Origin of the sequence: Thermosynechococcus sp. (genome assembly GCF_046299655.1) — a bacterium.
In the GTDB taxonomy this organism is placed as follows: Bacteria; Cyanobacteriota; Cyanobacteriia; order Thermosynechococcales; family Thermosynechococcaceae; genus Thermosynechococcus.
In genome coordinates, this window is sequence record NZ_JBKBHZ010000004.1 from 110,332 (window position 1) to 164,018 (window position 53,687).

The window sequence follows — 53,687 nt, forward strand, 5'->3', positions numbered from 1 at the left end:
TTCGGCAGGCCACCTCCCAAGGCAAGGTCAAGGGTGAGTGCCCCACTGGAAATGGTCTCCACCTTCATGCGGGTGGCATCTCCAAGGCGCATGATGCTGCCCTTACCAAAAGTCCGTTCGATTTGGGAGACGGCAAGCTCTAGAGCTTTGCGCTTTTCAGGGGAAAGGGTGGCGTCACTCATAGAAAGCTGAAGAAGAAGTTGGCACTTTTCTAGGTTAGCGGATTGGCGAAATTGATCACTAAGCTGAGAAAGTAAATTAGATCAACTTGCGACGCACAACAATGGCATTGTCACCCACCACCGGATCGCGGACAAGCTGCCGTCCTTCAGTATCCACAACAATCACAGTCTGATACCCCAAATCATGGGCGGTTTGCCAAAGGTTTTGGGCTAGTTGATCCTGCTTTGTAGGACTGAGATCATACCAACTGTTGGCCAGCATCAGTTCCAAGCGCTGTTCGCTGGGGGTGAGGGTTAAGGTGGGATCAAGAGCGTTGCTGTAGCGATCGCAAATGGCCAGCAATTGCTGGCGGACGGTGAGGCTGTCACTGATGGGGGAGGAAGGAGCGATCGCCACCGCGGTAGGGGTGGGCTTTGGTATTGGGGCGGGTGGGGGAGATGGGGTTGCTGCCCTTGGTGGGGCGGCGGGTCGGGGTTGCACTAGGACACTGGGTTGGGGAGGCGGGGTCGCTTTCACGGTTGGCCGAGGGGGAGATTGAAACCAACTGAGGGGATTGAGCCAGAGGAGAATGAGCAGGAGGGCGATCGCTAGCGCCGTCAATGTTGCACGATTGTAACGCTGCTGCAAATGACTGGGTAACCGCTGGTGTACCCAGCCCATGCCCTGCCACCATAGAGCTGCCCCCCGATAAATCCATGCACGTTCGGCAGCCAACTGCTCTGGGGCGATCGCCCGTTGTGTGGCCACCCCCTTGAGTTGCTCTGCGGCCGTACTCAGGAGGTAATTGATCCCCTGCAGGGTAGCGATCGCTTCCCGTAACAGCAGGGGGAAAAGTTTTTGCCAAAGGGTGGGCTTGGGGGTCATTGGGGAGCGCCAATCGATCGTCTGAGCTATTTTTGATCCTACGGCATCCTATGGCCGCAAATCGCTGCTGCAAAACCGCCGCTGACTGCTACCATGATCCCAAGACAAAACGAGATAACAAACGTGAAGGGCATTCAGCAATTTAATATTGAAGGATTTCAGCGGCAAATTCGCAGTGCTCCCGTGCCTGTGATTGTGCACTTTTGGGCCCCTTGGTGTGGCCTCTGCCGCCTAGTTGATCCCCTCCTAGAGCAAGTGGAGCAGTCGCTGCCTCAGCGGTTGCAGGTTCTCAGGATCAATGCCGATGAGAACTTTGCCCTCAGTCGTCACTTCCAACTAACAAGTTTGCCCACTCTCCTCTTTTTTGACCGCGGGGAATTGGTGCAGCGGTTTGATCCTGTCCTTGTTAAGGGGGATCTGCGTCAAGCCCTCCAGCAACTCCTAGACCATTCGTTTCCTAGCCTATTGCCCGCCCAGTCTCACCGCTCTTAAGGCTCGCCAATGACCAAGCTGCGTCGCCTCAATCAGTTTTTAGAGGAGCGCTGGGTGACCCCTGCCTATGCGGGGCTATTGCTTTTAGGCATGAATCTCTTTTTCTTTGCGGCAGCCATTAACTCCATGGCGGGTTGGCTGTACGTGATTACAGGGATCATTGTTGGTCTGCTTTTGGTGGCCGCGATTCTACCGCCGCGCTATTTGCGGGGATTGGTGCTGGAACGAGCCAAGGTGGAGCCAGTTTATGCGGGCGATCGCCTGCGCCTCACGGTCTTCCTCACCAACACCACCCAAACGCCTCGCCACAATTTGCAAATCATTGACCCCATTCCCCGTGATCTCTGGTCAGCCACGCAGCGCGAATCTCCCCAACAGGCGATCGAGCGGCTGCCACCCCAGGAAACAATCACTTGGCAGTACGATCTCATCCCACCGCGTCGCGGCATATATGAGTGGCAACAGCTTTACCTGCGCACCGCTGCTCCCTTGGGACTCTTTTGGTGCCGTCGCTCGTTTGCGGTGCCCCAGCAGGTGGTCGTCTATCCGCAGGTACTGCAACTGCAACAGTGTCCATTGCTGGATCAACTGGGGCAAGAGATCTGCCAAGAGTGGCGCGATCGCCAGCATCATCTGCACGTCGCCCAGGAAGGCATTACCCGCGCCTTGCGTCCCTACCGCTGGGGAGACCCGTTGCGTTTGGTGCATTGGCGCACCAGTGCCCGGTATGGGGAACTGCGGGTGCGCGAGTTTGACACCTTTAGTGGGGGCAATGCCGTGACTGTTGCCCTCGATACCCGTTCCCACTGGCGCGAGGAAGACTTTGAACAAGCGGTGATTGCGGCGGCCAGCCTCTACCTTTACAGTTTGCAACAGCAAATTCCCGTGCAGTTTTGGAGTCCCGCTACGGGGATGCTCCATGGTCAGCCAACGGTACTGCGGGCACTGGCGGCGATCGCCCCCTGCGACAGGTCTGCTGAGTATCCGATTGATTCCCTTGTCTGGCTTACCAGTCAATGGCCTAGCCCTCAACCTCTGCCCGCTGGCAGTGTCACTGTGCTCTGGGGAGAGCCACCGCCACGGCAGCAAGGGGCAATTCTTTGGATTGATCGCGATCGCCCCCTTAGCCTTCAACTACAGACCGCTGTCGCCTATCCCCTGCCTTAGGGCAGCGGGCGCCACTCACCACTGCTGACAAAGGCAGCCCAAAAATAGGGAATTTGCTTACTGGGATCATTCATTAACTGCAACTGCGCTTGCCGTAGGGCTTCACTGCGTCCCTTGCCGGCTGCCAGATTTTGATAAAAGGCCACCATCAGTTGTTGGGTTGTGGTGTCATCCACCTTCCAAAGGGAACTCACTTGGGTGCGCGCCCCCGCCAGGGTAAAGGCTCGCCGCAACCCGTAGACCCCATCGCCATTGAGGATATCACCGCGCCCGGTATCACAGGCAGACATCACCACTAACTCGGTACCATTAAGGTTGATGCCGGTCACTTCAAAAGCTGTTAACACGCCATCATCTACCCCACTCTGCCGTTCATTGAAGCCCGCCAAGGCAAGGCCAGAGCGCAAGAGGGGATTTTCACCGCCAAAGGGGACATAGGCATTAAGGCCACGGGTATTTTGCAGGACTTGGGGAGAGACGGGCGGACTTTCCAAGAAAAATCCGTGGGTAGCCAAGTGGAGAACGCGGGGGCGTCGGGTTTCTTTGACTGCCGTTTCCGTGGCATCGCTGCCTGTGAGCACTTGAGCCTGAGGCAAGAGACCGCTCAGAGTTTTCACCTCGGTGGCTGTTCCCGGCAGTTCTGTAAATGTCAGGCTGCGCAAATCCAGCGATCGCGGGTTCACCCCCCGCTGGCTCCCTGCCACGGCACGACCAATCCCTTGACTAAACGTAGGATTACCCACCACCAAGGGGGGATTTGCAGGTTTGCCCCGCTGTTGTAGCCGCAGTAAGTCGCGGCCTGAGGTCAGCAGTGTGATTGTATAGGACTGCACCAGATAGCGATCTTGGCGATCCACCAAGGCCTCAAAGGACAGGGTGTTCAACTGTCCATCGGGGGCGACTAGGAGATGGGTACTGCCCGCGAGGAAGGGTTCCAGAGGAGCCAAGAGGCGCTCATAGGCTGCTTTCAAGGAGGGCTTCGTTGCCGTAGCGGGCAATCTGGGATCCGCCATCCGCTGGCGTGCTGCTTTGATGACCGTATCCAGATCAGCGACTGTCCCCAAGTCTCGCCATTGGGGGGCACCACTATTTTTCAGGCCATAGAGGGCATAGCGGGGGGCTTCCCAGCGGTTGGTTTTCGGAGTGTAGGGCACATATTCAATAAACTCCAGCAGCACGGTATTGGCGGGAATTGCTTGCTGCACCGCACTGAGGGTGACGGGGGTAACTTCCAAACGGAAGTTGGCATTTTGGCTCACCAGTTGGGCTTCTAGTTGGTTGGCCCGCTGTTCCAGTTGGCTAATTTGGCTGGCCGGCGGTGGGCGATCGCGCACAAAGGTGAGACTAGCAAGCTGGGTTCGCACACGAATCAATTCATCCAGTTGCTGCCGCCCCGAGGCATCCAGTTCATTGCGTAGGCGACTGGCCGTTGCCGCTAAAACATCCAACAGCCGACCTTTACGGCGCAAAATGGTTGTCAAGGCTAGGTTAGCCACCCTTGGATTCTGGGGATTCCCCTGCAAATGGAAGGAAATAGCGGTGTTGGTGGAGTCTTGAAACGTGGCCAGATAGTTGCGTTTATAAGCCTCGGAGCCAATCACGAGGTTACGGCTAAGGTTGACCTCTTCAATGTCAAGGGCACGGCTGAGCGCCGTTAAGGCCTCATTGATCGTCCCCTGTGCCCAGTAGGATTTTGCTAAATTGGCAAGACTGAGTGCCAAGTAGGGATGCTCGCCACCAAGGGTACGCTGCCGCAGGGCAATACTGCGTTGATAGAGGGGCAGCGCCACCCCGTAATTGCCTTGGACTCGATAGAGTTCAGCCAAGTTGTTAAGGCTCGTAGCCACATCCGGGTGATCTGTCCCCAGCACCTTTTCACGGATCGCCAAACTGCGTTGATAGAGGGGAAGCGCTGCGCCATAATTCCCTTGAGCACGATAGAGTTCGGCAAGATTATTCAACACTGTTGCCACAAGGGGATGCTCTGCTCCTAAGGCAGGTTCGAGTAGGCCAAGACTGCGCTGGTAGAGGGGCAAGGCGGTGGTTAGGCTGCCCTGCAAATGGTACATCACTGCCAAGTTGTGCACACTCAAGCCCACATCGGGATGAGTCTTGCCAAGGGCTTGTTCACGAATCGCAAGGGCGCGTTGATAGAGGGGTAAGGCCTCGCCATAGTTGCCTTGATCGGTGTAGAGGTTGGCGAGGTTATTGAGGCTGGTGGCAACATCAGGGTGATTGGCGCCAAGGGCTTTTTCACGGATGGCTAAGCTGCGCTGATAGAGGGGAATCGCCTCACTAAAGTTGCCCAGTTCTTTGTAGGTGACGGCGAGGTTATTTAAGGTTGCAGCAAGAGTGGGGTGATTAGGCCCTAGAACCCGCTCGGCGATCGCCACCAGTTCCCGCGACGGTGCTACTGCTAGACCATAATTTCCCTGTTTTTGCAGCTGCTCAATCTGATTTGTCAGGGCAATGACATGGCTGTTCTCACCGCCAAAGGGCGTTTTGCGAATCACATCTAGCTCACTGACGGCTGCCTGATAGCGCTGTTGTAGAGCATCCAGTCGCTGCATAATATCGCGCAACTGTTGGGCTTCATTTTGTGCCAGTCCCCGCGAATAAACTCCTGTGGCAGTGGCGATCGCCAACAGAATCGCAAAACAAACCCGCTGACTCCACAACCGTTTCATAAAGTACCTGCCGCTGCTGCTACTTTCATCATAGATAGTTACGCTGGAAATGCGTTCCAGTGTAACAACAAATTACGGTTATCCCCTCCTTTAGGAACACTGTTTATAGTAGAAGATATACAGCTGTTAACAATTAAAAAATCTCTCAGCTTGATGCTGTCTGGGCAAGCTCAATCGCAGGCCACAGCCTTTTTCTCAAAATTCTTAAAATTAAGATATGGAATTCTTCAGGGGGAGGCCAATTGATTTGCACAGTGTTGATTCATTTAAGTGAGTTTCTTCCCTACGAAAAAAAGGTGTATTTCAGATTCTTTTCTGCGTTAACTTATCTGAGAACAATTTTATGGATAGTGATGGTTATCTACCGGAGATTCTTACCCTCCTGCGCCAGTTGTTGCCTTTGCTGATTAGTCTGTTGGATGATGCCTTTGCTGTTGTTCTCACTCGCCTTGGCTGCCATCTTCCTTGGCTAGAGAAGATGATGCCTTTTGTCCTCAGTGGCGTGACGCTCTATGTTGTGATTCATGGCGGGAAGGTGATCTGCAAGTTTTACCAAGAAAAAGGTCAGTCGCCGCAGTCCCCGAATGTATCCCCGTTGCAATAGTGTTAGGAAATCCCCACAAATCCTACTGCATTTTGGTAGTCATTTTTACAATCGCGGGCGATCGCCCTTAAGATCAGTATTGAGGCCTATGACCAATTGAATGTCGGTGTGGGAAGCGTACGGAAGCCTGTGTCGCCATGAACAACGGTGAATTCGAGGCAACCTATGGAACTGCAACGTTCAGTCCCCCCAGCAATTGAGCAAGAATTTATTCAACGTCAGGTGGTGAGTCAACTGCTGCAAGCACGTTTGCGGGCAACTTCTGGGCTAACGCAGACCTCGACACCCCTTCCCCTAGCGACACCAACCGGCGATCGCCCACCTCTGCGGCCATTGCCAGAAACGAGGGAGACCACTGTGATGGAGCCTAGTCAGTCCTAGAGTCGGCCACGGGCTTTCAGCAGCAAATAGCGATCCACCAGTTGCTCACTCATTTGATCCGCAGGAGCGTCGAGGACAAGAACCCCCTGTTGCTCTAGGTGGGCAAAGGCACGCTGTCGCTGATGCAGGAGATCGAGGGCTACGGCCTGTTCATAGAGACTGGAAATTTGATCTACGGCAGCCAAGGGCTGTGGCCTCAACGGGCGGTGGGCAAGGGTTTCAATGTGGCGATCGCGCAAAGCAACACAGAAGGGTAGAAAACGCGGCGTGAGGCGAGCCATGGCCGCGAGGAGTTCTTGGGAGGCCACCTCATCAACCACTTCCGTGAGAACCACTACAAGGGCACGGCGAGTATAGTGTCCCAAGATCGCGCTGACTGTGCCCACATAGTCGGATTCTTCGAGGATGGGTTCACAGCGATAGACCTGACTGAGAATCTGCCCCAGATGGGAATCGCCACTTTGAGGCGCAATCCACGTGCGCAGTTGCTGATCAAAAATTCCCAAGCCCACCTTATCCCCTCGTCGCAAGCCCGTCAGTGCTAGGGCTAATGCCGCATTTAAGCCCCAGTCAAAGCGTTTCAAGCCTGCCACAGTGGCGGTCATCAAGCGGCCTCGATCCAGCAGAATGATGAGGGGTTGATCCCGTTCTGGCTCCATGGCGCGCACAAGCGGTCGTCCGCGGCGAGCACTGGCTTTCCAATCCATGAGGCGCAGATCATCCCCTAGATGGTACTCCCGCAATTCCGCAAACTCGGTGCCCCCCAAGGCATAGCGTCGCCGCCGTAAGCTGCCACTGGACTCTAAACTGAGGCGAATCGAAAGCGATCGCAACCCAATCAAATCGGGATAGACTTCCACTTCAGTCACAACGGGTGCAAACCAGCGTCGCCACGCCAAGCCCCAAGAACTGCGCAGCCGCACATCACAACCTGACCATTGAAAGGCACCCCGTCGCGGTGGAAACACATGGTACAGCAATTCCAACGTACTCTGGGCTGAGGCCGTAAAGGCAAAGTAGGGGGTTTCGCCCGTAAACTCAGCAGGCACATAGTCGTAGAGTTCAACTCTAATCTGAGCACTCAAGGAAACGTTGCCATGGGTGTGGAGCCTGAGGCGAATTGGGTTTTGCCGACCAATGGAGAGCCGTGACTCACAGGTGCGCTCTAGGCTAATTTGCCAGCGGCCGATGCGGATGTAGTCCCACAGGGACAGGCCGAAAATCACCAGATCGTACAGGCCCATCAAGGCCAGCCCCAACCCCAGAGGCCAGTGGTGCAACGCTTGCCGCAACCTCCCTTGGGGAACCGCCTCGGCGATCGGCCATAGCTCTGCTGGCAGAAAGCTGGTCAGGAGAGGAAAGAGAACCCCCAGCAGCAAGAGACCATAGAAGCGAACCGTGGGCACCCAGCGGGGGCGATGGCGACCAAACTGGTAACTGGCCGGTGCTTTCATCGGGGGACAGCAACCTTAGCAAGAATACCTTGGATCACTTGGGGCAGCGTGGTGCCGTCTAACTGGGCTTCGGGCTTGAGGATCAAACGGTGTTGCAGTAGCGGGGTGGCGATCGCCTTCACATCCTCAGGGGTCACATAGGCACGATCCTCTAACCATGCCTGTGCTTGGCTGGCCCGTAACCAGCCCACTGCCGCTCGTGGGGAAGCCCCCAACAACAGTTCGGGATGTTGGCGACTGGCCTGCACCAAGGCCAAAAGATAATCCAGCACCACAGGCTCTACGCGGACTTGCCGCACTTGCTGCCGTGCTGCTAGAACTTCCTCAACGGTAATCAGCGGCTCCAAGTTAAGTTGATCGAGTTGATCGAGATGCCGCGCCTCAAACCCTGCAAGGGCATTCTCCAGCATTTGCCGTTCGGCAGTCGCTTCGGGGTAGGGCACGACTAGCTTAAATAGGAAGCGATCCAGTTGGGCTTCTGGCAGCGGATAGGTTCCTTCAAATTCCAAGGGGTTTTGGGTGGCCACTGTCCAAAATAAACCCGAGAGGGGGAGAGTGGTGCCGTCAAGGGTCACCTGCCGTTCTTCCATGGCTTCGAGGAGGGCTGCTTGGGTTTTGGGCGGTGTACGGTTAATTTCATCCGCCAGCAGCACTTGGGTAAAAATCGGCCCCTTGCGCAGGCGAAAGGTGCGACTGTTAAAGTCAAAGATACTGGTACCGAGAATATCGGCGGGGAGAACATCGGGCGTGAGTTGAATACGGCGAAATTCCGCTGCAATCAGGCGAGCGAGAAGCTTGACAAGGAGGGTTTTGGCGGTTCCCGGCACCCCCTCAAGGATGACATGGCCTTCGGCGAGGAGCGCCACAATTAACCCTTGGGCGATCGCCCCTTGACCGACAACAATCTCATTGAGACGCTGCTGCAGGCTATGAAAAAGCTCTTTCACACCCGTTGTGTCGCTCCTACACTCCCCCAATCCTAGCAGAGACCTTTACCCTCTCCCCCTGATGACAATTAATAAATTTCAGCCTAGGAAAATTGTAAAATTCAGATTGAGGGACTTCTGGCAAACCTGTGACCCCAGTAACTTATACGATTGCCACTGCTGCCCAACAAATCGTCCAGCACCCGCAGCGCAGCCGCCTTTTGAAGCTATTGTATGCCCTTCAGCAGGATCAGTGGCCGACCCAAGCGCCCCCGTGGAGCGTGAACGAGGTGCAACAAGCAGTCATCCAACTCCTTGAGCGGCTGCCAACCTCCACCCTCCTTAAAGAGCGCTTAACTGCCATTGTCAATAGTCTCAACAAAGCACAGGCCTATCAGATTCTCTCAGCGGCACTACTGGAAATTTTGGTGCCCCTCTACACCCAATCCCCGACGGCCACACTGACTATCGAGGCACCCACCCTCAGCACCGCCGATCTCTACGATTTGCGCTTAGAAGTGACCCGCTACTGCACCCCCCTGCACATGAAGCTGCTTGTGGCTGCCCTGTTGACCTCAAAACCTTTCCATGCCCAAAGCCTAGAGCGGTTTACCCTCATTGATTTATTGCAACAGCTGCTCCGCCGCTATGCTGACTTGGAGGTGTTGCAGACACAGATGGCCGCTGCTTTGGCGCGTTTGCCCAATGACCCCCTCTATGCCAGTGGCGGCGATCGCCTGCTTAAACTTCTCCGCATCCTCTACCAACGCTATCAACAAAGCCAGACGCCAGAGGCTACCCTTGGCAGTACGCCACCTCCTTCCCCAGAGGCGGAGCCAGAACTCACCTGCCAACTGTTTCCCCCAGCTCGAGAACAAGAATAGGAGTTGCTTCCCTTGGCAGGTGAAGAGGGTAAAGAGATTCTGTACTTAAGGGAGAAGCAAGGGCGCTCGCGGTAGAACTTAAGGGTGAAGGGTTGACTATACGACTACACGATCGCGTTTGTTCTTGGCGAGGATTTCCACCATGACCAGTCTCATTCCGCCCGGTTGTCCTGCAGTGCTCACGGAAGACGATCGCACCGGTACGAGTGTTGAAACCCTGCGCCGTGCCTTTATGGACAATCTCTTCTTTATCCAAGGGCGCTTTCCCGAAGTGGCAACGAAAAATGATTACTACTTGGCCTTGGCCTACACCGTGCGCGATCGCCTACTGTTGCGTTGGCTGAATTCAGCAAAAACCTATCGAGATCAAGAAAGCCGCACTGTTTGCTATCTTTCTGCTGAATTTTTACTTGGCCCCCACCTTGGCAATAACCTGATTAACCTCGGACTCTATGAGGCCGTTGAAGAAGCCATGCGGCAAACCGGTTTGAACCTCAAAGAACTGCTTGATCAGGAGGAAGAGCCGGGCTTGGGCAATGGTGGCTTGGGGCGCTTGGCGGCCTGCTATATGGATTCCCTCGCTACATTGGAAATCCCCGCCATTGGCTATGGCATTCGCTATGAGTACGGCATCTTTGACCAAGAGATTCGCGATGGCTGGCAAGTCGAGGTTACGGACAAGTGGCTGCGCTACGGTAACCCGTGGGAAATTCCCCGACCAGAGTTGATTTTGCAGGTGAAGTTTGGCGGGCACACCTACAGCTACACCGATGATCAAGGTCGTTATCGGGTGGTCTGGGAACCCCACCAAGTGATTCAGGGGGTGGCCTATGACACCCCAATCTTGGGCTACAAGGTGAATACCGCCAATCTTCTGCGTCTGTGGCGGGCAGAGGCAGTAGAGTCCTTTGACTTTCAAGCTTTTAACACCGGCGATTACTACGGTGCCGTCAACCAAAAAATTGCCTCCGAAAACATCACTAAGGTTCTCTACCCTAACGATGAGCAATTGCAGGGCAAAGAACTGCGGCTGATGCAGCAATATTTCCTCTGCTCCTGTGCCCTGCAGGACATGATTCGCCTCTACAAACAACCAGGGAATCAGGATCTCAGTCGCTTCCATGAGAAGTTCACGGTGCAGTTGAATGATACCCACCCCGCCATTTCGGTGGCCGAACTGATGCGCCTGTTGGTGGATGAGCATCTCATGCCTTGGGAGCAGGCGTGGGACATTACGCGCCAAACCTTTGCCTACACCAACCACACCCTCCTGCCCGAGGCATTGGAAAAATGGCCGCTAGATCTCTTTGGCTCACTGCTGCCCCGCCACTTGCAAATCATCTACGAAATTAACCAACGCTTCCTCGATCAGGTGCGCCTGCAATATCCGGGGGATAACGATCGCCTGCGTCGGCTGTCAATTATTGATGAAAGTGGCTGTCGCTATGTGCGCATGGCCCACTTGGCAGCCGTGGGGAGTCATGCCATCAACGGCGTGGCGGCGCTGCACTCAGAACTCTTGAAACAAACCGTGCTCAAGGATTTCTATGAACTGACGCCGGAGAAGTTCTCCAATAAAACCAATGGCGTCACCCCGCGGCGCTGGATGGTGCTGAGCAATCCCGGATTAACCCGCCTGATTACCGAACGCATTGGTGAGGATTGGGTGAAGCACTTGGATCAACTGCGGCGATTGGAACCCTTGGCAGAGGATCACGACTTTGCTGCCCAGTGGCGATCAGTGAAGCAAGAAAACAAGGAACGTCTTGCGGCGTACATTCGCGATCGCGTGGGAGTAACGGTGGATCCCCATTCCCTCTTTTCGATGTTGGTGAAGCGCATCCATGAGTACAAGCGGCAACATTTGTGTGTCCTCAAGATAATCACCCTCTACCAAATGTTGAAGGACAATCCGCAACTGGATATGGTGCCGCAAACGTTTATTTTTGGTGGTAAAGCAGCGCCGGGCTATTACATGGCCAAGTTGATCATTAAGCTTATTAACTCGGTGGCCGACGTGATTAACCGCGATCCAGCGGTGCGCGATCGCCTGAAGGTGGTCTTTTTGCCCGACTACAACGTGACGCTGGGGCAGCGGGTCTATCCAGCAGCGGATCTCTCCCAGCAAATCTCAACGGCGGGCTACGAAGCCTCAGGCACAGGAAATATGAAATTTGCCCTCAATGGAGCACTGACCATTGGTACCCTCGATGGTGCCAACGTGGAGATTCGCGAAGAGGTGGGGGCAGAAAACTTCTTCCTCTTTGGCCATACGGTGGAGCAGTTGCAGGAATTATGGCGCAACGGCTACCGTCCGTGGGAGTTTGCCAATAGTAACCCAAAGCTGAAGCGAGTCCTTGACCTGATTGGCTCTGGTTACTTTTCCCATGGGGATACGGCACTCTTTCGCCCCATTGTGGAACACCTCTGGCAAAACGATCGCTATTGCCTCTTGGCAGACTACCAAAGCTACGTGGACTGCCATCAACAGGTGCTTCAGGTGTATCAAGATCAAGCCCAATGGACCAAAATGTCCATCCTCAATGTGGCACGCATGGGCAAATTTTCTAGCGATCGCGCCATTCGCGAGTACTGCCAAGACATTTGGCACGTTGAACCAGTGAAAATTGTCCTCCCCGAAACGTCCTATATGACACCCGCTGTACAGTAGGCTGGCCGTTTCTATCACCCTGATGCTCCCCCTCCTCGCGAGGGGTTTTTGCTGTTAAGGTTCTCGAGGCTGGTAATCTCGACAGTTTTGGCAGGAGCCTTGAGGGTTGACCGCGCAGCGCAACAAGGGGGAAAGCGCATTCCAGCGACAGGAAGGATCCCCAATCACCCACTGTCCATTGACGAGATGGCGATCGCTAGTGGTGTCACTGGGTTGCACGTAGAGGGCAATTTTTTCTAGTTGATAGCGCCCACCGCGAAACTGGTAGCGATGACGGCGTTCTAACACCGTATAGGTTTCCCCTTCATGATCCACATGGCAGCCGGGTTGGGGAGTCCAGTCGAGATAAATGTGTCCCAGCGATCGCCGGGGATGGATCAGGTGCAACTCTGTGGGTAGATCGGAGGGGGTTGCCATGCACTCAAGCGGATGACAGAGAGGGGACTGCACGTCATTGGGCATTACTTAACAATCAATCTATCGTATCCTAGCAGTGGCTCCCTTTGCGCGCTGTCTTAAACTTCTATGGCCAAACTGTCCACTGACCTCGAACGTGCTTTTTTGACTCCTGTGCCCGCGCCCAGCGATGGAGAGGTTTTAACGCAGCAACTGGTGTCCTTAGGAGAGATTCTGCAGTTGGCTGGAGAGCGAACCTTTGGGTTTTTGCTGGCTGTTCTTTCGTTGCCCTCGGCACTGCCTCTGCCCGCTCCCGGTTATTCCACCCCCTTTGGTATTGTGCTCCTCCTGTTGGGCTGGCAGTTGCTTGTGGGTGCCTCAGCCCCTTGGTTGCCCCCTCGGCTGCTCAAACGCACCATGCCGCGATCGCAGATTCAAAAGATTGTGCGCACAGCTTTGCCTTGGCTGCAGCGGATTGAATTGATCTCCCGTCCCCGCTTGCGCCCCATTTGCACCACCCGAGGCGGACGTTTGGGTTTGGGAGTAGCTGTGTCACTGATGGCCATCTCGATGATTTTGCCCATTCCCGGCACCAACACCATTCCAGCCATGGGCATTTTTACGATTGGCTTTGGTCTTTTGGATGATGATGGTTTGATTAGTCTGGCGGGGGTCGTTATTTCTCTGATGGGTTTAGCAGTGACCACCTCGATTCTTGTTGCCCTTGCTTGGGGGGGGAACAGTCTCCTCGATGTATTGAGGGCTTGGCTGCATCCGTAAGATAGGAAGTAATCTCCCCTTTATCACTCAAGGGCAATGAGAACCTTACCCCTTCCCAACTCCTGTGGCCAATGGTTGAGTGCCGTGGGGGCGATCGCTTTATTGATGGGGCATCCTGTCAGAACAACTGCCAATACCAATGGAGACTTACCGCCAGCGGTTGCCGAAGCGATCGCGATGCCTGTCAATGAACAGCAGGTTGTAGTCAGCGAGCAACCCTCAGCAGTGGGCTTAACGGTACCTAGTCTATGGTGGGTCGTGCAGCAATTTGGTGATAACGTGATTCAGCGCTGGCAGGCCTTTCCAGCTATCGCAGCACCGGGGGGCAGAGTTGAAGCCTTTGTCTCCCCTTCCGCTTGGGGACGCTTGCCCTATTTGCGGCGTTTTGCCCTGATCAATCAGTTGGGCAATGCCAGTCGCAGCTTTGGCTATCAGTTGATCCTACGCGATCGCGCAGCGCGCCCTTTGGGGGATCGCCGGCAGGTCATTTATGGTGCCTACACCTGTCAATTTGATGCCCTACCCCTTGAATACCTACCAGAGGTCACCGATGCAGCAGGCAACCCCGTTCCTTTTTTTCCACCCAGTAGCGAACTCAACTGTCAAGTATGGGTCAATCCCAATATTCCCGTTATGTTTCCAACTCAAGGGCTTCGCTAAAAGGACTGTATCTGGGCTAGAGCCGCCTTTTCCATCACTGCTAATAACTCCTGCCATAGCTTTTGAGTCACAGGTCCCGGACAGACGGGAAAGAGCACCTCATCCACTTGGCGAATCGGCATTAGCAGGCGCACCGATGAACTAAGAAAGCCCTCACTGGCTCTCGCTAGATCTTGGGGGGCGAGAATCACTTCCCGATGGGGAATACCCAAGTCTGCAAGGAGCTTTAACAGTATCCCTCGCGTAATTCCGGGGAGTATGCCAACAGTGGTGGGGGGTGTCTCCACCACACCATCACGGACAATCCAGAGGTTACTGGTCGTGGCCTCGGTAATCTGCCCGTGGGCATTGAGAAGAAGGGCGTCGTCAAAACCAGCTTGCTGCGCTTCCAATAGCGCCAAGATATTGTTGAGGTAATTGCCCGTTTTAGCCGCAGGATCAAGGGCAGCGGTGCTCATGCGTTGCCGCTTGGCAATGGTAAGGCGAATGCCCTGTTCACTCAAGGTTGGTTCGGGGGCGATCGCCATCAACACGATCAATAACCTTGTCTGGGTTGTGGGTTCTGGCAATAGCCCAATGCGGCGATCGCGGCCACGGGTCACCACAATCCGAATGTAATATTCTCCCCTTGGAGCAGCCGCTAAGGTACGTTGCACTTCTTGAGTAATGTACTCATCAGACCACGGCACGGTCATGTACAGATAGGCCGCTGAGGCTCGCAAGCGCGCTAAATGCTCCTTTAGGGCAAAGGGAATCCCCTGATAGGTACGAATTACCTCATAGACGCTATCGCCGTAGAGAAAACCGCGGTCCAGAACAGAAATCGTGGCCTCTGGCGTAATTACCCCATCCAAATTACAGAGCAACACCCGCCATCTCCCCTACGGTTGGCGTTCCACTTCGGCTTTCATGCGCTCAAGGGTTTGATACATTTGATCAAACATGGTTTGGGGAGACATGCCAAACTGGCTCAGATGTGTTTCCAGTTGCTTGATTGTCATCTGAGCCATGAAGTCATCGGACAACTCAAACCGCTTCATAAAAATACGGTAGCGATCCATGAGTTCTTCCATCTTTTCGATATAAATTTTCTTCCCTTCGCGGTCAAACTTGCCGTACTCGGAGCCAAGCTGCATCAACTGCTGGTAGTCCTGAAACAGGCGTTGTGCTTCCTGTTGAACAATTTCTGAATCAAAGAATCCCATAGGCTCTGCCCGATACAGCAATAACCAAAGTGCCAACGATTGACCCTTTGGTTTGTTATCTAGTTGCATTCTATCAAAGGCACTTTAGGCGGGGGTGAGAGGGAAAACCGATCCTTTGCTCAGAGTCTGTGCCCAAGCGATCGCCGCCAGAAAACTCTGTGGGTCTGCCATCCCTGTACCCGCAATATCAAAGGCCGTACCGTGATCTGGGGACGTGCGAATAAAGGGCAGGCCAATCGTCGTATTGACCGCCTCCCGAAAGGCCAGCATCTTCACGGGAATCAATCCCTGATCGTGATAGAGCGCGAGATAGGCATCGTAGGCAGGGGCAGCAGAAGGACGTCCCCACCACGCATCGGCAGCCCCAATCCAGAGGGTATCAGGAGGTACAGGGCCAATCAGTTCAACTTGAGGATACTGCTGCTGGGCTGCATCAAGCCATGGAATCAGCCAAGTCACTTCCTCTTGCCCTAGGTGTCCCTGCTCACCACTGTGGGGATTCAAGCCAGCAATGGCAATGCGAGGCCGCTCCAGATGCCGCCGCTCCCTTAGAAACTGTACAAGGAGCGCCAGTTTTTCATTGAGACGTTCAGGGGTCAGGGCTTTGGGCACCTCTTGCAGGGGGATATGGGTCGTCGCGAGTAAAGTGGTCAGCACCCAGTTAGTTACGGGCGATCGCCCCAAGAACACCATGCCCACGTTGGCGGTTCCAGTAAAGTGAGCCAGCACTTCCGTTTGTCCGGGAAAGTGATACCCTGCGGCCTGCCAACTGGCCTTAGAAATCGGTGCCGTTACAATTCCTGCCACCTCGCCAGCGATCGCCCGCTGGATGGCCGTTTTGAGATAGGCAAAGCTGGCCGCCCCACTGGCAACACTGGGTTGTCCTGGCACAATCCTCTCCTCGAGGGGATGCTCCCAGATCTGAAGCTGCGCCGGATCAATGGCCACCTGTCCCTGCTGACACAGGCGAGTGTAGGTTTCCTGCAATACCTGCTGGGTACCCGCAATAAAAAACTGCCCTAACAGGTCTGAGGGCAGATGAGCTAGGGCTTTCAGGAGAATTTCTGGGCCAATGCTCGCTGGATCCCCAAGGGTGAGGGCAAGGGACATCCTAAGCTTCTTGAAGAATTGGCTCAGCCGTATCGTCTTCAGTGGCTTCGGGAATGTCTTCCATGACTTCCTCAGTGGTCTCTGCTGTGGTCTGCTGCTGCTGTTGCAGGAGTTGCTGACGATAGCGCGCGGCCATCTCTTCAGCCTTTTCATAGACCAACTGCGGATTTTTCACCATGTCACCGGGTTCTGGCTCCAGTTGCTTGGTGGAGAGGGAAATCCGACCCCGCTCAGCATCCAAGTCAATAATCATCACCTTGACTTGGTCATTGACATTGAAAACACTGTGGGGAGTGTCAATGTGGTCGTGGGAGATTTCCGAGATGTGCAGCAGACCACTGACGCCACCAATGTCAATGAAGGCGCCATAGGGCTTAATCCCCCGCACAGTTCCAACCACCACTTCGCCCACTTCCAACTTGTTCATCTTGCGCTCAACAAGGGCACGGCGATGGCTAAGTACGAGGCGATTGCGCTCTTCATCCACTTCTAAAAATTTCAGTGGCAGTTCTTCACCCACCAACTCCTCTTTGTTGACACGGGTACTGATGTGGGAACCAGGGATAAAGCCCCGCAGCCCTTCAATGCGAACAAGGGCACCCCCCCGATTGATGGCAAAAACCTGAGAGCGAACAGTGGCATCTTCGGCTTGCAGTTGGCGAACGCGCTCCCAAGCCCGCATATACTCAATACGGCGAATCGAAAGGGTAAGCTGCCCCTCTTCATTTTCGTCCGCCAAGATAAAGAATTCGCGGGTTTCATTGGGTTGCAGTACCTCTTCCGGACTCTCAATCCGGTTGATAGACATTTCTTGAATCGGGATGTAAGCCGCGGTTTTCGCACCAATGTCAATCAGGGCACCCTTCGGTTCGATGCTAAAAACGGTACCAGCAACAATGTCGCCGGGGTTGAAGTGGTAATCGTAGCGGTCGAGTAAGGCCGCAAAATCAGCATGCGTAAAGCCCACGTCTAATGTTTTTTCCTGATTGACCATGCGAGTGTTTTCCTAGCTCCTTTAACGAAAATGGGGGTGTATAGTGAGTTGTCAAGCGAGCAGAAGTGGGTGCCATATACAATCATACCAGCGATCGCTCGAACACTTTCTAACTGGATCTACAATCTTAGCCTAGAGTTTGCCCGTTGGCTAGCGGTATGGATAAAATTTTGGTCATTGATGAAGACAAATGTTAATTTTTGTGTAGTTAAGGAGTGGGCATGGCGCGACTGAACCGCCGACAGGTCAGGCAATTTTGGCAGGAGTTTCGCGAATTTGCCCTGAAGGGGAATGTCATTGATCTGGCGATCGCGGTCGTCGTGGGGGGTGCCTTTGGCCGCGTTGTTACTTCCGTTGTTGAGGATCTGATCATGCCCTTGGTCAATCCGCTGATCCCTGGGGGCGACTGGCGGGAACTCACTGTTGGGTCAGGGATTAGAATTGGCAAGTTTTTGGGCAGTTTACTCGACTTTGGGGTAATTGCCCTCAGCTTGTTTATTCTCCTGAAACTCATTTTGCCCTTGCTACCCAAGAAGCCCCCTGCGCCCGAACAACGGCAGTGCCCCTACTGCTTGGAGTTTGTGCCCCTCAAGGCGAGCCGCTGCCGTGCCTGTACCTCTGAACTCCCGCCTCTTTAGGAGTCCTCAGCAATGCGATTGTGGCACCGCTGGATCTATGGGCTGTTGGTAGGGCTATCGCTGGTCATCCTAACCAGTTGCGCAATGGCACCGCCTGTCCAAGGCACCCAGATTGAATTCTGGACAATGCAACTGCAACCCAAATTTACCGATTACTTTAACCGCCTGATTGCCGAATTTGAAGCCCAACATCCCAATGTCCACGTGCGCTGGGTGGATATTCCTTGGACGGCAATGCAGACCAAAATTCTCATGGCGGTCCTAGGGGGCACAGCTCCCGATGTGGTGAACCTCAACCCCGACTTTGCGGCGTTGTTGGCGGGACGCAATGCATGGCTCAATCTCAATGACTATGTACCCCCAGCCGTGCGTGAGCGTTATCTACCCAATATCTGGCAGGCCACCACACTGGAGGGCAAAAGCTTTGCTGTGCCGTGGTACCTCACCTCGCGGGTCACAATTTATAACAAGGCAATTCTTGCCGCCGCTGGGGTTGATCGCCCCCCCGAAACCTTTACCGAACTCGCCAGTGTTGCTAAAGCGGTGAAGGAGAAAACGGGCAAATACGCCTTCTTTATTACGATGGTGCCCGAGGACTCTGCCGAACTGATGCAGGCCATGGTGCAGATGGGGGTGAAGCTTGTAGATGATCAAGGCCGCGCTGCCTTTAATTCCCCAGTCGGCAAAGCCGTTTTCCAGTATTGGCTGGATCTCTATCGTCAGGGACTTTTGCCCCCCCAAGTGCTCACTGAAGGCCACCGCCAAGGCATCGAACTCTATCAATCGGGACAAACGGCTCTATTGATGACCAGTCCCGAATTTTTGAACGCGATCGCCACCAATGCTCCCAGTATTGCCGCTGTTTCCGCTCCCGCCCCCCAGTTGACCGGCGACACTGGCAAGAAAAATGTTGCCGTGATGAATTTACTCGTCCCCCGCCAGAGTCGCCATCCTGAACTGGCCGTCGAATTTGCCCTCTTTGTCACCAATAATGAAAATCAACTCGCCTTTGCCAAGGAAGCGAATGTCCTGCCTTCTACCCAAGCAGCCTTGGCGGATCCTTACTTTCGCGCTCTCGGAGAAAATGCTACCCCTGTGGACATCGCCCGAGCCGTCAGTGCTGCTCAAATGACCCAAGCAGAGGTTCTGATTCCCCCCCTGCGGGATATTAAGGAGCTGCAACGACTTCTCTATGAAAATTTGCAGGCCGTGCTCTTGGGGCAAAAGACAATTGACCAAGCGCTTAAGGATGCAGAAACATTGTGGAATAGTCGCTTCGGATGAAGGAGGGCACGAAACGACAACCGCTTTCCCTTCCCCCTTTGTGCAGAGAATTGTTAGGGGGATTATGGGTAGCTTGGCTTGAGAATTGTCTGAAGCCCTAGAAACAGTTGAAGCGACCAGACCCATAGGCAGCATTGCCTTGGATGGAGTCTAACTGCGCTGGCAGCAAGGTCACTGACTCAGGGTATCGAAGCGGATATTGGCTTGAGCCATGCGTTTAAGGGCTTCACCGAGGCGATCGCAATCAGCAATGAGGCTAATGCGCACGTATCCCTCACCCCCTTCGCCAAAGGCATTGCCGGGGGTCACAACAACGCCCGTTTCCTGAAGCAGTTTGAGGGCAAAATCCGTGGAACTCATGCCCCTCGGAACGGGCACCCACAGGTACATGGTTGCTTGGGTGGGGGTGAGTTGCCAGCCGAGTTCATTCAAGCCTTGAATCAGAAAATCCCGCCGTTGGCGATAGCGATCGCACACAGCGGCAATGTAGCTATCGGGCAAGCTCAAGGCCACCTCTGCGGCTTTCTGCAAAACCGAAAACACCCCATAGTCTAAATTTGTTTTCAAGGTGCGCAGGCCCTGAATAATGTGGCGGTTGCCCACCACGAACCCCACCCGCCAACCGGCCATGTTGTAGGTTTTCGAGAGGGTATGGAACTCAACGCCGATTTCCTTGGCACCGGGAATTTCCAGTAGGCTTGTGGGTTGATAGCCATCAAAGGCCAGTTCAGCGTAGCAAAGGTCATGCACCAGTAAAATTTGATATTCGCGGGCAAAGGCAACGACTTCTTCAAAGAAAGAGCGGGGGGCGATCGCCGCCGTGGGATTGCTGGGATAGTTGAAGTACAAAACCTTAGCTTGACGGGCAATGTCACTGGGAATCTCACTGAGATCAATGAGCCAGCCCTTTTCCGGTTTCAAAATAAGGGGATAGATGTTGGCACCGGCAATGGCAGGACCACGAAAATGAGCCGGATAGGCGGGGCTAGGCACCAGTACCACATCCCCCGGATTCACATAGGCAAGGGCAAGGTGCGTTAGTCCCTCTTTTGATCCCAACAGGGGTAAAGCTTCACCATCGGGATCAAGGGAGACGTTGTAGCGGCGCTGATACCAACGGGTAATGGCTTGACGGAAAACGGCTGTGCCTTCAAAGGGGGGATACCCATGGTAGCTCGGTTCCTCAAAGGCAGCGATCGCTGCTTCAATGACTGGACGCGGGGCGGTGCCATCGGGGTTACCCATCCCTAGGTCAATTAAATCCAGTCCCTGCTGCCGTGCTTTCAGCTTGAGTTCATCAAGGCGAGCAAAAACGTAGGGCGGCAATGCCCCAAGGCGATCAGCCGGCTGAATCCACTCTAACCCCATCTAGCGGGCACTCCCATCCAAGACTTTGGCACTGTAGCCGACTACGGTGGACACCATTGCTTCTAACACCAGATCAGGCGTCACAGGAAACGGCAGATAGTGAATATCGGAGTGGGGCGCACAGGCAACCGTAGCCGCATGCTGGAGTTGTGCTAGGCTCGCCTCTTGGAAGCTCAAGTCTTCGAGAGTTAGGGGCAAACCCACCTGCTCATAAAACTGGCAAAGCTGATGGCGGGCGCTGGTGGCCAGTTGACTCCCCTGCACAATTTCTTCCAAGCGTAGCTGCACAAGAATGCCGTAGGCTACTTTTTCGCCATGGAGTGTCCTTTTACTTTGAGGCAGTTGGGTTAGACCATTGTGAACCGCATGGGCGGCAACCGTGCGGCATTGGGCACCTCCTAGGCCACCAATCATCCCTGCCATGAGAACACTGGCATCCACCACATTTTCCCAGGCGGGGCTGCCCACATTCGCCAAGGCTTCCGCAGACTGCTGCAAGAGAATATCCCGCAGGATTCGTGCCTGCTGCACTGCGCCCACAATTAAGGTTTCTTGGCGATGACCACTACTCACAGAGGCTTCGTACCACTTGGCAAGAGCATCCCCAATGCCGGCTATCAGGGTTCGCTTCGGCGCCGTTTGAATCAGGGCGTAGTCCAACAGCAGCAGATCGGGGCACCGCTGGAGGGCCACATCATAGGCAAAGGCACCGGCCTCTGTATAGATGTTGGAGAGGGCTGTCCAAGCGGCACAGGTGGCTGCTGATGTCGGGATGGTCACCACCGGCACGTGCAGTTGATACGCCAAAAGCTTAGCGGTATCTAGGGCTTTGCCACCGCCAATGCCAATGATTAAATCACTGCCTTGTGCCTCTTGGCGGAGCTGGGCAAGAGTGGATTCACTACATTCGCCATGGAATGTTCCCACAGTGAAGGTGAGATCATGGGAGCGGGCGATCGCCTGCCACTCCTGCTCAAGCTGCTGATACCGCTGCGGTGAGACCACCAAAAGGGGATGATGCCCTAATTGAGCAATGGCTGCCCCTGCTTGGGAGAGAATTGACCAACCGCGATAGACGTGGGTAGGGGCAATACAAAGGGGGGAAAAGGAAGCAGCAGTCACAGGCCTACAAACAACGATTATTTAGAGACTCTCTGGCACCATAGAGCTGTTTTCGCTCTAGCCATAGAGATCTATCTTAATTACTTTTCTGCTGACTTTCCGTTTGCACGTACAAAATAATCAAAAACACCGTTGGCACAATCACAAACATGGCCGTTGCCACTAAGCCGAAAGGATTCACTTCCATGGTATCTATCCCACAACATTGGATTTTATTTTATCAATGCTCTGCCCCCTCTGGAGCGATCGCCCTCGGTCAAGGTCGTGATCACAGATTGGGCAATCTTTTGGGCAGTTACGGGAGCGAGCAAAATACCATTGCGGTAATGGCCTGTGGCCAGCCAGGTGTGGTTGTCTATTTTTTCGATAATGGGTGCCGGGCGATCGCTCGGGCGGGGTCGCACTCCCTGCCACTGTTGGGTTAAGGGAGCGGTTTTCAGAACTGGCCAAAGCTCAGTGGCGCGTTTGTACAGTTGATCAAGGATTTGCGAATTTCCGGTTAGGGTGTTGAATTCCACCGTTGCGCCCACCCACACCCGTCCCCAAGGCAAGGGGACAAAATGAATCCCTTCAGCCGTCATCACTGGTGTGTTCGCCTCACAGGCAAACTCTAGGGCTTGTCCTAAGACTGGTTCCACAGTGACAGGGCGATCGAGGACTTGAGTGAGGGGCGTTGTCCCTAGACCTGCCGCTAAAATCAGGTATTCAGTCTCAAGCAAGGTCTGATCCAAGTGCAGAATCCACTTTCCTTGGGGCGATCGCTGGAGCTGTCGGACAGGGCTTTGATAAAAGAACTCTACCCCCCGTTGACAAGCGGCTTGGCGCAGGGTTTGAGTCAAGGGTTTTGGCGTCACTTGGCGATCGCCCGTTGCCCAAAGTGCCCCGTGAATGTGGTGCATATCCACAAGTGGACATTGATCCTGAACTTCTTTTGGCGAGAGCCACTGCACCCCTTGGGGAGTCTGTTCCTGCAACCATGCTTGGGTGGCGATCGCTTCCGCCTCGGTGGTACAGATTTCGATAATGCCGCGGCGCTGGTAGGGAATCTTAACCCCTGTCTGTTCCTCTAGCTCGGGAATCAAGGTTTCGTAACGCGCCAAACTGGCCTGCCGCAGTTGAAAGTTGCGTCCACGCCGCCGCCGACTGAGATGGACAATCAGAACACCAAGAGCTGCACCGCTGGCTTGCCAATCCTCTTCTCTCTGGGCTTCAAGGACAACAATCGGCGTTTCCGCTGCGTCAAGAACACGACTCAGTTCGTAGGCGATCGCCGAACCAACCACTCCGGCGCCCACAATGGTTACTGTTGCATTGGTTGGCAGCACCGTCACAGTGTCGCGACCGTATCAACTAGTTCCCAATTTTTATTTTCAGTGATGGCGCGACTCACGCGGTTAAACCATTCAAAGCAGTGATTATTTTTCTTGAGGGTCAGCTCTTTGTTCTTGAGCACAAGATCAAACTTGGTAACATCATTTTGGGGCGTGGTCTTGTCAATGAGCACTTCAACCGTAACTAATTGGGAAATTGAAATAGCATCAAGCGCGCTCTCACGCGCCACGACGTAATCCTCCCCCACATGGGTTACGGTCAAATCGCAGGCTTCTAGGGTTTGCACTAGCTCTTCCTTTAGCCGTGCCCGAGGGAGTGCAATGGTAACAACACGAGCATATCGAGCCATAACCGCCAAGTGGTAAACTAATGATTTGCGAACAATGGTTCTAGGATAATCACGGAACAGATGGCGTGTTGTTGCTGCTGTTGTGCCTAGCAAATCACAGGGAATGAAGCATTGCCCCTATTGTAAGGTGCCCTGCCCTATGCTGGCAGGATGCCGCGACTATATCAAACCTTTCTTCTAAACTGCTGGATTCATGCATTCTTCTTCCCATCCCTACACTGGTTTTTTTATTGTCCTCGAGGGGGGAGAAGGTGCTGGCAAAACCACCCAAATGGGGGCGATCGCCACATGGCTAGAGGAAAGTGGCTGGCTAGCAAAATTGCGATCCGCTGACATTGATCCCCCCTTGCTCCTCACCCGTGAACCAGGGGGAACGCCTCTTGGCCAAGGCTTGCGGCAACTGCTGCTCCATAGCGATTTAGAGATTGATTCCATGGCAGAACTGCTTCTCTATGCCGCCGATCGCGCCCAACACGTGGCTACTAGCATCCGTCCCCAACTGCAACGGGGGGGTATTGTCCTGTGCGATCGCTATACCGCTTCTACCCTTGCCTACCAAGGCTATGGGCGGGGGCTGGACTTGCAGATCATTCATCAAATCAACGAGATGGCCACCGGCGGCCTAGCAGCCGACTTAGTTCTCTGGTTAGATGTCCCCGTTAGGGTTGGCCTTGCCCGTACGCAGCAGCGAGGAACTGCGGATCGCCTAGAGCAGAATGCAGTAGCGTTTCATGAGCGGGTTCGTCAGGGATTCATGGCACTGGCTCAGGCGGGGGGCGATCGCTGGCAGCGGATTGAAGCCGATCAATCCCCGCATCAGGTGAGTAAAGCTATTCAAGATTGCCTAGGGGTTCGTTTGCACCAGTGGTTTGAGACCTTGAAGGCGCGCCTGCGGCAGGGTGAATAGTTCGAGTCCTTCCTGAAAAATTTGCTCAATGGGCAGCATTTGGCCACGGGTGGTCATGAAGCAGTGATCCGGTGTTGCACAAATCGTTGAGCCATCCTCAAGTTCATACTCATACACGGGACGAAAACCCTGAAAGTGCCATTGGGCAATAGGTTGAGTATAAAGATGCCCTTGGGGATCAAGGCTATACACCTGACAAGCCAACTGTTCCTGCACCAAGCGGCGAATGGGAACAGCACCATATTCCACCGTCATCACCGCCGTCTCACCACTCAGACAGTATTCAGCAAAATCCAGCATCTGCTTAAAGAGTTCCTGGGCGACGGCGCTGGGCACCCCATTTTTCGCCGCCCCCTCAATGAAGAGGGCTTCATGTTTTTCCATTTCCTCTTTTTTCTTTTTGCCCATGGCGCGGCGCAGTAGATCCGCTTGACCGAGAGAATAGCCCGCCAAGTCCTGCGCCATGCGCATGATCTGTTCCTGATAACAAAGTACGCCGTAAGTTTCGCTTAATATGGGCTTCAAACGCTCATGGGGATATTCAATCGGTTCTCGCCCATGCTTGCGGTTAATAAATTTCGGGATCAGACCTGCATCCAAAGGCCCTGGCCGATAGAGGGCTAGCACAGAAGAGATGTCCTCCAGATTTGAGGGCTTGAGTTCGCGGACAATTTGACGCATCCCCGAAGATTCCAATTGAAAGATGCCCTCCACTTTGCCTTCCGCAAGCAGTTGGTACGTCTTAGCATCGTCCAGGGGCAAGGCATCTAGATCAAGGGTTTTGCCGTAGTTTTTCTGGATCAGTTCCCGTGTCTTTTGGATCATTGTTAGGTTCTTGAGACCCAAAAAGTCCATCTTCAAAAGGCCAAGGGATTCCAGATCCTCCATGAAGTACTGGGTAATCACCGCACCATCGTTGTTGCGTTGTAGCGGCACCAGTTGATCCAACGGTTCTGAGGCAATGACGACGCCAGCGGCATGGACGCCATAGGTTTTGTTGGTGCCCTCAATGCGCATCGCCATATCAATCCAGCGGCGCACCTGCGGATCACTCTCGTACTTTTCCTTGAATTCGGGCGAGGGAGTGTCATCGGAGATCATCACCGCCAATTTAACCGGCTTGCCCCGCACCACGGGAATCAGCTTTGCCATTTGATCCGCTTGGCTATAGGGAATATCCAGCACCCGTGCCACATCTTTGAGTACTGCCTTTGAGGTCATGCGGTTGAAGGTGATGATCTGGGCGACGCGATCGCTACCGTATTTTTCGGTGACGTACTGGATCACTTCCTCGCGACGCTCAATGCAGAAGTCCGTATCAATATCGGGCATGGACTTGCGCTCAGGGTTCAAAAACCGCTCAAAGAGCAGGCCGTGGTGCACTGGATCAATGTTGGTAATGCGCAGGGCATAGGCCACAAGGGAACCTGCCGCCGATCCCCGCCCTGGCCCGACGGGAATGTTGTGGTCGCGGGCATATTTGATGTAGTCCCAAACCACAAGGAAATAGTTCGAGAACCCCATCTGTTGCAGCATTTTTAGTTCATATTCCAGTCGCTGCCGATAGGTCGCATCCAACTGTTGGCGATCGCTAAGCTGAAATCGCTCCAATAACCCCTGCCAAGCCACCTGCTCTAGGTAGGTATCGGCGGTATGGCCAGCAGGTACTGGGAACTCGGGACTTTGGGGTTCCCGAAAGATGTTATAGGGTTCAATTTTATCGGCCACTTCAAGGGTATTGGCCAAGGCCTCTTGAATGACTTCAGCAGGCAAGTGATCCCGAAATAGCCGAGCCATTTCAGCAGCGGATTTCAGGTACTCCGTGCCGCTATAGCGCATCCGCTTGTCATCGGTGAGCAGCTTGTTGGTCTGAATACACAGCAGAGCGTCGTGGGCTTCAACGTCATGACAGGAAATAAAGTGGGAGTCATTGGTGGCAATAATTTTGATCCCCAACTCGCGGCCAATGCGCACCAGCTCAACGTTGACCACCCGATCCTCTTGACTGCCGTGGTCTTGAATCTCAAGGTAAAAATCTTCACCAAAAGTCTCTTGATACCAAGCAGCAACACTGCGGGCCAAATCTGGCTTGCCCTGCAAGATGGCTTGGGGAATCTCACCACCCAGACAGGCACTAGTCACAATTAGCCCTTCGCGGTATTGCGCCAGTAGCTCTTTATTGATGCAGGGGCGGGCAAAGATTCCCTTCCCTTGAAAACCTTGAAGGTGGGAGATGGTGGTGAGCTTACAAAGGTTGTGGTAGCCCTGCTTATTTTTGGCCAGTACCACTTGGTGGAAGCGGGGTTTGCGTTCCTGCTTGGTGATGTCGCCGTTAATCACATACATCTCATTGCCGATAATGGGCTTGATGGGCTTGCCACGGCAGAGCTTTAACAGTTCAACGGCACCATACATCACCCCGTGATCCGTAAGGGCGATCGCGGGCATCCCCAATTCCATTGCCCGTGCCACTAGGTCGGGAAGTTGGCTTGCACCATCCAGAAGACTGTAATCACTGTGAATATGCAGACCGACGAAGGACATGGGCAACGGCCATCAACCTAGGAAAAACGCAGGGGACTAGGACAACTCAGGCAAGCTATTGAGATAGGCCTTGAAGTCCGCTTCAGCATCGCGGAAGCCCTCTTGAGCGACGGTGACACTATTGAGATCCGCCCCCTGATCAATTTTCAGGAAGTCATCCGTCAGGGCACGGGTCAAGGCGGTGGGGGTGGGTTGATCCTTCGCCAAGAGATTGCGATTGAGGGCACGCATATCCATCAACATTTCACCGAGAGGGCCGCGCATAATGTTGCGGGCTTCCTGCCAATCGCCTTTGGCTACGCTTACCTCTAGGTCGGCAAAGCGTTCGGCATTTTTCTCAATGTCACTTAGGTAGTCTTGAATGCGCGTAATTTGCAACTCACTATAGGTGGGTGGCGGTGTGGTTGTGGCACTAGGGCCGCCACAGCCAACTAAAATCATGGCAACAAAACTTAATAGGATTGAAATTAGGGATTTTTGATTTAGGCGCAGCATAGAACCTCAGCAGTCAATGGTGTCGTAAAAAACACGGTTCTATTCTGCCACGATCCCGTGGCGATCGCCGCCAGCACCCCCTTGGGACACGTCTGAAAGGCAATCACTAATGCTCAGAGGGCATCCCCACACCACTGTTGCCTGATCGTAGATCACCATCCCCGGATTGGCACCCTTCGGTTTTTGCACATACTTGCGGCGAGTATAAACCACGGGCACTTGGGCACTGGCACGGGCTTGACTATGGTAAGCCGCCAAATCCGCCACGTATTGAATATCTTTGTCACTGGGCACATCCCCCGCTTCAAGGCGAAGAATCACATGGCTGCCGGGAATCTCTTGGCTGTGAAACCACCAGTCGTAGGGACTGGCCACCCGAAACGTGAGGTCATCATTTTGGCGGTTGTTACGCCCCACGAGAACCGTAAAGCCACTCGGTGTTGTATAGCGTAGGTAGGGACTAGGGGTGGTGGGGGGACGGTAATAATCGGGTGCCGTCAGGTATCCCTGTTCAATCAGTTCAGCGCGAATCTCCTCAAGAACATCTAAGGATGTGGCCGTAGCGAGGGTGGCCGCCACCTGATCCAGATAGGCGAGTTCACTTTCCGCAGCCGTCAGGAGTGGGGTAATGTGATGCTGGGCGCGTTTAAGTTTTTGCTGTTGCTTGTACAACTCCTGAGCCGTTTGAATGGCGCTTTTCTCTGGGGAGAGGGGAATCGTCAGGGGTTCTTGAGTAATAAAGTCCGTCACGATCAGTTCAGTCATGCCGGGTTGCCACAGGTGGGCATGGGCCATCAGTAGGTCAGCAAGGTAGCGTTGGCGATCGCCCTCAGCAGCAGCGGCCAATCGTTCTCGATAGTCCTCAATTTTGGCAATGAGTTTTTGCCGTTGTGCCTGTAGGCTCTGGTGCAACTGTTGCTGAAGTTGCTGTATTTGCTGCTGCCGCAGTTGGTCTTGGTAATAGGTGGCGAGAATCTCATGGATGCTGACGGTTGAGGGAGTCTGCATTCCAAGGGGAGGAATAACCCGATAGCCCGTTGGTGTGAGTTGAGGGGCAAAATGCCCGCTCTCTAAACATGCCAACCAGTGCTGCCAATGTGCAAACAGCCGTCGCCATTCTTCAGCAGTTAGTTCTGTGGTGGGACTTTCTAGGGGCAATGCGGCATCCACGAGTAATTGCTGTACTAGGGCTGGACTCAGTCCCCGATAGGTCTTGGGGAGTTGCTGCCGCAGCCGTCCGGGGATCACGCTTACCTGTTGTTGCCACTGCTCAAAGGGAATCTCACAACTGGGCAGCGCTGTTGTCAGGGGCGGTGGGGGCACATAGGGTTGACCGGTTAAAATTGGGCGCAAGCGGGACTGTTGGGCATTGACTTGATGGGCGGCGGTAACAATTTCTCCCGCAGCGTTAACCAGAATCACGTTGCTGTACTTGCCCATGATCTCGGCATAGAGACGCCACTGCGTTGCTTCCTGCGGACGGGGGGCAAATTCCAAGACCACAACGCGCTCCCACGGGTTGATTAAGCTCACGCCCACTAGGGCAAGGCGATTGAGTTGGGCATGGAGCTGCTGACTAAAGGTAAATGTGTCGGGTTGGCGCGGGGGCGGTGGTTCAAAGGCAATGCGTGCTGCTTGGGGATGCCAACTGAGGGTCAACCAGCCCTGTTTTTTCAGCGTGCGTAGAGCGAGGGCAATGGTGTAGCGATCGCGCTGATAGACAGTTTCTAACCGTGCCGGCAGCCAATGTTGAAGATCGGCACAAACAGCACGTAGGGTAGTCAAATCAACGGGTTGCACCGTCTAAACTCCAGAGAATTTTTGAGGAATCGGCAGCAAGCTATACTAGTTTAGCCACTCTCTGGCTACTTGCCACTGCGTTGTTGTCATGGCACTTTCCCGTCAATATCCACCCCCCTTACCACTGGCTCAGCCTTGGCGACGGGCGATCGCCACCAGCATTGACTTTATCCTAATCTGGCTGACGAGTGTTGTCGGTATCACGCCGGGGGCAGCCATTCAGTGGGGGCAACTGTTTGTTTTTGCCCTTGTTTGGTGGCTGCTGCGGGTGGCAATGGTCAACCGCAACAAGGGGCAAAGCCTTGGCCATTGGCTGATGAATGTGCGCCTGTTGGATCAGCGACAGCGGACACCCGATTTGCTTTCCCTCAGCAAGCGAGAGCTAATTATGGGGGTGGGGGCACTACTGGCATTGGCGGGTTTGGAGTCCCAAGGGCCCAGTATGGCCTTCATTATCTTGGCACTACCCCTTGCCGTGGACTGTAGCTTGGCGTGGATTGACGAAGAACACCGCACCCTCCACGATCGCCTTGGCGGCACAAAGGTGTATCGCTGTCAGCGGGGGTTTGCCCTTGATCGCAAGCTCATCAAATTGGCAACTAAAATCCGCAAAGATCTGCCATAATAGGAGATCGGCTCACTGGATCAATAGGCAACACCATGGCTAAAGCAAAAGGCGCCAGAATTATTATCACCCTAGAGTGCACAGAGTGTCGCACCAATCCGGCACAGCGATCGCCCGGTGTGTCTCGCTACACCACCACTAAGAATCGCCGCAACACCACAGGACGGCTGGAACGTAAAAAGTATTGCCGCTACTGCAACAAGCACACTATTCACAGGGAAATTAAGTAACCATAAGTAACTAGAGGAAAGCTATGGCATTTTATCGGCGACGGGTTTCCCCGATTCCCCCAAATCAGCCCATTGACTACAAAGATGTGGATCTCCTGCGCCGCTTTATTACCGAGCGGGGCAAAATTTTACCGCGGCGGGTAACAGGTCTGACCGCAAAGCAACAGCGGCAGCTCGCAGTCGCCATTAAGCGAGCACGGATTATGGCGCTGTTGCCCTTCTTGAATCTCGAAGGCTAGGAATTCGCAATCGCTGCTGAGTTTTTAGGGGGTAGGTTGAGGCTTACCCCTTTATCTTTTGCTTGTCCTTCCTTGCTCAGTGTGCTAATATGAGAATGGTTCTCATTCGTCATTTGTCCATGACCATTTGCGCTACTCTGAGGCCTTGGGGAGTTTTGGTGATTCTTGGTGTATTTCTGGGAAGCTGTGCCCCCCAAGCCCAACGCCCACAGGAGCAACAGACGGCACAGGAGGCAACACCAGCAGAACCCGAGCTGACGATTGTGACAACGTTCTTGCCCATAACTGCTTTTACAAAAGCAGTTGTGGGCGATCGCGCCACTGTGGAGCAACTTTTACCCCACAACACTGATTCCCATGATTTTCAAGCGCGGCCTGAAGATTTGCAGCGCCTGAGCACTGCAAGGGTATTGGTCAAAAATGGCCTTGAGATGGAAACCTTCCTAGATAAACTCATTGAAAATGCCGCCAATCCTGACCTCAAGATTATTGATACCAGTGCAGGGGTGGCCACCATTGCGAGGGAAAAGCACGATCATGATCACGACCACGACCATGATCACCAGGGTCACAGCCATGGTGAATTCAACCCCCACATCTGGCTGGATCCCAAGCGTGCCATGCAGCAGGTGAAAAATATTCGCGATGGTCTGATTGCCATTGATCCTGAGGGGGCAGCGATTTATGGGAAAAATGCTGCGGCCTTTATTCAAGAGTTAGAAGCGCTAGATGCCCTAGCACGGGAAAAACTGACCCCCTTTGCCGGCAAAACATTTGTTGTTTACCACGATGTGGCGCCCTATTTTGCTGAAAGCTACAACTTGAAGACTACTTACCTTGTGGGCATCCCCTCGGTTAACCCTTCCCCCGCTGATGTGCAGCGAGTGATGCAAGCAGTGCAACAAAGTGACCTGAAAACCCTCCTGACGGAACCGGGGCAAGAACAGGTCTTTGAAAGCCTCGCGAAAGATTTGGGGGTGAAGGTAAGTGTGTTTGATCCCCTAGAGCGTGCTCCTTCGGCAGCGGATCTGACGCCTGCCTACTTCCTGCAAAGGATGGAGCAAAATATTCGCAATCTAGCTGAGGCTTTTGGGGCGCAACAGCAAGCCTATCGGCGTCCTGACTCCATTGCCGTAGTGGGGCCATGGATGCGGCTGAGCGCACCTTTAGGGACAGCACTGTGAGTAAATACCTACTAGAAGTGGAAAATCTTTCGGTGCGGCGGGGCGATCGCTGGGTAGTAGAAGGCGTGTCCTTTACCCTATTGCCTCGTATGAACATGGCCATCATTGGTCCCAATGGTGCCGGCAAAAGTAGCCTGATTCAAGCCATTTTGGGCATTATTCCCTACCAGCAGGGACGAGTGACCCTCTTGGGCTATGGCATGGGCTATCGCCGCACGCTCCCTTATGTCCGCCAACAGGTGGCTTACTTGCCGCAAAACTTCCAGTGCGATCCGCGTATTCCCATCACCGTGGCGGAATTTGTCGGTTTGGGCTGGGGGCAACCCACGTGGCAGTGGCCGTGGCAGCACCGCCGGCAGCGCGATCGCGCCATCCGACACAGTCTGCAACGCCTGCACCTAGAGCATCTGGCCGCACAACCGCTGAGTTCTCTCTCTGGGGGGGAAACCAAACGCGCCCTCTTGGCCTACTGCTTGGTGCAACCCCGTCGTCTCTTGATCTTAGATGAAGCTCCCGCTGGCTTAGATCTCCGAGGCGAGCAACAGTTTTACGACCTACTGGAGACGCTCAAGGTGACTGAGGGCTGGGCGATTTTACAAATTTCCCATCACTTGGAGCGGGTAAGGGCAACCTGTGACCAGGTGCTGTATCTGGATCGCTGTGTCCAAGGTCTAGGAACCCCCGAACGGGTGCTACAACAGTTTGCCGCCTAACCACGTGATTCTCGTCTGAATCGAGCAAAGAAATCGAGCAGAATGCGCTGGTGGATGTCTCCCAAGGGGCGATCTTCGGCGAGGGTTTGGGCATAGTGAACCCCGGCCACCACAGAATCATAGGGTACCAAGTCCATCCCCTGTCCTTCGTTGAGGACTAAGGTTCCCAGTTCACACGTCAAAGGGCCAGTGAAAATATAGCGATGCACTTGGCAATCGCCGTACTCTCCAAAAAAGGTGAGGTGGGGTGGGCAGTAGCCAATCTCCTCATAAACTTCTCGCTGAACGCCCGCGAGCGGCGCTTCTTCGGGTTCAAGGTGGCCGCCAAACAGTCCCCAGTGGCCGGCATACAAGATATGGGGATAATCATCTCGCAGTTGCATAAGAACGCGATCGCCCTGGTAGAGAATGGCAAGGGCAACAGGAACAATCGTAGTTGCTGGCATTGTCTTGCAAAATATGTTCTTAGGGCTACAGTACCCTAGAAACAGAAACCTTAAAGTAAAATGAAAAACATAGCCCTTAAGGAATATGGCAGGCCGCCACTGCGACGACAGTCAACACGGCAATTAACGGTGAATTAGAGGCAAAAGTAGGCTTTTAGAGCATGTTGCCGTTCCAGCCAAGCAAAACCAAAGCTATTCATCCCTATAGCAAATTTTAGATTCTTACATCTCTTTCATAAGATTTTACAAATTGGTACATAGCGGCACATTCTTAAGATTGTCTTAATATTTTTCTTGGGGGCTGCGCTATTCATTTATTCATTTCTTGGAGTTAACTGTCCTATGTTTTACCGCTTAGCCGAACAACACCGCCAGTTTATTCGCGACTTGGTGCTCAATCTCCAAGCCCTCGCGATCGCCCTAGAAAATCGAGGCTACATGGCTTCCTGTTATACCTGTGGCGGTGAACTCAATAGTGCCTCCTTCATGGTCAGCTTGGCCGACAACCACCTGATTCGCTTCTTGGTCTCTGACTATGGGATCACTTGGACTGAAATGCGCGATGACCGCGAACTGATGAAACTAGAAGGGGCAGAGGCCATCAACCAACTGCAAGAACTGGCCAATCTGCTTAAGGAAGTCCGTATTCCCACGGCGGTTTAACCCTATGGGGCTACCCTCGCATCTGTTGTCGGTGTTAGCTTAAAAGTAGAGCTGGACTTTCCTTCTACTTTGATCCCCACTTTCAATGACTGAAGCGTCCCTTAGTTGGCAACACCAGTACCTCACCGTTAACCAAGTGCGCCTGCACTATGTCACCCAAGGCAGCGGTGATCTTGTGGTTTTATTGCATGGCTTTCCAGAGTTTTGGTATTCTTGGCGATTTCAAATTCCTGTCCTTGCTCGTCATTTCAAGGTCGTCGTGCCGGATCTGCGGGGCTACAATGACTCCGAGAAGCCAGCCCAGGGCTATGATCTCGATACCCTCAGCCAAGATGTCACGGCGCTGATCCAAGAACTGGGCTATGAGCGAGCACACATTGTCGGCCATGATTGTGGTGGCCTGATTGCTTGGCATGTGGCAGCGCGCTTTCCGCACATGGTGCAGCATCTAGCGGTCTTAAATACCCCCCACCCCTACCGTGTCGGACTGGAACTCTGGCAGCAACTGGAACATTTTTGGCGCAACTGGCCACTTTTGGCCTGTCATATCCCCGGCTTGGCGGAGTACTGGTTAGGGCATCATCTGCGGAGTTTTTTGCAAGATCTCTTTCAACGCTACTCCATCCGCAAGGCTGCGTTTTCAGCAGAAACCGTGCAACTCTATCAAGCGGCTCTCGAAAAAGCGGGGGCGATCGCTGCGGTGCTGAAAAGTTATCGTCATCTTTTTTCACCCCAACAGTGGTGGCAGCTCCTGCAACAGCACACAGAAGCCATTACCAGCCCTACCCTGATCCTCTGGGGCGCCGATGATCCCCTTGCCCAACCCAGCCTTGCCAACGGTATTGAGGCGTGGATCCATGCCCCTTGGCGGCTGAAATACCTGCCCGACTGCGGTCACTGGGCACAACAGGAGGTGCCGGGCCTCGTCAATCGCGAACTCCTTGCCTTTTTGCGTGCCTAAAAAAAATCCCCCCACCACTCGGCAGAGGGAAACGAGTTGATCGAGCCAACCAACTAGCTTAGGCCAGCCACTCCAGCACCGCTTCTTCCTTAGTATTGGTGCGACGTTCGGGGGTTTCGCGGGTAAATTTCATGTGAATAGCGCGGTTTTGTTCCCCATCTGCCGCCACTGCCAAGATTGGGAAGTCAATGAGGCCATCTTGGAAGGACATCTGGAAGCGGAAGGTGCCATCGGGATTGAGTTTGATGGGGCGCCCACCGATCGTGACAGTGGCATCGGGTTCCGTAGCGCCATAGACAATGAGTTCAGCATCCGCCACCAACCAGAATTTGCGGGGACGAATGGGAGCCGCCGAAGCTGAGAAGCCAACCCCCGACATCGTCAGACCTGAAACCGTCGGCACAGCCCATAGCCCAACCCCAGAGGGGAAGACGTAGGAACTGATGGCCATGGAGGGCAACTGGGAGATGGAGCCGGGGACTTGGTGCATCGAGCCAAAGAGAGAACCCGCCACCCGCTGCGCTTCCGCCCCTTCGGCCATGGCAAAAATGCCTTCGTAAATGGGATTGGGTTCGGCAGTGCTCGCCAAGGGGGCCCCCAGATCAAAGAGGGTTTTGCCGCGCAGATCCATGTCCCAATCCACGGTGATGAATTGATCCCAAACCCAATCGGAGGGGTACACGGGCGGGATGTGAACCGGAGCAGAACGAGCAAGAACCAACCAGCGGCCATCGGCGCAGCGGTAACCAATTTCCACCACATAGTCGCGATCGCTCACGGGGATGGGCAGATACCACTCCCGCGCCAACTCATCGCAGGGGTACTCCTGAACACTGTGGGGAATTTGGCTATCGAGGTTGATATTCGTGGCATCGTAGAGGCGCAGAGCCAGTTGCTGACCCCCTTGTCGCCGCAATTCCTCGCGGTGCTCGTTGGGCACATCCCAATAGGCGTAGGCCCACTGCGGATCCCGGGGCATGAGGACAATGCGGCTTTCACCGTAACCACCCGGCAAATCCCCAAGGCCTTCATCCACTGCGGCCAAGCGTGCCTCTTCTTGGGCAGGACCGAGGTCAAATTTTGCTGCTTCCACTTTTTCTTGCGACTCCAGACTAGGGGGGACAGGTTGAACAGAAATGGTGGTGGTGGATCCGTTGGCTTGCGCCTGCTTTTCACGGATGGCAGCGAGGAGTTGATCTTTGCGCATACGGCTATAGCGGGACACTTGCAGTTCACTGGCCACGCGCCGCAACTGCCGCAAGGTCATTTCTTCTAAAGGGGGGCGATCTTTCGGCATAGGTGCCTCCTTATCGTGGGTTGATAGACGGAGCTATCCTTTGCCCTTGATCTTTGGCAAAAAAATCTTGGGGCGTCAAGGGAATTGCGGCACACCCCTAGGAATTTATACGCAGTTTATCCCTTTGCGGGGATCAAATGTTAGAGTTTCATAACATTTATTCGGCATGGAGATCACGATAGTAGTTTGTAATCCCTGTTGGCGCTGCCTTTCCTGGGGAGCAAGGGAGTATAGTTAAAGATGTTAGTTAAAGATGTATTCTTGGACTCTCTCTAAGAATCGCGTGACGTAACCAATACCCTGCTGTTATGACGATCGCTCCGAGCCGCTCCCTCGCTGACCTTTGCCGTGCTGACTTTCCGATTTTGGCGCGACAGGTACATGATCGCCCCTTGATTTATTTCGACAATGCGGCGACTTCTCAGAAGCCCTTGGCAGTTCTCAATACCCTTGAGGATTACTATCGTCGCTACAATGCCAATGTTCATCGGGGTATCCACACCCTCAGTGCGGAGGCGACCACCGCCTACGAAGGGGCACGGGAAAAAGTAGCGCGTTTTATCAATGCTGCCCACCCTGAGGAAATTATCTACACCCGCAATGCCAGTGAGGCGATCAACCTTGTGGCCTATAGTTGGGGCATGAATACGCTGCAGGAAGGGGATGACATCATCCTGACGGTGATGGAGCACCACAGCAATTTGATTCCGTGGCAGTTTGTTGCCCAGAGAACCGGTGCTCGCCTCAAGTTTGTTGAACTCACCCCAGAGCAAACGTTTGATCTCAACCACTACGAAAGTCTTTTGAGCGATCGCACGCGCTTGGTGGCTGTGGCCCACGTCTCCAACACCCTAGGGTGCCTCAACCCAATTCCTGAGATTGTGCGTCTTGCCCATGCCAAGGGGGCGCGGGTATTGGTGGATGCCTGCCAAAGTGTGCCTCACCTCCCCATTGATGTGCAGCAGTTGGGCTGCGATTGGTTGGTGGCCTCCGGTCATAAAATGTGTGCACCTACGGGCATTGGCTTTCTCTGGGGACGCGCGGAACTCCTACGGCAAATGCCCCCCTTCCTCGGCGGTGGTGAAATGATTGCCGATGTCTTTCTCGACCATGCCACCTATGCCGATATTCCCCATAGGTTTGAGGCGGGAACGCCCGCCATTGCGGAGGCGATCGCCCTTGGTGCCGCAGTCGATTATCTGAGTCAATGGGGAATGGAGCGCATCCATGCCTACGAACAGGAACTCACAGCCTATCTCTTTGAACGTCTCCAAGAATTTCCCGAAGTGACGCTCTATGGCCCGAAGTCTGGCGATCGCGCTGCTTTGGCCAGCTTTACGGTGACTGGCGTTCACCCCCACGATCTTTCTACGATGCTTGACCAGTCAGGCATTGCTATCCGCGCGGGACATCACTGCACACAACCTTTGCATCGCTATCTAGACGTTCAGTCCACCGCCCGAGCCAGCCTCTATTTCTACAACACCCGCGCGGAAATTGATCAGTTTATTGCGGCTCTTGGGGAGGCGATCGCCTTTTTTAGGGAGGTCTTGGCCTAAAGCTTGAGGCTGAGGAGGTCACGGGCTTGAGCGTGAAAGCCGGCACTGTTGAGTGCTCGGCGGGCGCGATCGGCATCCTCAACGCGAAACTGTGGTCCTAGGCGCACATACTGGGCATGGTAGCCATCGGTTACTTTGACCACCACCGGCACCTTGGGCATCTCTCCCACCTGTTGTTTGAGCACTTCCGAGAGGCGGCTTTGGGCTTGAATGTCCCCCGCTTGCGCCACAGGCAAATCCACAAGCACCAGTTTCACCTCTTCAAGGGGTTCAGCATCTTCAATCAGCAGTTGGGGGCGATCGTCGCGCATCTCCAAGGTGCCCCAGAGCAGCAATCGCCGATCCAGCTGCAGTTGGCCATGAATGCGCTCATAGGCTTTGGGAAAAACGACGGCCTCCGCCTGACCCGTGAGGTCTTCCAACTGGACAATCGCCATCCGCTCGCCGCGTTTGGTGGTAATGGGCTTGAGTCCCGTCAGCAGAGCAATCACACTTACCATCCCTTGACCTGTGTGCTGCTCAAGATCTGCCAAGCTAATGGGGGCAATCATAGCCGCTGGGCGGTGAATATCCTTCAGGGGATGGTTCGACACATAAAATCCCAGCAGGTCTTTTTCTTGGCGGAGTTTTTCGGCATCCGGTAAATCGTCAACGGGGGGTGCACTAGGGGCAGGATCGTAAGTGGGTTCATTGCTGGAGCCACCCGCCAACATATCAAAGAGGTTGACTTGCCCCACTGCCCGATCTTTGGCGCGCGCCTGTGCCCACTCCAGCACGAGGGGGAGATCCTGCATCAGTTGGTTGCGGTTGCGCTGGGGATGGAGACTATCCATGGCACCACAGGCAATGAGGGATTCAAGAGCACGACGGTTGAGAATGCGGCTATCGCCCCCCGCGCGCGGAACCCGTTCGCAAAAATCCGCCAGACTTTGAAAGGCGCCCCCTTCTGCCCGTGCCTGCAAAATGGCCTCAATCACCCCCTGACCGACATTGCGTACTGCCGACAGACCAAAAAGAATTTTGTCCCCAACGGGGGTAAAGTCAATATCCGAGCGATTCACATCGGGGGGAAGAACCTCAATCCCCATGCTGAGGCAGGTGGCAATATAGCGCTGTACCTTGTCTTGGTCACCACTGTTGGCCGTGAGCAAGGCGGCCATGTACTCCACGGGAAAGTTGGCTTTGAGAAAGGCGGTTTGATAGGTCACGTAGCCGTAGGCCGTAGAGTGGGACTTGTTGAAGCAATTGGCGGCGATCGCCCCGTTGGCCAAAAGAAAATTGTGATCCCCGGCTAAACCAATGTCATAGACCGCTTGCCAACCCCGCAGTCGGCGGCCAACAATCTTCACGCTTCACCTTTCCAAACGCTGCGCTCTCTATTCTAATCGTGGTACTGTGTCGCGAGCGGGAATCCGCAGATCCCGCAGGGGGATCCCCCTCAGACACTGGTAATGAGCCGTCAACCAATCGGGGGTTTGCACCCCAATACTCGCTAGAGCTGCCACCGTTGGAAAAGGCCACAGCCGCTCAAAGATCACTTCCCCCTGCCAGTCAAATTGCAAAAAGTAGCAGCCCACGGGTGCCTGCACGTGATCTAGGAGTCGCCGTCCGAGGGCATAGAGGGTTTGTCGCTGGCGATCGCTGGCATGGATTGGCAACTGCCATATTCCTTCAACACAACCTATAATTTCGCCAAAGAGCGTCCCTTTTGCTGTTTGCGCCAGTGGCAACTGGTAGAGACCCCCTGTGCCAGTTCGGATCCCCCACTGGGGGACCAAGGCAGTTAAGGATTGACACTGCTGCCAAAGGTCAGGCGCCAAGGGTGCCCAATGGGTGAGGCTATAGTCCAGAATCTGCGGTTGGGGAGCGATCGCCATTGGCGCTTCAAGTGGACAAACCACAATTTCAGCACTCTCCTCAGCCTGTTGGAGCAGCGGCACAACTTGCCTGACTACTTGATCTGCAGACAGCTCCCCCTGCCTTGGCTGTGCCGCACACCAAATCCGTATTTTCAATCCTCTAATCCTCCTGCTGCGAGGGCAGCCAACCAGCGATCCATCAGCATGGCGTGCTGGGCTAACCGCGAGAAAATCGCATCTGCCAAGGTCTCATTGTAGGTGTGGACGGTCAAGTTGCGATCGTCTACCATTTTTAGCGCTAAACGACTTTCCTCTGGAGTCAGTAAGCCAACGGCCAAGCAAGCACGGATGACTCCCTTCGGTGAGGCGATGTCTAATCCTTCGCGTTCCCGTAGATATAGCTGTGCTACTTTCCAGACTGCTTCTAGGGTGTATTCAAAGCGCTGAATTGCAGCATCACGAATAATCGTATCTGTGCGCTCACCCAAGGGCAGTTCTTGCAAAGTAGCCAGCGCTTTTTGGGCAACTACTAATCGTTCCCTGAGCCGATCCACTCAATTCCCTCTGCGATCACTCGCGATCGAAAGTCGGCAGACACTTCTGATAAATCCACAACATCGACTAGATAGATCAAATTAGACATCTCTAGGTGCTCCCGCAACTCACTCAACAGCCCCACGGGCAGTGGTGCAAGGGGCAAAATCCCCACATCTAAGTCAGAGCTTTGGCGGAGAGTACCACGGGCAGCTGAGCCGAATAAATAGACCTTGACAGGAAGCCCTGTAAAAAAGTCTTCTAGTATTTTTTTGAGTTCCCGCAGATCTTCGTTAACAGCAGTCACGCTTTGATTCCTGTTTACCTAGATATTAAAGCTGGTTAAAGCTGGGAATCAAGCCAACGCGGGCAGGCTGTAATGGAGGTAATCCCTGCTGTTGTTGCTGGCGGGCTTGGGCGGCCAAGAGGGTTTGCAGATTCCGCAGTTCGGCACGCAGTTGGGCGTTTTCTTTTTCGAGGCTTTCAATCTTCAGTTTGACTTGACTGAGCCGCTCGCTGAATTTTTGCCGATAGACTTCGGGCATTTCTTGAATGACACGCTCCAACATCTCATTGCGATCGCTCAATTCAATCACTTGAGCCTTTAAGCTATTCATTTCCGCTTCGCGGTTTTGCATCTGTTGCTGGTAGGCCAGAATTTGCTCCTGATAGGCAGTGATTTGCGCTTCCACCTGTTGCACCTGTGCTTGCAGCAACTTTAGGGCTTCGGCATTGGCGGCCTCGGCTTTGCGGGCTTGGTAAAAGCGCACAAATAACTCCGGATGCTGCACCATGAGTTGATAGAGTTCCTCTGAGAGTTGCTGCACGAGTTGATCCCGTACTAGCAGTTCATCGGCTAAGTTGAGGGAAGTCTCGTTCACGGCGGCTGCTCTCCAAGGGACTGTGCTGTGGCAAATTTTACGCTGCTTCTAATTCGCTCATGCAAGATTGGGAATTTTCCACCTACCATCAGCCAGTGCTGGCAACGGCGGTGCTAGAGGGGCTACAACCAAAGGCGGGCGGCCTGTACTTAGATGCCACGGTGGGGGGTGGCGGCCATACGGCACTGCTCTTGGGCAGTGAACCCACCTGCCGCGTGCTAGCGGTTGATCAAGACCCGATGGCCATAGCGGCAGCTCAAGCGTTCCTTGCCCCTTTTGGCGATCGCGTCCAGTTTTGGCACGGTAACTTTGCTGATCTGCCTGTGGCTGAGCCGATGTTTGATGGTATCCTCGCAGACTTAGGGGTGAGTTCTGCCCAGTTGGATCGCCCGGAGCGGGGCTTTAGTTTTCGCTTTGATGCCCCCCTCGATATGCGCATGAATCCCGATAATCCTTTAACAGCTGCAACAGTGATTAACCACTACAGTGAGCGAGAACTGGCGGATATTTTCTATGAGTATGGGGAAGAACGTTTTGCCCGCCGCATTGCGCGGCAGATTGTTGCCCGTCGCCCCCTCAGAACCACCCAAGAACTGGCGCAATTGGTTGCCCACTGCCTCAAGGCTTCCTCTCGCCAGCGAATTCATCCCGCAACCCGTGTGTTTCAGGCCTTGCGCATTTATGTGAACCAAGAGCTAGCGGTGCTCGACCAGTTTTTGGCGCGATCGCCCCAGTGGTTAAAGCCCGCAGGGCGCATTGCCGTCATTAGCTTCCATAGCTTGGAAGATCGGCGGGTGAAGCAGGCGTGGCGTGCCAACCCTCTTTTGGAGGTTGTGACTCGTAAACCCATTGTGGCGGACGCAGCAGAAGTGAGCCTTAACCCGCGATCGCGATCGGCCAAGCTCCGAATTGCCCTGCGGGCTTTTGCATGAATTGTCTGAATGGAGACTTAATTTAGGGGTATCTTTACGATGACACAATCCTTTAGGGTCATAAATTGCTGAGGAGTGCTGGAGTCATGGTTGCTGCCCCTAAATTCAAATCCCGATTTATTCCCCAATCGTCGCCAAGTCTGACGGAAATTCGGCCACTTCCCAAGCCGCAGATGCCCCTGTGGCAAAAAACTTTGCTGGGAATTCAATGGCTTTCTGGGGTGGCGGCCACCAGTGCTCTTGTGGCTGTGCTTCCTCTCTACGGTTGGTCAGCCCTCTGTGAGCAGCAGTGGAGTCAGGCCTATAACCGCTTAGAAAGCCTCAAACGGCAAGAGCGGGAGCTACTGGTCAGCAATGAAACCCTACGCTACCGGGTGACGCAGCAAGTGCAACAGGCGCCCCAAGGCCTTGTGCCCCAAACGCCGCAACACATTCTTTTTGTCCCCAATGAGGGCAAGATTGCTGCTAAAACTCATGTTGAGCGGCCACCCGTGACGCCACCGCCTCAGCGCACTGTCAATTACTGATCGCTATCCATGACAACGGCTCGCCCCCAAAACCAATCCCTACCACCCTTGCGGGTTGGCCTGATCTTTGGCTTTTTGCTGATGGTGATGGGGGGCGTGGTTGCTCGCCTAGTTTATTTGCAAGTGGTTCAGGGGGAAACCTTAGCGGCACGGGCACAGCAGCAACAACGGCGCTACACGCCGCCAACCTTGGCACGCTACCCAATTACCGATCGCCGAGAGATGGTAGTGGCTTTGGATCGGCCTGTATTTACCCTCTTTGCCCATCCGATTCAATTCAAAGTGGAGCGGTGGGCGATCGCCCGCGATCTGGCTCCCTTACTCAAACAATCTCCAGAGCAACTATTGGCCAAGTTCAGCACCTACCCCACAGGCGTGCCCATTGCCTACGACCTTGATGAGGACACTGCCGCCAAAATTCGCGCCCTCAACTACGATGGCCTTGAACTCAACCAAGCCTGGCAGCGCATTTACCCACAACAAGAACTCATGGCGGGTATTGTCGGCTATGTGGATCGGGATCACCAAGGCCAAGCAGGAATTGAGTTTAGTCAGAACAAATTTTTACAAGTGCCCAGTAACCGCCAACTCCTCTCCATGAATGCCTTGGGGCAGTGGTTGCCGGCGCTTGCCCCTGCGGATCCGCGTACTTTGAGTCAGGGGTACCATGTCCGCCTCACCATTGATAGTCGCCTGCAACAGACGGCACGTCAAGCCCTGCAGCGGCAGTTACGCAAATACAACGCCAAGCGAGGCACGGTGATTATTCTAGAAGTAAAAACCGGTGCACTGCGAGCATTGGTCTCAGAGCCTTCCTATGATCCCAATCATTACTACCGTGCAGATCCGGCGCTGTTTCGCAACTGGGCAGTATCGGATCTCTATGAGCCGGGATCAACCTTTAAGCCAATCAACACAGCGATCGCCCTTGAACTCAATGCCATTACTCCCGATACGGTGCTGCCCGATGAGGGTCGGATTACGGTGGGGGGCTGGCCCATTCAAAACAGTGACTACAGTCAACGCGGCGGGCGGGGGGCACTGACGATAGCAGAGGTTCTAGCTTACTCCAGCAATGTGGCCATGGTGCACATGATGCGCCGCATTCCAGCCCGCCACTACTATCGCTATCTGCATCGCTTGGGACTGACGGAGAAGGTGGGCAGTGATCTCCCCTTTGAAACCGCCGCCCAGTTAAAGCCACCGGAGCAATTTATCAACTATCCGATTGAACCGGCTACTACCGCCTTTGGCCAAGGGTTTTCCCTGACGCCCCTCCATTTGGCACAACTGCTGGGGGCGATCGCCAACGGTGGGGAGCTGGTCACGCCCCATGTCATTGATGGCCTCTACGATGAAAATGGCCAACTGCAAAAACGCCTTGAGCAACGACCTCCGCGACGGGTCTTTTCGCAGCGCACTAGTCAAGCGGTGGTCAAAATGCTAGGGGAAGTCGTGCACTTTGGTACGGGGAAACCCGCCCAGATTCCCGGCTATCGGCTGGGGGGCAAGACGGGCACAGCACAAAAGGCAGTGGGCGGCACCTATAGCAATCTGCGCATCACTAGCTTTGCAGCTATTTTTCCCCTAGAACAGCCGCAGTATGTGATTTTGGCGGTGGTGGATGAACCCCAAGGGGATGATGCCTATGGCTCCACGGTGGCGATTCCCATTGTGCGAGCGGTAACGGAGTCCCTGATTACAATTGAGGGCATTCCCCCCTCCCATCCAGAGGAATTGCGACGCCCCGCAGCAGCCGCTTCAGTGTCACAATAGGGAAAAACAGCGCAAAAGGACGGTATGCTTCGACGGTTTTTTGCCACAGCGTTGGCCATTCTTGTGGTGTTGCTGGGGGGGTGTTCGGCCACCAGTGGGCTACAGGCCTATGTGGATAGCTACGATGGCTATGAATTTCTCTACCCGCGCGGTTGGGTGCAGATCCAAGCCAAAGAGCCGGTGGATGTGGTCTTCCACGACATTATCGAGACCACAGAAAACGTCAGTGTGGTCGTGAATACGGTTTCCAGCACGAAGTCCCTTGAGGAATTGGGATCTCCAGAAGAGGTGGGCGATCGCCTGCTGCGGAATATCATTGCCCCCAGTGAAAGTGGGCGCAGTTCTGCCCTGATTTCTGCTAGTTCCCAAAAGGCGGATGATAAGACCTACTACATTCTGGAGTATGCCGTCACTCTGCCGGGGAATGGGGACAATGCTCAGCAGCGGCATAACTTATCGAGTATTGCTATCAGCCGGGGCAAGGTCTATACCCTGAGTGTGTCAGCTCCCGAAGAGCGCTGGCCAAAAGTAGAAGACCAATTTAGGACTATTGTGTCCTCGTTTACCGTATATTAAAGAAAGAATCGGGGAGTTAGCTCAGTTGGTAGAGCGTCGCGATCGCACCGCGAAGGTCAGGGATTCGAGTTCCCTACTCTCCATATCTTCCCTGTTATTGCAAGCCACTCTATAAGCTGCAAAGTATCTTTGCAACTAGGTTTTGTTTCAATCCGCGATCGTAATTTGCCCAAGGCATGGGGCGATCGCCACTCGGAGAGAGACCGATGGCTTTATGAAATTTGAAATTCTCACGCCGCGAGGCCACTCAACTCTTTCAAGTGAGTTGTGCCATCATCCATCGCTGGCTGAAGCCAGGCAACCTTGCTCCTACGGTTGTTCCCCGTCGTCTTTAGAAAGCAGCGGGTCATGATAATGTCTCATTCTTTATCGGAATATTTATATCTTTCTTTGATAAGAGCTAGGGCACAAACACGCCGGGCAAAAAGGTTTCGAGGTAAAGATGAATCAATTGGCGGCCGAAGAGACCACTGATAATAGCCGCCACTGCCAAAAACGGGCCAAAGGGAATCGGTTGCCGCCGCCGAATCCAACCCAGGGCAATCCCCAGTCCCCCCATCAGGCCGCCGAGGGCACAGGCCAAGAAAAAGGTAACAAGCAACCCCTGCCAACCTAACCAAGCCCCAATCATCGCTGCTAATTTGCTATCCCCTCCCCCCATGACCTCCTGACCAAGGGCGATCGCCCCCCCCCAGCGGATTAGATCAAAGAGCCAAATGCCCATCACTGCGGCAATGATGCCTGCGGTGAGTCCGCCGAGACCGGTCGTTAACCCTCTCACGAGCAAGCCGACAATCAACCCCCACTTTGTCAGGGGATGGGGCAGCGTCATCGTGTCTAGATCAATCAAGGCCAAGGCCAAGAGCCACGCACTCAGCAGCCACAGCACAAGGGTTTGCCCCTGCCAACCACTCACAGCCACAATCAGGACATATAGCAGTGCCGTCAACAGCTCAATTGCCGGATACCGCCAAGAAATGGGCGCATGGCAGTAGCGACATTGCCCCCGCAGGAATAGCCAGCCCAAAATCGGGATATTGTCCCAAGGCTTGAGGGTGGTTAAACACATCGAGCAGCGAGACGGTGGATAGAGGAGCGATCGCCCGCTTGGTACACGGTAGATCACCACATTGAGAAAACTCCCCACCGCTGCGCCAAGGGCAAAGACAAGGCAGTAGCTGGCAAAGGTCAAAAAAGTTAGTGCAGTTATAGGCGTGTCACTTCTGGCAGATGATCGTAGGGAATGAAGCATTCTTGGGGCAGCAGCACGGGTTGGCTGGTAAACAGCACATAGCCCCGCAGGGTTTGTCGATTAACTGCAACACCCGCAGGCACCGTTTTTGCCCCATGAACCTGCTGGTAGAGATTATAGATGGATTGAGCAGCGGCTAATAGGGGGGTATCAACGGTTTCCATGGTTGGCAAAACTGGCATGTGCCCCACTCCTCGGCAATCGAACAATTAGAAACGGTGATGTTTGGTTTTGAGCCAATCATCAGTTCTTAACAAGCGTTTAATCTATGCAAAAGTGGTTCTCCCTTGCCCCTAGCGATCCCTGCCTTCCAAGGGCCACAGGCGTGGCTCATCCCTGTTGACGCACAGTTGGCGTAAAGAATTGCAACATGTGTACTTCTAGAGTTAAGGGGCAGGAGAATTGCCTATAATACTGTGAGCACGCCAATGCTTGAGGGAGTTGACGTTGACCACGACCGTTTTTCAAACCACAAAATCCCAAGAAATTTTTGCCGCTGCCCAAAAACTCATGCCCGGTGGCGTCAGTTCACCCGTGCGTGCCTTCAAGTCCGTCGGCGGCCAACCCATTGTTTTTGATCATGTCAAGGGTGCCCACATTTGGGATGTGGACGGCAACCAATACATTGACTATGTAGGGTCGTGGGGACCCGCGATTGTCGGCCATGCCCATCCCGAAGTTATTGAAGCCCTCCATGCGGCCCTCGAAAAGGGAACCAGCTTTGGCGCCCCCTGTGTGCTGGAGAATATCTTGGCGGAAATGGTGATTGCCGCTGTCCCCAGTGTGGAGATGGTGCGCTTTGTCAATTCTGGCACCGAGGCCTGTATGGCAGTGCTGCGGCTCATGCGTGCCTATACCCAGCGGGAAAAGGTGATCAAATTTGAAGGCTGCTACCACGGCCATGCCGATATGTTTTTGGTCAAAGCAGGGTCAGGGGTGGCCACCCTAGGCTTACCCGATTCTCCCGGCGTGCCGAAAGCAACCACCGCCGCCACATTAACTGCACCCTACAACGATCTCGAAGCGGTCAGTCGCCTCTTTGAGCAGTATCCCGATGACATTGCCGGAGTGATTCTCGAACCCGTGGTCGGCAATGCTGGCTTTATTCCGCCGGATGCTGGCTTTCTTGAGGGACTGCGGGAGCTGACAAAACAGTACGGTGCCCTTTTAGTCTTTGACGAGGTGATGACGGGCTTTCGCATTGCCTATGGGGGTGCCCAGGAAAAATTTGGCGTCACCCCCGATCTCACCACCCTCGGCAAAGTGATTGGCGGTGGTCTACCGGTGGGTGCCTATGGCGGTCGCGCTGACATTATGAAGATGGTGGCGCCGGCAGGACCGGTGTATCAAGCAGGTACTCTCTCTGGCAATCCCTTGGCAATGACAGCGGGCATCAAAACCTTGGAAATTCTCAGTCGCCCCGGCAGCTATGAGCAATTGGATCGGATTACGGGCAAGCTGGTGCAGGGCCTCTTAGAGGCGGCACGGGAATTTGGCCATGAGGTGTGTGGTGGGCACATCAGTGGCATGTTTGGTCTCTTTTTCACTGCTGGTCCGGTGACCAACTATGAGCAAGCCAAGCGGTCTGACTTGAAAAAGTTTGCCGCCTTCCACCGGGGCATGCTGGAGCAGGGGATTTACCTTGCGCCATCCCAGTTTGAAGCGGGGTTTACTTCCCTTGCCCACACGGAGGCGGATATTGAGCGCACGATTGCGGCAGCGCGGACAGTGCTGAGTCAGCTTTGAGCTTTTACCGTTGCGGCAAGGAGCACCACATCCATCAGATCCGCAAGGTTGAGGCAGGGAAAAACCGCCACATCCCCCAATTGATGAATGGCGCGGCTGCTGTCTTCGGCCAAGGTAATTATGGGGAGCTTTCGTAGTTTGGGATGATTCTCCAGATGGGCAACTTCGTCAGCGGGCAAATCCCAAATCAGAACATCGGGCTGCCAAATCTCCACCAGTAGATCGGCCTGTTCGAGGTCTTCTGCTTCCAGAAGCCGCAGATGGGGCAGGCTAATCTCATGGAGTAAGCCAAGGCGGAGCACCGTTTGATTTAAGAGAGGACGCTCGCAGGTTGATTTTTCCCTTGGAGTAGCCAGTCGCGGAAAACACCAGCGATCAAGAATATCAATGAGCAGACTGGGATGACTACTCAAGGGCAGCCGCTGCACGAAACCCGTCAAGCCCAAGGGAGTGGTTTCATCGGAGATGATGATTAAAGGCACAGTGGCAGTAAAGGGACTGGTGGTTAGACTTTCAACCACATCAGCTAAAATCAGACGACTGGCGGGGCGGACGACAATGGCGCTGGGTTGCAGTTGCTCCAGCTTATCAAGGGCTTCAAGGGGATGGCGAGCGACCATGTAGCCGTAGTGACTGCGTCGTAAGGCGGAAGTCGTGTTCATGATCCACGTGGCATCGTTACTGACCAAAAGGATCAATTGAGCCGTAGTGGGTAATTCAGGGGGAAGTTCTTCCGCAAAGGGCAGCAGGACTGTCCACTCACTAAAGCTGTCAGCTTGGGCGATAAAGGAAAGCTCACCATTGTGCAGACGACAGAGTTGGCGGGCTAGCATCAGCCCCATGGTGACTTCGGCGTAGTCCTCGAGGCATTCGTGCAGCAGGCGATCGTGATCTTTAAGGGGAATGCCATGTCCCTCTTCCCACAGTTGCAGCGCCAGCCAATTTTGCCAGCGACTCAAGCGCAGTCCATAGCGATCGCTGGGGAATAGCATCAGCCACCCCAAGAGATGGGCAAAAATCTGCCGTAGCCGTAGCATATCCCCATAGAGGTGCACGTTGCTGAGGGGAACCTCAATTTGCCATTGCCAACGGGCAATGTTCTGGCCATACAGATGCTCCGCCAATTCCTGCGATCGCAACCATAAATCCGCCAACTCCACCGTTTCCCATTGCAATTCCAACTCGCGCCAGAGGGCACGGGTGTAGTCCTGCCACGCCTGAATGAGGCGATTCATTTGCCAACTACTGCGTTGAATCAGGGCAAGGTACTCCTCTTGTTCTGGCAGAGGGTGCTGCCACAGGAGTTGGGTGAGACTGAGAATCGCCGTGAGGGGGTTTTTGAGTTCATGCCCCAAGCTCAGCAGGAGACGCTTTTGCTGATGCAGGCGCAGTTGGTGCAAGCGGGTGGGGGTCATCCGATCAGCCTCTTGCCGCCGTTGGGCAAAAAATAACCAATAGCGATCGCTCGCCACCGCGACACCGCCTTCTCCCTTCTCCCAGTCCAACGACGTTAAATTCAAGGGAAATGAACACACCTGCCAGAGCGATCCCGCCTCTAGCGCCTGACAATTCATGCCCTCAAATTTCGGCTGTATTAACGGCAAAAAATCAGTTAAGTGTTCTGACCAAGCCCAATTTTGCCAAACGACTTTGCCTTGGGCATTTTGAATTTGAACCGGCAAGGGCAATTGTTCAATCACCGCCAGCCAAGGCAAGGGGGGCTGGCACGCCCAGCGATAAAGCAAGTGTTGCTGATCCAGTAGTCCCAAAAAGCAACCCTGTGCATCCACGACCGCAATATAGGCTGGCATCTGAGGTTGGCTGCGCAACCATCCCTGAAACTGTAATCGTGTCCACGTTGCGGGTACCGCCACCACAGGCGATCGCCAAGAGGCCGTCACACTACCCACTGCCAAATCAGCGAACTGCGCTTCCCGCTCCAAACTCAACGCCAACCGCCAGCCCTGCACCACTCCCAAGGGTTTTTGCCGCTCATCCACAATGACGATCGTCTCTGGGAGAGTTTCTTGCCAACGCTGGCACACCTCGCTGAGAGACAGATTTGCCCCCACCGTCATCGCAGGTTTAGTAAAGCTGGCTAGGGAGAGGGAATTCATAGTGAAATAGGGGGTTGGCAGATAAAGAGATAGGATGCTGCTTTACACTGGCTTTTCTATTCTTGAACGTCTTCTATCCTTCTCGGCAGGTCTGTTGGTTCCAAGCTTGTAATGAAATGGCAACACTCCTCCAGAAAACACTGCCACCACCAGCGAGAAAGTGATAGGATGCTATCAGATGCAAACCCAATTCCTGAAAGCACGTGGCGCAGTCAACCGCACTAACAATTTGTGGCTTAGTTTACTCGCCCGCTATTGGCCAAGAACTGGTACGTTTGCATAACTCCGACATTGATGAACTCGTTTACTTTTCCAGCGAGAGAGAGTTTTGTAACTACTTAGAGGAGCGGCGAAATAGCGTTGCTTGCTTAATTTTAGAATGGGGAGAGGGGACGCCGCAAATCATTACGTACCTTCACCACAGTGCCACACTCCTGCCCGCTATCCTCATTTTTCCTGCGACTCTGTCTCCCCCACCCCCTGGCCCCCACTACCACGTAGCCGAAGTCATTCTCACTACCGATCACCTGCATCAGCTTAACCAGCAAATCGAAGAAGCCATTACTGGATTTGTGAAACTTTGTCCGGGATGTGCGGTGCCTCCCCACGTCATGTTTCGCATGCCCGCTCTTAAAGAGAGTAGCAACGTTGATCCCCAGCATCGTCTGTCCCAAAAGTTAAAGGAGCGACTTGGCTACCTTGGTGTCTATTACAAGCGGGATACTGCCTTTTTCTTCCGCCGTATGTCTGCTGCCGATAAGCGCAAACTCCTCGACGAATTGCGGTCAATTTATCGTACCATTGTCCTTGGGTACTTTAACGCCGATGCCAAAGTCAATGAGCATATTGACGAATTTGTTAGTAAAGCATTCTTTGCCGATATTTCCGTCTCCCAAGTTCTAGAGATTCACGTTGAACTCATGGATAATTTCTCTAAGCAGCTTAAACTTGAAGGTCGCAGTGAGGACATTTTGCTCGATTATCGCCTGACACTGATTGATGTCATCGCCCATCTATGCGAAATGTATCGTCGCTCAATTCCGCGTGAGGTGTAACCCTTATGGCTCCCCTGCGGAAAACCTATGTTCTCAAACTTTACGTGGCTGGGAACACCCCCAACTCTGTGCGTGCTCTCAAAACCCTCAATAATATTCTTGAAAAAGAATTTAAGGGCGTTTATGCCCTGAAAGTAATTGATGTTCTCAAAAACCCCCAACTGGCTGAGGAGGATAAAATTCTGGCCACCCCCACCCTTGCCAAGATCTTACCCCCACCAGTGCGCCGTATTATTGGGGACTTATCCAACCGTGAGAAGGTTCTTATTGGCCTGGACTTGCTGTACGAAGAGATTGGTGAGCAGTGCGACGACGAACTTGGACTGGAATAGGCACAGTGGTTAGAATACTTCAGTTTAGAATAACGTTTTGGAATTTTTTGCAGAATACTCAATCTAAGACTCTTCTATGACGAACTTACCAGAAAGTCAGTTGAGCACCCCTGGGCAGTCCCCTGCGGAAGTCAAGAAAATCCCAACAATGATCGAGGGCTTTGACGACATTAGTCATGGCGGCCTCCCCCAAGGACGTACCACATTGGTCAGTGGGACATCGGGAACCGGGAAGACTCTTTTTGCGGTGCAATTTCTTTATAATGGCATCACAATTTTTAATGAGCCGGGTATATTTGTCACCTTTGAGGAGTCCCCCCAAGACATTATTAAAAATGCGCTGAGCTTTGGCTGGAATCTCCAGAGTCTCATTGATCAGGGGAAGCTGTTTATCCTCGATGCCTCTCCCGATCCGGACGGCCAAGAGGTGGCGGGGGATTTTGATCTGTCGGCACTCATTGAGCGTATCCAATATGCCATTCGCAAATACAAAGCCACCCGCGTCTCCATTGATTCGGTGACCGCCGTTTTTCAGCAGTACGATGCAGCCTCAGTGGTGCGGCGGGAGATTTTTCGCTTGGCGTTTCGCCTCAAACAGTTGGGAGTGACCACAATCATGACCACGGAGCGGGTGGATGAGTATGGCCCTGTGGCGCGTTTTGGCGTAGAAGAGTTTGTCTCCGACAATGTGGTGATTTTGCGTAATGTCCTTGAAGGGGAACGGCGGCGGCGGACGGTGGAAATTCTGAAGCTGCGGGGCACCACCCACATGAAAGGGGAATATCCCTTCACAATCAACAACGGCATCAACATCTTCCCCTTGGGAGCGATGCGCCTCACCCAACGCTCCTCGAATGTGCGGGTCTCTTCCGGAGTCAAAACCCTTGACGAAATGTGCGGCGGCGGCTTTTTCAAAGACTCGATTATTTTGGCCACTGGCGCAACGGGAACAGGCAAAACGCTCTTGGTCAGCAAGTTCCTTGAGACAGGATGCCAACAGGGGGAACGGGCATTGTTGTTTGCCTATGAAGAATCGCGGGCGCAATTGTCCCGAAATGCTTTCTCTTGGGGCATTGATTTTGAGGAGCTAGAACGGCGAGGGCTATTGCGGATTATTTGCGCCTATCCCGAGTCGGCAGGGCTAGAGGATCACTTGCAGATTATTAAATCAGAAATTGCCGACTTTAAGCCGTCACGGGTAGCCATTGACTCTCTATCGGCCTTGGCACGGGGGGTAAGCAATAATGCCTTCCGTCAGTTTGTGATTGGGGTCACGGGTTTTGCCAAGCAGGAGGAGATCACGGGCTTTTTCACTAACACCACGGATCAGTTTATGGGATCCAACTCAATTACGGAGTCCCATATCTCAACCATTACCGACACGATTTTGCTGTTGCAGTATGTAGAAATTCGTGGTGAAATGTCGCGAGCCATTAACGTCTTTAAGATGCGCGGCTCTTGGCATGATAAGGGCATCCGCGAGTATGTCATTACTGAGAAGGGAGCCGAAATCCGCGATTCCTTCCGCAATTTTGAGGGCATTATCAGCGGTACCCCTAGACGCATTTCAGTGGACGAAAAAACGGAGCTGTCGCGGATTGCCAAGGGGATGCAAGACCTAGAAAACGAGTAGCGCCATGCAGTTGAACCAAGTCATTGTGGTGCACAAGGCGGGCGATCGCCAGAGCAAGGAATGGGCAGATCGCGCTTGCCGACAACTGCAACAGCGAGGCGCCAATGTGCTGGTCGGCCCCAGTGGCCCTAAGGACAACCCCTACCCCGTTTTTATGGCCTCAGTCACAGAGCCGATTGATCTGGCGGTGGTTCTGGGGGGAGATGGCACCTCCTTGGCGGCGGCACGGCATCTGGCTGCGGCTGGCGTTCCCATTCTGGCGGTGAATGTGGGGGGACATTTGGGGTTTTTGACGGAGCCACTGGAACTGTTTCGCGATATGGAGGCGGTTTGGGATCGCCTTGAGCGGGATGAGTATGCCATGCAACAGCGGATGATGCTGCAAGCTCAAGTTCTTGAGGGGTCAAAATGGCATCCTGAAGTGGTGGGCGATCGCTACTATGCCCTCAATGAAATGTGCATTAAGCCCGCCTCTGCCGATCGCATGATCACCGCTATCCTCGAAATGGAAATTGATGGCGATGTAGTGGATCAATACCAAGGGGATGGGTTACTGGTGGCCACTCCCACCGGCTCCACCTGCTATACGGTTGCAGCCAATGGCCCCATTTTGCATCCGGGGATGGAAGCCCTCGTGGTTACCCCCATTTGTCCCCTGAGTTTATCGAGCCGCCCGATTGTCTTGCCTGCCCGCTCCGCAGTGAGCATTTGGCCGTTGGATGATCACAGCTTGAATACCAAACTGTGGATGGATGGCGTACTGGCCACCTCCATTTGGCCGGGACAGCGGGTGCAGGTGACGATGGCCGATTGTCAAGCCCGTTTTATCATCCTGCGGGATCACTACTCCTTCTATCAAACACTGCGGGAAAAGTTAGCTTGGGCAGGGGCACGCATTCCCTATCACAACAACCACCGCAATTAGATCACAACCGCATGCCGGCAACGCATCTATAATGAGCGCATTCCTCGCGGGTCTTTTGCCATGACGGTCAGCTCCCTTGAACGAGCCATTCTCGGCTCAGATGCGGAAACGCTTGTTGATCAGCTTCTGGAAATTGGCATTGCCCTTTCCGCTAGCCAATCCCTAGAGGAACTACTGCATCTCATTCTCACCAAAAGTCGCCAAATTACTGCTAGCGATGCGGGCACAATTTTTCTGGTGCAGCGGCAAACAGACCCGGCGGTGCTGGAATTTAAGGCGGCGCAAAACGACAGCGTAGCTCTGCTTGAGCAGGTGCACGATACCACCA

At 54.0% G+C, this 53,687-nt stretch carries 56 protein-coding genes, 1 tRNA gene and 1 pseudogene (1 of these 58 running past the window's edge); 30 read left to right on the forward strand and 28 right to left on the reverse strand.

What is annotated here, in order from left to right; all coding sequences use genetic code 11:
• On the reverse strand, window positions 1–182 hold the start of the coding sequence (gene recA, locus ACK4HN_RS04345; RefSeq protein ID WP_409868321.1) for a recombinase RecA. Its footprint begins 877 nt before the window's first position; the window shows 182 of its 1,059 coding nt (coding positions 1–182); it begins with the start codon at window positions 180–182; its stop codon lies off the left edge, out of view.
• 76 nt (window positions 183–258) lie between these two features.
• Entirely contained in the window at window positions 259–1,047 is a 789-nt protein-coding gene (locus tag ACK4HN_RS04350; protein WP_409868322.1) for a hypothetical protein, read from the reverse strand.
• Window positions 1,048–1,170: 123 nt separating this feature from the next.
• Here ACK4HN_RS04350 and ACK4HN_RS04355 point away from each other — a divergent pair, with 123 nt between their 5' ends.
• Both ACK4HN_RS04355 and ACK4HN_RS04360 read left to right on the forward strand, forming a co-directional pair.
• A complete protein-coding gene (locus tag ACK4HN_RS04355) occupies window positions 1,171–1,539 on the forward strand; it encodes a thioredoxin family protein (protein ID WP_409877279.1) in 369 nt (122 codons plus the stop codon).
• A gap of 9 nt (window positions 1,540–1,548) precedes the next feature.
• Window positions 1,549–2,706 (forward strand): DUF58 domain-containing protein, encoded by a 1,158-nt coding sequence (locus ACK4HN_RS04360; protein WP_409868324.1) that lies wholly within the window; start codon window positions 1,549–1,551, stop codon window positions 2,704–2,706.
• Here the strand turns inward: ACK4HN_RS04360 and ACK4HN_RS04365 are convergent.
• A complete protein-coding gene (locus ACK4HN_RS04365; RefSeq protein WP_409868325.1) occupies window positions 2,703–5,393 on the reverse strand; it encodes a CHAT domain-containing tetratricopeptide repeat protein in 2,691 nt (896 codons plus the stop codon). The genes ACK4HN_RS04360 and ACK4HN_RS04365 overlap by 4 nt on opposite strands.
• A gap of 343 nt (window positions 5,394–5,736) precedes the next feature.
• Between ACK4HN_RS04365 and ACK4HN_RS04370 the strand changes: the two genes are divergently transcribed.
• Both ACK4HN_RS04370 and ACK4HN_RS04375 read left to right on the forward strand, forming a co-directional pair.
• Window positions 5,737–5,997: a hypothetical protein gene (locus ACK4HN_RS04370; protein ID WP_409868326.1), complete on the forward strand. Its 261-nt coding sequence runs from the start codon at window positions 5,737–5,739 to the stop codon at window positions 5,995–5,997.
• 165 nt (window positions 5,998–6,162) lie between these two features.
• Complete coding sequence (locus ACK4HN_RS04375) at window positions 6,163–6,378, forward strand: hypothetical protein (protein ID WP_409852428.1); 216 nt, start codon at window positions 6,163–6,165, stop codon at window positions 6,376–6,378.
• On the opposite strand, the gene ACK4HN_RS04380 is transcribed toward ACK4HN_RS04375, so the two are convergent.
• Both ACK4HN_RS04380 and ACK4HN_RS04385 read right to left on the reverse strand, forming a co-directional pair.
• Window positions 6,375–7,832, reverse strand: a complete 1,458-nt coding sequence (locus ACK4HN_RS04380; RefSeq protein WP_409868327.1) for a DUF58 domain-containing protein — start codon at window positions 7,830–7,832, stop codon at window positions 6,375–6,377. The two genes, ACK4HN_RS04375 and ACK4HN_RS04380, sit on opposite strands and share 4 nt — an antisense overlap.
• Window positions 7,829–8,779 (reverse strand): AAA family ATPase, encoded by a 951-nt coding sequence (locus ACK4HN_RS04385; protein WP_409868328.1) that lies wholly within the window; start codon window positions 8,777–8,779, stop codon window positions 7,829–7,831. The genes ACK4HN_RS04380 and ACK4HN_RS04385 overlap by 4 nt, the downstream gene beginning before the upstream one ends.
• Window positions 8,780–8,907: 128 nt before the next feature.
• On the opposite strand from ACK4HN_RS04385, the gene ACK4HN_RS04390 reads away from it, so the two are divergent.
• Window positions 8,908–9,642: a hypothetical protein gene (locus ACK4HN_RS04390; RefSeq protein WP_409868329.1), complete on the forward strand. Its 735-nt coding sequence runs from the start codon at window positions 8,908–8,910 to the stop codon at window positions 9,640–9,642.
• Window positions 9,643–9,784: 142 nt separating this feature from the next.
• Window positions 9,785–12,313, forward strand: a complete 2,529-nt coding sequence (locus tag ACK4HN_RS04395) for a glycogen/starch/alpha-glucan phosphorylase (protein ID WP_409868330.1) — start codon at window positions 9,785–9,787, stop codon at window positions 12,311–12,313.
• A 54-nt stretch (window positions 12,314–12,367) separates the two neighbouring features.
• Here ACK4HN_RS04395 and ACK4HN_RS04400 read toward each other — a convergent pair whose 3' ends face one another.
• Window positions 12,368–12,730, reverse strand: a complete 363-nt coding sequence (locus ACK4HN_RS04400) for a DUF6464 family protein (RefSeq protein ID WP_409868331.1) — start codon at window positions 12,728–12,730, stop codon at window positions 12,368–12,370.
• 108 nt (window positions 12,731–12,838) lie between these two features.
• Between ACK4HN_RS04400 and ACK4HN_RS04405 the strand changes: the two genes are divergently transcribed.
• Together ACK4HN_RS04405 and ACK4HN_RS04410 are read left to right on the forward strand one after the other, a co-directional pair.
• On the forward strand, window positions 12,839–13,489 hold the full coding sequence (locus ACK4HN_RS04405; RefSeq protein ID WP_409868332.1) for an exopolysaccharide biosynthesis protein: 651 nt from the start codon (window positions 12,839–12,841) through the stop codon (window positions 13,487–13,489).
• A gap of 36 nt (window positions 13,490–13,525) precedes the next feature.
• Window positions 13,526–14,149, forward strand: coding sequence for a hypothetical protein (locus ACK4HN_RS04410; protein ID WP_409868333.1), 624 nt, complete (start codon window positions 13,526–13,528; stop codon window positions 14,147–14,149).
• Here ACK4HN_RS04410 and ACK4HN_RS04415 read toward each other — a convergent pair.
• The 4 genes from ACK4HN_RS04415 to ACK4HN_RS04430 all read right to left on the reverse strand — a co-directional run bounded on the left by ACK4HN_RS04415 (window position 14,146) and on the right by ACK4HN_RS04430 (window position 17,458).
• Window positions 14,146–15,018: an aminotransferase class IV gene (locus ACK4HN_RS04415; RefSeq protein WP_409868334.1), complete on the reverse strand. Its 873-nt coding sequence runs from the start codon at window positions 15,016–15,018 to the stop codon at window positions 14,146–14,148. The genes ACK4HN_RS04410 and ACK4HN_RS04415 overlap by 4 nt on opposite strands.
• A gap of 12 nt (window positions 15,019–15,030) precedes the next feature.
• Window positions 15,031–15,354, reverse strand: a complete 324-nt coding sequence (locus ACK4HN_RS04420; protein WP_409868335.1) for a DUF1825 family protein — start codon at window positions 15,352–15,354, stop codon at window positions 15,031–15,033.
• A gap of 84 nt (window positions 15,355–15,438) precedes the next feature.
• On the reverse strand, window positions 15,439–16,464 hold the full coding sequence (pdxA, locus tag ACK4HN_RS04425; protein ID WP_409868336.1) for a 4-hydroxythreonine-4-phosphate dehydrogenase PdxA: 1,026 nt from the start codon (window positions 16,462–16,464) through the stop codon (window positions 15,439–15,441).
• 1 nt (window position 16,465) lies between these two features.
• Window positions 16,466–17,458 carry a 30S ribosomal protein S1 gene (locus ACK4HN_RS04430; protein WP_409868337.1) on the reverse strand — a complete coding sequence of 331 codons (993 nt, stop codon included), beginning with the start codon at window positions 17,456–17,458 and terminating at the stop codon, window positions 16,466–16,468.
• A 221-nt stretch (window positions 17,459–17,679) separates the two neighbouring features.
• On the opposite strand from ACK4HN_RS04430, the gene mscL reads away from it, so the two are divergent.
• The gene (gene mscL, locus ACK4HN_RS04435; RefSeq protein ID WP_409868338.1) at window positions 17,680–18,096 is read left to right on the forward strand and encodes a large conductance mechanosensitive channel protein MscL; all 417 of its coding nucleotides are present in this window, start codon (window positions 17,680–17,682) and stop codon (window positions 18,094–18,096) included.
• Between the two features lie 12 nt (window positions 18,097–18,108).
• Window positions 18,109–19,380 carry an ABC transporter substrate-binding protein gene (locus ACK4HN_RS04440; protein WP_409868339.1) on the forward strand — a complete coding sequence of 424 codons (1,272 nt, stop codon included), beginning with the start codon at window positions 18,109–18,111 and terminating at the stop codon, window positions 19,378–19,380.
• A gap of 171 nt (window positions 19,381–19,551) precedes the next feature.
• Here ACK4HN_RS04440 and ACK4HN_RS04445 read toward each other — a convergent pair whose 3' ends face one another.
• The 5 genes from ACK4HN_RS04445 to ACK4HN_RS04465 all read right to left on the reverse strand — a co-directional run bounded on the left by ACK4HN_RS04445 (window position 19,552) and on the right by ACK4HN_RS04465 (window position 23,551).
• A complete protein-coding gene (locus ACK4HN_RS04445; RefSeq protein ID WP_409868340.1) occupies window positions 19,552–20,748 on the reverse strand; it encodes an aspartate aminotransferase in 1,197 nt (398 codons plus the stop codon).
• Window positions 20,749–21,870 carry an iron-containing alcohol dehydrogenase family protein gene (locus tag ACK4HN_RS04450; RefSeq protein ID WP_409868341.1) on the reverse strand — a complete coding sequence of 374 codons (1,122 nt, stop codon included), beginning with the start codon at window positions 21,868–21,870 and terminating at the stop codon, window positions 20,749–20,751. It lies immediately after the preceding gene.
• 76 nt (window positions 21,871–21,946) lie between these two features.
• On the reverse strand, window positions 21,947–22,057 hold the full coding sequence (gene psbM, locus ACK4HN_RS04455) for a photosystem II reaction center protein PsbM (protein WP_181494584.1): 111 nt from the start codon (window positions 22,055–22,057) through the stop codon (window positions 21,947–21,949).
• Window positions 22,058–22,082: 25 nt separating this feature from the next.
• A complete protein-coding gene (locus tag ACK4HN_RS04460) occupies window positions 22,083–23,201 on the reverse strand; it encodes an NAD(P)/FAD-dependent oxidoreductase (protein WP_409868342.1) in 1,119 nt (372 codons plus the stop codon).
• On the reverse strand, window positions 23,198–23,551 hold the full coding sequence (locus tag ACK4HN_RS04465) for a hypothetical protein (protein ID WP_409868343.1): 354 nt from the start codon (window positions 23,549–23,551) through the stop codon (window positions 23,198–23,200). The genes ACK4HN_RS04460 and ACK4HN_RS04465 overlap by 4 nt, the downstream gene beginning before the upstream one ends.
• A gap of 193 nt (window positions 23,552–23,744) precedes the next feature.
• On the opposite strand from ACK4HN_RS04465, the gene tmk reads away from it, so the two are divergent.
• A complete protein-coding gene (tmk, locus tag ACK4HN_RS04470; RefSeq protein ID WP_409868344.1) occupies window positions 23,745–24,458 on the forward strand; it encodes a dTMP kinase in 714 nt (237 codons plus the stop codon).
• On the opposite strand, the gene ACK4HN_RS04475 is transcribed toward tmk, so the two are convergent.
• The 3 genes from ACK4HN_RS04475 to ACK4HN_RS04485 are packed head-to-tail and all read right to left on the reverse strand — an operon-like array spanning window position 24,396 to window position 29,297.
• Window positions 24,396–27,002: a DNA polymerase III subunit alpha gene (locus ACK4HN_RS04475; RefSeq protein WP_409868345.1), complete on the reverse strand. Its 2,607-nt coding sequence runs from the start codon at window positions 27,000–27,002 to the stop codon at window positions 24,396–24,398. The two genes, tmk and ACK4HN_RS04475, sit on opposite strands and share 63 nt — an antisense overlap.
• A 36-nt stretch (window positions 27,003–27,038) precedes the next feature.
• Window positions 27,039–27,497, reverse strand: coding sequence for a photosystem II protein PsbQ (psbQ, locus tag ACK4HN_RS04480; protein WP_409868346.1), 459 nt, complete (start codon window positions 27,495–27,497; stop codon window positions 27,039–27,041).
• Between the two features lie 39 nt (window positions 27,498–27,536).
• The gene (locus tag ACK4HN_RS04485) at window positions 27,537–29,297 is read right to left on the reverse strand and encodes an NFACT family protein (protein WP_409868347.1); all 1,761 of its coding nucleotides are present in this window, start codon (window positions 29,295–29,297) and stop codon (window positions 27,537–27,539) included.
• An 88-nt stretch (window positions 29,298–29,385) separates the two neighbouring features.
• On the opposite strand from ACK4HN_RS04485, the gene ACK4HN_RS04490 reads away from it, so the two are divergent.
• The 5 genes from ACK4HN_RS04490 to ACK4HN_RS04510 all read left to right on the forward strand — a co-directional run bounded on the left by ACK4HN_RS04490 (window position 29,386) and on the right by ACK4HN_RS04510 (window position 32,288).
• Window positions 29,386–29,922 carry an RDD family protein gene (locus ACK4HN_RS04490; protein ID WP_409868348.1) on the forward strand — a complete coding sequence of 179 codons (537 nt, stop codon included), beginning with the start codon at window positions 29,386–29,388 and terminating at the stop codon, window positions 29,920–29,922.
• 35 nt (window positions 29,923–29,957) lie between these two features.
• Window positions 29,958–30,152, forward strand: a complete 195-nt coding sequence (gene rpmG / locus ACK4HN_RS04495) for a 50S ribosomal protein L33 (RefSeq protein WP_409877280.1) — start codon at window positions 29,958–29,960, stop codon at window positions 30,150–30,152.
• Between the two features lie 23 nt (window positions 30,153–30,175).
• Window positions 30,176–30,391 (forward strand): 30S ribosomal protein S18, encoded by a 216-nt coding sequence (gene rpsR, locus ACK4HN_RS04500; RefSeq protein ID WP_181494593.1) that lies wholly within the window; start codon window positions 30,176–30,178, stop codon window positions 30,389–30,391.
• A 119-nt stretch (window positions 30,392–30,510) separates the two neighbouring features.
• Complete coding sequence (locus tag ACK4HN_RS04505; RefSeq protein ID WP_409868349.1) at window positions 30,511–31,575, forward strand: metal ABC transporter substrate-binding protein; 1,065 nt, start codon at window positions 30,511–30,513, stop codon at window positions 31,573–31,575.
• A complete protein-coding gene (locus ACK4HN_RS04510; RefSeq protein ID WP_409877281.1) occupies window positions 31,572–32,288 on the forward strand; it encodes a metal ABC transporter ATP-binding protein in 717 nt (238 codons plus the stop codon). The genes ACK4HN_RS04505 and ACK4HN_RS04510 overlap by 4 nt, the downstream gene beginning before the upstream one ends.
• Here the strand turns inward: ACK4HN_RS04510 and ACK4HN_RS04515 are convergent.
• Window positions 32,285–32,734: an NUDIX hydrolase gene (locus tag ACK4HN_RS04515; RefSeq protein WP_409868351.1), complete on the reverse strand. Its 450-nt coding sequence runs from the start codon at window positions 32,732–32,734 to the stop codon at window positions 32,285–32,287. The genes ACK4HN_RS04510 and ACK4HN_RS04515 overlap by 4 nt on opposite strands.
• A 342-nt stretch (window positions 32,735–33,076) precedes the next feature.
• Between ACK4HN_RS04515 and ACK4HN_RS04520 the strand changes: the two genes are divergently transcribed.
• Both ACK4HN_RS04520 and ACK4HN_RS04525 read left to right on the forward strand, forming a co-directional pair.
• On the forward strand, window positions 33,077–33,397 hold the full coding sequence (locus ACK4HN_RS04520) for a DUF1815 family protein (RefSeq protein ID WP_149818796.1): 321 nt from the start codon (window positions 33,077–33,079) through the stop codon (window positions 33,395–33,397).
• Window positions 33,398–33,482: 85 nt separating this feature from the next.
• Window positions 33,483–34,358, forward strand: a complete 876-nt coding sequence (locus tag ACK4HN_RS04525; protein WP_409868352.1) for an alpha/beta fold hydrolase — start codon at window positions 33,483–33,485, stop codon at window positions 34,356–34,358.
• A 58-nt stretch (window positions 34,359–34,416) separates the two neighbouring features.
• Here the strand turns inward: ACK4HN_RS04525 and ACK4HN_RS04530 are convergent, their stop codons facing one another.
• Entirely contained in the window at window positions 34,417–35,655 is a 1,239-nt protein-coding gene (locus ACK4HN_RS04530; protein ID WP_409868353.1) for a DUF4912 domain-containing protein, read from the reverse strand.
• A 308-nt stretch (window positions 35,656–35,963) separates the two neighbouring features.
• Here ACK4HN_RS04530 and ACK4HN_RS04535 point away from each other — a divergent pair, with 308 nt between their 5' ends.
• Window positions 35,964–37,214: a SufS family cysteine desulfurase gene (locus ACK4HN_RS04535; RefSeq protein ID WP_409868354.1), complete on the forward strand. Its 1,251-nt coding sequence runs from the start codon at window positions 35,964–35,966 to the stop codon at window positions 37,212–37,214.
• On the opposite strand, the gene ACK4HN_RS04540 is transcribed toward ACK4HN_RS04535, so the two are convergent.
• From ACK4HN_RS04540 to ACK4HN_RS04560, 5 genes are read right to left on the reverse strand one after another with little or no spacing between them, the layout of a single operon-like run.
• Window positions 37,211–38,563: an OB-fold nucleic acid binding domain-containing protein gene (locus ACK4HN_RS04540; protein ID WP_409868355.1), complete on the reverse strand. Its 1,353-nt coding sequence runs from the start codon at window positions 38,561–38,563 to the stop codon at window positions 37,211–37,213. The two genes, ACK4HN_RS04535 and ACK4HN_RS04540, sit on opposite strands and share 4 nt — an antisense overlap.
• A 27-nt stretch (window positions 38,564–38,590) precedes the next feature.
• A complete protein-coding gene (locus ACK4HN_RS04545; RefSeq protein WP_409877282.1) occupies window positions 38,591–39,229 on the reverse strand; it encodes a hypothetical protein in 639 nt (212 codons plus the stop codon).
• A complete protein-coding gene (locus ACK4HN_RS04550; protein ID WP_409851318.1) occupies window positions 39,226–39,627 on the reverse strand; it encodes an HI0074 family nucleotidyltransferase substrate-binding subunit in 402 nt (133 codons plus the stop codon). The genes ACK4HN_RS04545 and ACK4HN_RS04550 overlap by 4 nt, the downstream gene beginning before the upstream one ends.
• The gene (locus tag ACK4HN_RS04555) at window positions 39,603–39,914 is read right to left on the reverse strand and encodes a nucleotidyltransferase family protein (protein WP_409868357.1); all 312 of its coding nucleotides are present in this window, start codon (window positions 39,912–39,914) and stop codon (window positions 39,603–39,605) included. The genes ACK4HN_RS04550 and ACK4HN_RS04555 overlap by 25 nt, the downstream gene beginning before the upstream one ends.
• A gap of 25 nt (window positions 39,915–39,939) precedes the next feature.
• A complete protein-coding gene (locus tag ACK4HN_RS04560; protein ID WP_409868358.1) occupies window positions 39,940–40,488 on the reverse strand; it encodes an Npun_F5560 family protein in 549 nt (182 codons plus the stop codon).
• Between the two features lie 59 nt (window positions 40,489–40,547).
• Here ACK4HN_RS04560 and rsmH point away from each other — a divergent pair, with 59 nt between their 5' ends.
• The 5 genes from rsmH to ACK4HN_RS04585 all read left to right on the forward strand — a co-directional run bounded on the left by rsmH (window position 40,548) and on the right by ACK4HN_RS04585 (window position 44,382).
• Window positions 40,548–41,420: a 16S rRNA (cytosine(1402)-N(4))-methyltransferase RsmH gene (gene rsmH, locus ACK4HN_RS04565; RefSeq protein ID WP_409877284.1), complete on the forward strand. Its 873-nt coding sequence runs from the start codon at window positions 40,548–40,550 to the stop codon at window positions 41,418–41,420.
• An 86-nt stretch (window positions 41,421–41,506) separates the two neighbouring features.
• Window positions 41,507–41,947, forward strand: a complete 441-nt coding sequence (locus ACK4HN_RS04570; protein WP_409868360.1) for a hypothetical protein — start codon at window positions 41,507–41,509, stop codon at window positions 41,945–41,947.
• Between the two features lie 9 nt (window positions 41,948–41,956).
• Window positions 41,957–43,723: a peptidoglycan D,D-transpeptidase FtsI family protein gene (locus tag ACK4HN_RS04575; RefSeq protein ID WP_409868361.1), complete on the forward strand. Its 1,767-nt coding sequence runs from the start codon at window positions 41,957–41,959 to the stop codon at window positions 43,721–43,723.
• A 24-nt stretch (window positions 43,724–43,747) separates the two neighbouring features.
• On the forward strand, window positions 43,748–44,299 hold the full coding sequence (psbP, locus tag ACK4HN_RS04580; protein WP_409868362.1) for a photosystem II reaction center PsbP: 552 nt from the start codon (window positions 43,748–43,750) through the stop codon (window positions 44,297–44,299).
• A gap of 10 nt (window positions 44,300–44,309) precedes the next feature.
• Window positions 44,310–44,382 (forward strand) — tRNA-Ala (locus ACK4HN_RS04585).
• Window positions 44,383–44,699: 317 nt separating this feature from the next.
• Here ACK4HN_RS04585 and ACK4HN_RS04590 read toward each other — a convergent pair.
• Both ACK4HN_RS04590 and ACK4HN_RS04595 read right to left on the reverse strand, forming a co-directional pair.
• Window positions 44,700–45,551: a prepilin peptidase gene (locus ACK4HN_RS04590; RefSeq protein WP_409868363.1), complete on the reverse strand. Its 852-nt coding sequence runs from the start codon at window positions 45,549–45,551 to the stop codon at window positions 44,700–44,702.
• Window positions 45,506–45,733, reverse strand: coding sequence for a hypothetical protein (locus tag ACK4HN_RS04595; protein ID WP_233838295.1), 228 nt, complete (start codon window positions 45,731–45,733; stop codon window positions 45,506–45,508). The genes ACK4HN_RS04590 and ACK4HN_RS04595 overlap by 46 nt, the downstream gene beginning before the upstream one ends.
• Window positions 45,734–46,061: 328 nt before the next feature.
• Here ACK4HN_RS04595 and hemL point away from each other — a divergent pair, with 328 nt between their 5' ends.
• Complete coding sequence (hemL, locus tag ACK4HN_RS04600) at window positions 46,062–47,297, forward strand: glutamate-1-semialdehyde 2,1-aminomutase (protein WP_409868371.1); 1,236 nt, start codon at window positions 46,062–46,064, stop codon at window positions 47,295–47,297.
• On the opposite strand, the gene ACK4HN_RS04605 is transcribed toward hemL, so the two are convergent.
• The gene (locus tag ACK4HN_RS04605; RefSeq protein WP_409868364.1) at window positions 47,288–49,414 is read right to left on the reverse strand and encodes a histidine kinase dimerization/phospho-acceptor domain-containing protein; all 2,127 of its coding nucleotides are present in this window, start codon (window positions 49,412–49,414) and stop codon (window positions 47,288–47,290) included. The genes hemL and ACK4HN_RS04605 overlap by 10 nt on opposite strands.
• 203 nt (window positions 49,415–49,617) lie before the next feature.
• Here ACK4HN_RS04605 and ACK4HN_RS04610 point away from each other — a divergent pair, with 203 nt between their 5' ends.
• From ACK4HN_RS04610 to ACK4HN_RS04630, 5 genes and pseudogenes are all read left to right on the forward strand, one after another.
• On the forward strand, window positions 49,618–50,469 hold the full coding sequence (locus ACK4HN_RS04610) for a circadian clock protein KaiA (protein WP_409868365.1): 852 nt from the start codon (window positions 49,618–49,620) through the stop codon (window positions 50,467–50,469).
• 5 nt (window positions 50,470–50,474) lie between these two features.
• Window positions 50,475–50,801, forward strand: a complete 327-nt coding sequence (gene kaiB, locus ACK4HN_RS04615) for a circadian clock protein KaiB (protein WP_409868366.1) — start codon at window positions 50,475–50,477, stop codon at window positions 50,799–50,801.
• A 76-nt stretch (window positions 50,802–50,877) separates the two neighbouring features.
• Window positions 50,878–52,434, forward strand: a complete 1,557-nt coding sequence (kaiC, locus tag ACK4HN_RS04620) for a circadian clock protein KaiC (RefSeq protein WP_409868367.1) — start codon at window positions 50,878–50,880, stop codon at window positions 52,432–52,434.
• A 4-nt stretch (window positions 52,435–52,438) separates the two neighbouring features.
• A complete protein-coding gene (locus ACK4HN_RS04625) occupies window positions 52,439–53,359 on the forward strand; it encodes an NAD(+) kinase (protein WP_409877285.1) in 921 nt (306 codons plus the stop codon).
• Between the two features lie 60 nt (window positions 53,360–53,419).
• Window positions 53,420–53,687: pseudogene (locus tag ACK4HN_RS04630) on the forward strand (phosphohydrolase); the annotation flags it as partial.

Excerpts from the sequence above, each read along its gene's own strand:
- ACK4HN_RS04350 (WP_409868322.1), bottom strand. The coding sequence starts at position 1,047 with ATGACCCCCAAGCCCACCCTTTGGCAAAAACTTTTCCCCCTGCTGTTA.
- ACK4HN_RS04360 (WP_409868324.1), top strand. The coding sequence starts at position 1,549 with ATGACCAAGCTGCGTCGCCTCAATCAGTTTTTAGAGGAGCGCTGGGTG.
- ACK4HN_RS04365 (WP_409868325.1), bottom strand. The coding sequence starts at position 5,393 with ATGAAACGGTTGTGGAGTCAGCGGGTTTGTTTTGCGATTCTGTTGGCG.
- ACK4HN_RS04370 (WP_409868326.1), top strand. The coding sequence starts at position 5,737 with ATGGATAGTGATGGTTATCTACCGGAGATTCTTACCCTCCTGCGCCAG.
- ACK4HN_RS04375 (WP_409852428.1), top strand. The coding sequence starts at position 6,163 with ATGGAACTGCAACGTTCAGTCCCCCCAGCAATTGAGCAAGAATTTATT.
- ACK4HN_RS04380 (WP_409868327.1), bottom strand. The coding sequence starts at position 7,832 with ATGAAAGCACCGGCCAGTTACCAGTTTGGTCGCCATCGCCCCCGCTGG.
- ACK4HN_RS04395 (WP_409868330.1), top strand. The coding sequence starts at position 9,785 with ATGACCAGTCTCATTCCGCCCGGTTGTCCTGCAGTGCTCACGGAAGAC.
- ACK4HN_RS04400 (WP_409868331.1), bottom strand. The coding sequence starts at position 12,730 with ATGGCAACCCCCTCCGATCTACCCACAGAGTTGCACCTGATCCATCCC.
- ACK4HN_RS04405 (WP_409868332.1), top strand. The coding sequence starts at position 12,839 with ATGGCCAAACTGTCCACTGACCTCGAACGTGCTTTTTTGACTCCTGTG.
- ACK4HN_RS04410 (WP_409868333.1), top strand. The coding sequence starts at position 13,526 with ATGAGAACCTTACCCCTTCCCAACTCCTGTGGCCAATGGTTGAGTGCC.
- ACK4HN_RS04420 (WP_409868335.1), bottom strand. The coding sequence starts at position 15,354 with ATGGGATTCTTTGATTCAGAAATTGTTCAACAGGAAGCACAACGCCTG.
- pdxA (WP_409868336.1), bottom strand. The coding sequence starts at position 16,464 with ATGTCCCTTGCCCTCACCCTTGGGGATCCAGCGAGCATTGGCCCAGAA.
- ACK4HN_RS04430 (WP_409868337.1), bottom strand. The coding sequence starts at position 17,458 with ATGGTCAATCAGGAAAAAACATTAGACGTGGGCTTTACGCATGCTGAT.
- mscL (WP_409868338.1), top strand. The coding sequence starts at position 17,680 with ATGGCGCGACTGAACCGCCGACAGGTCAGGCAATTTTGGCAGGAGTTT.
- ACK4HN_RS04440 (WP_409868339.1), top strand. The coding sequence starts at position 18,109 with ATGCGATTGTGGCACCGCTGGATCTATGGGCTGTTGGTAGGGCTATCG.
- ACK4HN_RS04445 (WP_409868340.1), bottom strand. The coding sequence starts at position 20,748 with ATGGGGTTAGAGTGGATTCAGCCGGCTGATCGCCTTGGGGCATTGCCG.
- psbM (WP_181494584.1), bottom strand. The coding sequence starts at position 22,057 with ATGGAAGTGAATCCTTTCGGCTTAGTGGCAACGGCCATGTTTGTGATT.
- ACK4HN_RS04465 (WP_409868343.1), bottom strand. The coding sequence starts at position 23,551 with ATGGCTCGATATGCTCGTGTTGTTACCATTGCACTCCCTCGGGCACGG.
- tmk (WP_409868344.1), top strand. The coding sequence starts at position 23,745 with ATGCATTCTTCTTCCCATCCCTACACTGGTTTTTTTATTGTCCTCGAG.
- ACK4HN_RS04475 (WP_409868345.1), bottom strand. The coding sequence starts at position 27,002 with ATGTCCTTCGTCGGTCTGCATATTCACAGTGATTACAGTCTTCTGGAT.
- psbQ (WP_409868346.1), bottom strand. The coding sequence starts at position 27,497 with ATGCTGCGCCTAAATCAAAAATCCCTAATTTCAATCCTATTAAGTTTT.
- ACK4HN_RS04490 (WP_409868348.1), top strand. The coding sequence starts at position 29,386 with ATGGCACTTTCCCGTCAATATCCACCCCCCTTACCACTGGCTCAGCCT.
- rpmG (WP_409877280.1), top strand. The coding sequence starts at position 29,958 with ATGGCTAAAGCAAAAGGCGCCAGAATTATTATCACCCTAGAGTGCACA.
- rpsR (WP_181494593.1), top strand. The coding sequence starts at position 30,176 with ATGGCATTTTATCGGCGACGGGTTTCCCCGATTCCCCCAAATCAGCCC.
- ACK4HN_RS04505 (WP_409868349.1), top strand. The coding sequence starts at position 30,511 with ATGACCATTTGCGCTACTCTGAGGCCTTGGGGAGTTTTGGTGATTCTT.
- ACK4HN_RS04515 (WP_409868351.1), bottom strand. The coding sequence starts at position 32,734 with ATGCCAGCAACTACGATTGTTCCTGTTGCCCTTGCCATTCTCTACCAG.
- ACK4HN_RS04520 (WP_149818796.1), top strand. The coding sequence starts at position 33,077 with ATGTTTTACCGCTTAGCCGAACAACACCGCCAGTTTATTCGCGACTTG.
- ACK4HN_RS04525 (WP_409868352.1), top strand. The coding sequence starts at position 33,483 with ATGACTGAAGCGTCCCTTAGTTGGCAACACCAGTACCTCACCGTTAAC.
- ACK4HN_RS04530 (WP_409868353.1), bottom strand. The coding sequence starts at position 35,655 with ATGCCGAAAGATCGCCCCCCTTTAGAAGAAATGACCTTGCGGCAGTTG.
- ACK4HN_RS04535 (WP_409868354.1), top strand. The coding sequence starts at position 35,964 with ATGACGATCGCTCCGAGCCGCTCCCTCGCTGACCTTTGCCGTGCTGAC.
- rsmH (WP_409877284.1), top strand. The coding sequence starts at position 40,548 with ATGCAAGATTGGGAATTTTCCACCTACCATCAGCCAGTGCTGGCAACG.
- ACK4HN_RS04570 (WP_409868360.1), top strand. The coding sequence starts at position 41,507 with ATGGTTGCTGCCCCTAAATTCAAATCCCGATTTATTCCCCAATCGTCG.
- ACK4HN_RS04575 (WP_409868361.1), top strand. The coding sequence starts at position 41,957 with ATGACAACGGCTCGCCCCCAAAACCAATCCCTACCACCCTTGCGGGTT.
- psbP (WP_409868362.1), top strand. The coding sequence starts at position 43,748 with ATGCTTCGACGGTTTTTTGCCACAGCGTTGGCCATTCTTGTGGTGTTG.
- ACK4HN_RS04590 (WP_409868363.1), bottom strand. The coding sequence starts at position 45,551 with ATGCTTCATTCCCTACGATCATCTGCCAGAAGTGACACGCCTATAACT.
- ACK4HN_RS04595 (WP_233838295.1), bottom strand. The coding sequence starts at position 45,733 with ATGCCAGTTTTGCCAACCATGGAAACCGTTGATACCCCCCTATTAGCC.
- hemL (WP_409868371.1), top strand. The coding sequence starts at position 46,062 with ATGCCCGGTGGCGTCAGTTCACCCGTGCGTGCCTTCAAGTCCGTCGGC.
- ACK4HN_RS04605 (WP_409868364.1), bottom strand. The coding sequence starts at position 49,414 with ATGAATTCCCTCTCCCTAGCCAGCTTTACTAAACCTGCGATGACGGTG.
- kaiB (WP_409868366.1), top strand. The coding sequence starts at position 50,475 with ATGGCTCCCCTGCGGAAAACCTATGTTCTCAAACTTTACGTGGCTGGG.
- kaiC (WP_409868367.1), top strand. The coding sequence starts at position 50,878 with ATGACGAACTTACCAGAAAGTCAGTTGAGCACCCCTGGGCAGTCCCCT.
- ACK4HN_RS04625 (WP_409877285.1), top strand. The coding sequence starts at position 52,439 with ATGCAGTTGAACCAAGTCATTGTGGTGCACAAGGCGGGCGATCGCCAG.